General features: G+C 68.8%; 56 protein-coding genes (2 of these 56 cut by a window edge). 30 read left to right on the top strand and 26 right to left on the bottom strand.

What is annotated here, in order from left to right:
- The 3 genes from QTI68_RS21340 to xylB form a co-directional block, all read left to right on the top strand.
- Window positions 1–126, top strand: the 3' end of a protein-coding gene (locus tag QTI68_RS21340) for an L-iditol 2-dehydrogenase (protein WP_286524233.1). It extends 663 nt beyond the left edge of the window; 126 of the gene's 789 nt are visible here — the last part of the coding sequence; the start codon falls outside the window, past its left edge; its stop codon occupies window positions 124–126.
- A gap of 24 nt (window positions 127–150) precedes the next feature.
- On the top strand, window positions 151–1,092 hold the full coding sequence (locus QTI68_RS21345; RefSeq protein ID WP_286524235.1) for an AraC family transcriptional regulator: 942 nt from the start codon (window positions 151–153) through the stop codon (window positions 1,090–1,092).
- A 255-nt stretch (window positions 1,093–1,347) separates the two neighbouring features.
- On the top strand, window positions 1,348–2,814 hold the full coding sequence (gene xylB, locus QTI68_RS21350) for a xylulokinase (protein WP_286524236.1): 1,467 nt from the start codon (window positions 1,348–1,350) through the stop codon (window positions 2,812–2,814).
- Window positions 2,815–2,818: 4 nt separating this feature from the next.
- On the opposite strand, the gene QTI68_RS21355 is transcribed toward xylB, so the two are convergent.
- Window positions 2,819–3,391, bottom strand: coding sequence for a hypothetical protein (locus QTI68_RS21355; RefSeq protein ID WP_286524238.1), 573 nt, complete (start codon window positions 3,389–3,391; stop codon window positions 2,819–2,821).
- Window positions 3,392–3,420: 29 nt separating this feature from the next.
- On the bottom strand, window positions 3,421–3,609 hold the full coding sequence (locus tag QTI68_RS21360) for a hypothetical protein (RefSeq protein WP_286524239.1): 189 nt from the start codon (window positions 3,607–3,609) through the stop codon (window positions 3,421–3,423).
- A 265-nt stretch (window positions 3,610–3,874) separates the two neighbouring features.
- On the opposite strand from QTI68_RS21360, the gene QTI68_RS21365 reads away from it, so the two are divergent.
- Window positions 3,875–4,279, top strand: a complete 405-nt coding sequence (locus QTI68_RS21365) for a hypothetical protein (protein ID WP_286524242.1) — start codon at window positions 3,875–3,877, stop codon at window positions 4,277–4,279.
- A gap of 16 nt (window positions 4,280–4,295) precedes the next feature.
- Here the strand turns inward: QTI68_RS21365 and QTI68_RS21370 are convergent, their stop codons facing one another.
- The 3 genes from QTI68_RS21370 to phbB form a co-directional block, all read right to left on the bottom strand.
- Window positions 4,296–5,987 carry a cation:proton antiporter domain-containing protein gene (locus tag QTI68_RS21370; RefSeq protein WP_286524243.1) on the bottom strand — a complete coding sequence of 564 codons (1,692 nt, stop codon included), beginning with the start codon at window positions 5,985–5,987 and terminating at the stop codon, window positions 4,296–4,298.
- Between the two features lie 37 nt (window positions 5,988–6,024).
- Window positions 6,025–7,374, bottom strand: a complete 1,350-nt coding sequence (locus QTI68_RS21375; RefSeq protein WP_286524245.1) for a dicarboxylate/amino acid:cation symporter — start codon at window positions 7,372–7,374, stop codon at window positions 6,025–6,027.
- Window positions 7,375–7,468: 94 nt separating this feature from the next.
- Complete coding sequence (gene phbB, locus QTI68_RS21380; protein ID WP_286524247.1) at window positions 7,469–8,206, bottom strand: acetoacetyl-CoA reductase; 738 nt, start codon at window positions 8,204–8,206, stop codon at window positions 7,469–7,471.
- Window positions 8,207–8,338: 132 nt separating this feature from the next.
- Between phbB and QTI68_RS21385 the strand changes: the two genes are divergently transcribed.
- From QTI68_RS21385 to QTI68_RS21400, 4 genes are read left to right on the top strand one after another with little or no spacing between them, the layout of a single operon-like run.
- Window positions 8,339–9,355 (top strand): ABC transporter ATP-binding protein, encoded by a 1,017-nt coding sequence (locus QTI68_RS21385; RefSeq protein WP_286524250.1) that lies wholly within the window; start codon window positions 8,339–8,341, stop codon window positions 9,353–9,355.
- A 27-nt stretch (window positions 9,356–9,382) separates the two neighbouring features.
- Window positions 9,383–10,687 (top strand): ABC transporter substrate-binding protein, encoded by a 1,305-nt coding sequence (locus QTI68_RS21390; protein WP_286524253.1) that lies wholly within the window; start codon window positions 9,383–9,385, stop codon window positions 10,685–10,687.
- Window positions 10,684–11,583 (top strand): carbohydrate ABC transporter permease, encoded by a 900-nt coding sequence (locus QTI68_RS21395; RefSeq protein WP_286524255.1) that lies wholly within the window; start codon window positions 10,684–10,686, stop codon window positions 11,581–11,583. The genes QTI68_RS21390 and QTI68_RS21395 overlap by 4 nt, the downstream gene beginning before the upstream one ends.
- Window positions 11,580–12,413 carry a carbohydrate ABC transporter permease gene (locus QTI68_RS21400; protein WP_503011720.1) on the top strand — a complete coding sequence of 278 codons (834 nt, stop codon included), beginning with the start codon at window positions 11,580–11,582 and terminating at the stop codon, window positions 12,411–12,413. The genes QTI68_RS21395 and QTI68_RS21400 overlap by 4 nt, the downstream gene beginning before the upstream one ends.
- Window positions 12,414–12,417: 4 nt before the next feature.
- Here the strand turns inward: QTI68_RS21400 and QTI68_RS21405 are convergent, their stop codons facing one another.
- Genes QTI68_RS21405 through QTI68_RS21420 form a run of 4 tightly spaced genes read right to left on the bottom strand, consistent with a single transcriptional unit; the run spans window position 12,418 to window position 16,194 of the window.
- On the bottom strand, window positions 12,418–13,581 hold the full coding sequence (locus QTI68_RS21405; protein WP_286524258.1) for an acyl-CoA dehydrogenase family protein: 1,164 nt from the start codon (window positions 13,579–13,581) through the stop codon (window positions 12,418–12,420).
- A gap of 14 nt (window positions 13,582–13,595) precedes the next feature.
- Window positions 13,596–13,985, bottom strand: a complete 390-nt coding sequence (locus QTI68_RS21410; protein ID WP_286367371.1) for a cupin domain-containing protein — start codon at window positions 13,983–13,985, stop codon at window positions 13,596–13,598.
- A gap of 14 nt (window positions 13,986–13,999) precedes the next feature.
- Complete coding sequence (locus tag QTI68_RS21415) at window positions 14,000–15,232, bottom strand: CaiB/BaiF CoA transferase family protein (RefSeq protein ID WP_286524260.1); 1,233 nt, start codon at window positions 15,230–15,232, stop codon at window positions 14,000–14,002.
- 2 nt (window positions 15,233–15,234) lie between these two features.
- Window positions 15,235–16,194: a Bug family tripartite tricarboxylate transporter substrate binding protein gene (locus QTI68_RS21420; protein ID WP_286524263.1), complete on the bottom strand. Its 960-nt coding sequence runs from the start codon at window positions 16,192–16,194 to the stop codon at window positions 15,235–15,237.
- 118 nt (window positions 16,195–16,312) lie between these two features.
- Here QTI68_RS21420 and QTI68_RS21425 point away from each other — a divergent pair, with 118 nt between their 5' ends.
- Together QTI68_RS21425 and QTI68_RS21430 are read left to right on the top strand one after the other, a co-directional pair.
- Window positions 16,313–17,278 carry a LysR family transcriptional regulator gene (locus QTI68_RS21425; RefSeq protein ID WP_286524266.1) on the top strand — a complete coding sequence of 322 codons (966 nt, stop codon included), beginning with the start codon at window positions 16,313–16,315 and terminating at the stop codon, window positions 17,276–17,278.
- A gap of 10 nt (window positions 17,279–17,288) precedes the next feature.
- The gene (locus tag QTI68_RS21430; RefSeq protein WP_286524269.1) at window positions 17,289–18,164 is read left to right on the top strand and encodes an endonuclease/exonuclease/phosphatase family protein; all 876 of its coding nucleotides are present in this window, start codon (window positions 17,289–17,291) and stop codon (window positions 18,162–18,164) included.
- On the opposite strand, the gene QTI68_RS21435 is transcribed toward QTI68_RS21430, so the two are convergent.
- The 4 genes from QTI68_RS21435 to QTI68_RS21450 form a co-directional block, all read right to left on the bottom strand.
- Window positions 18,165–19,157 (bottom strand): tripartite tricarboxylate transporter substrate-binding protein, encoded by a 993-nt coding sequence (locus tag QTI68_RS21435; RefSeq protein WP_286524272.1) that lies wholly within the window; start codon window positions 19,155–19,157, stop codon window positions 18,165–18,167.
- 128 nt (window positions 19,158–19,285) lie between these two features.
- On the bottom strand, window positions 19,286–19,963 hold the full coding sequence (locus QTI68_RS21440) for an RraA family protein (RefSeq protein ID WP_286524274.1): 678 nt from the start codon (window positions 19,961–19,963) through the stop codon (window positions 19,286–19,288).
- Window positions 19,964–19,968: 5 nt separating this feature from the next.
- Entirely contained in the window at window positions 19,969–21,147 is a 1,179-nt protein-coding gene (locus QTI68_RS21445) for an acetyl-CoA C-acetyltransferase (protein WP_286524276.1), read from the bottom strand.
- Window positions 21,148–21,193: 46 nt separating this feature from the next.
- A complete protein-coding gene (locus QTI68_RS21450; protein ID WP_286524277.1) occupies window positions 21,194–22,924 on the bottom strand; it encodes a PHA/PHB synthase family protein in 1,731 nt (576 codons plus the stop codon).
- 106 nt (window positions 22,925–23,030) lie between these two features.
- Here QTI68_RS21450 and QTI68_RS21455 point away from each other — a divergent pair, with 106 nt between their 5' ends.
- Window positions 23,031–23,339: a hypothetical protein gene (locus QTI68_RS21455; RefSeq protein WP_286524278.1), complete on the top strand. Its 309-nt coding sequence runs from the start codon at window positions 23,031–23,033 to the stop codon at window positions 23,337–23,339.
- On the opposite strand, the gene pgeF is transcribed toward QTI68_RS21455, so the two are convergent.
- Both pgeF and maiA read right to left on the bottom strand, forming a co-directional pair.
- Window positions 23,271–24,020, bottom strand: a complete 750-nt coding sequence (gene pgeF, locus QTI68_RS21460; protein WP_286524281.1) for a peptidoglycan editing factor PgeF — start codon at window positions 24,018–24,020, stop codon at window positions 23,271–23,273. The genes QTI68_RS21455 and pgeF overlap by 69 nt on opposite strands.
- 2 nt (window positions 24,021–24,022) lie before the next feature.
- Window positions 24,023–24,661: a maleylacetoacetate isomerase gene (gene maiA, locus QTI68_RS21465; protein WP_286524864.1), complete on the bottom strand. Its 639-nt coding sequence runs from the start codon at window positions 24,659–24,661 to the stop codon at window positions 24,023–24,025.
- 104 nt (window positions 24,662–24,765) lie between these two features.
- Between maiA and QTI68_RS21470 the strand changes: the two genes are divergently transcribed.
- The 6 genes from QTI68_RS21470 to QTI68_RS21495 all read left to right on the top strand — a co-directional run bounded on the left by QTI68_RS21470 (window position 24,766) and on the right by QTI68_RS21495 (window position 29,310).
- The gene (locus QTI68_RS21470; RefSeq protein WP_286524283.1) at window positions 24,766–25,467 is read left to right on the top strand and encodes a fumarylacetoacetate hydrolase family protein; all 702 of its coding nucleotides are present in this window, start codon (window positions 24,766–24,768) and stop codon (window positions 25,465–25,467) included.
- A 19-nt stretch (window positions 25,468–25,486) separates the two neighbouring features.
- On the top strand, window positions 25,487–26,038 hold the full coding sequence (locus QTI68_RS21475) for an NUDIX hydrolase (RefSeq protein WP_286524285.1): 552 nt from the start codon (window positions 25,487–25,489) through the stop codon (window positions 26,036–26,038).
- Window positions 26,035–26,520, top strand: coding sequence for a CreA family protein (locus QTI68_RS21480; protein WP_503011721.1), 486 nt, complete (start codon window positions 26,035–26,037; stop codon window positions 26,518–26,520). Before QTI68_RS21475 ends, QTI68_RS21480 begins: the two co-directional genes overlap by 4 nt.
- A gap of 16 nt (window positions 26,521–26,536) precedes the next feature.
- A complete protein-coding gene (locus QTI68_RS21485; RefSeq protein WP_286524287.1) occupies window positions 26,537–28,321 on the top strand; it encodes an ABC transporter ATP-binding protein in 1,785 nt (594 codons plus the stop codon).
- A 59-nt stretch (window positions 28,322–28,380) separates the two neighbouring features.
- Complete coding sequence (locus QTI68_RS40340) at window positions 28,381–28,926, top strand: murein hydrolase activator EnvC family protein (protein WP_286524289.1); 546 nt, start codon at window positions 28,381–28,383, stop codon at window positions 28,924–28,926.
- A gap of 99 nt (window positions 28,927–29,025) precedes the next feature.
- Window positions 29,026–29,310 (top strand): hypothetical protein, encoded by a 285-nt coding sequence (locus tag QTI68_RS21495; protein WP_286524292.1) that lies wholly within the window; start codon window positions 29,026–29,028, stop codon window positions 29,308–29,310.
- Between the two features lie 18 nt (window positions 29,311–29,328).
- On the opposite strand, the gene QTI68_RS21500 is transcribed toward QTI68_RS21495, so the two are convergent.
- The 8 genes from QTI68_RS21500 to QTI68_RS21535 all read right to left on the bottom strand — a co-directional run bounded on the left by QTI68_RS21500 (window position 29,329) and on the right by QTI68_RS21535 (window position 39,861).
- Entirely contained in the window at window positions 29,329–29,667 is a 339-nt protein-coding gene (locus QTI68_RS21500) for a hypothetical protein (RefSeq protein WP_286524294.1), read from the bottom strand.
- 112 nt (window positions 29,668–29,779) lie between these two features.
- Window positions 29,780–32,743 carry an FAD-dependent oxidoreductase gene (locus QTI68_RS21505; RefSeq protein WP_286524296.1) on the bottom strand — a complete coding sequence of 988 codons (2,964 nt, stop codon included), beginning with the start codon at window positions 32,741–32,743 and terminating at the stop codon, window positions 29,780–29,782.
- A gap of 1 nt (window position 32,744) precedes the next feature.
- A complete protein-coding gene (locus tag QTI68_RS21510; protein WP_286524299.1) occupies window positions 32,745–33,686 on the bottom strand; it encodes an encapsulin in 942 nt (313 codons plus the stop codon).
- A gap of 44 nt (window positions 33,687–33,730) precedes the next feature.
- Complete coding sequence (locus QTI68_RS21515; RefSeq protein WP_286524302.1) at window positions 33,731–34,633, bottom strand: DUF3237 domain-containing protein; 903 nt, start codon at window positions 34,631–34,633, stop codon at window positions 33,731–33,733.
- Window positions 34,634–37,786, bottom strand: a complete 3,153-nt coding sequence (locus QTI68_RS21520) for an AAA family ATPase (protein ID WP_286524303.1) — start codon at window positions 37,784–37,786, stop codon at window positions 34,634–34,636. It abuts the gene before it with no gap.
- Between the two features lie 59 nt (window positions 37,787–37,845).
- Window positions 37,846–38,034 (bottom strand): hypothetical protein, encoded by a 189-nt coding sequence (locus QTI68_RS21525; RefSeq protein ID WP_286524305.1) that lies wholly within the window; start codon window positions 38,032–38,034, stop codon window positions 37,846–37,848.
- A gap of 183 nt (window positions 38,035–38,217) precedes the next feature.
- A complete protein-coding gene (locus tag QTI68_RS21530; RefSeq protein ID WP_286524306.1) occupies window positions 38,218–39,516 on the bottom strand; it encodes a cupin-like domain-containing protein in 1,299 nt (432 codons plus the stop codon).
- A 162-nt stretch (window positions 39,517–39,678) separates the two neighbouring features.
- Complete coding sequence (locus tag QTI68_RS21535; protein ID WP_286524307.1) at window positions 39,679–39,861, bottom strand: DUF3563 family protein; 183 nt, start codon at window positions 39,859–39,861, stop codon at window positions 39,679–39,681.
- A gap of 146 nt (window positions 39,862–40,007) precedes the next feature.
- On the opposite strand from QTI68_RS21535, the gene QTI68_RS21540 reads away from it, so the two are divergent.
- From QTI68_RS21540 to QTI68_RS21550, 3 genes are all read left to right on the top strand, one after another.
- Window positions 40,008–40,604: an RNA polymerase sigma factor gene (locus tag QTI68_RS21540; protein ID WP_286524308.1), complete on the top strand. Its 597-nt coding sequence runs from the start codon at window positions 40,008–40,010 to the stop codon at window positions 40,602–40,604.
- A 105-nt stretch (window positions 40,605–40,709) separates the two neighbouring features.
- On the top strand, window positions 40,710–41,327 hold the full coding sequence (locus QTI68_RS21545) for an anti-sigma factor family protein (RefSeq protein ID WP_286524310.1): 618 nt from the start codon (window positions 40,710–40,712) through the stop codon (window positions 41,325–41,327).
- 5 nt (window positions 41,328–41,332) lie between these two features.
- Window positions 41,333–42,172 (top strand): caspase family protein, encoded by an 840-nt coding sequence (locus QTI68_RS21550; protein WP_286524312.1) that lies wholly within the window; start codon window positions 41,333–41,335, stop codon window positions 42,170–42,172.
- Window positions 42,173–42,180: 8 nt separating this feature from the next.
- Here the strand turns inward: QTI68_RS21550 and QTI68_RS21555 are convergent, their stop codons facing one another.
- The gene (locus tag QTI68_RS21555; protein WP_286524314.1) at window positions 42,181–43,140 is read right to left on the bottom strand and encodes an alpha/beta fold hydrolase; all 960 of its coding nucleotides are present in this window, start codon (window positions 43,138–43,140) and stop codon (window positions 42,181–42,183) included.
- A 200-nt stretch (window positions 43,141–43,340) separates the two neighbouring features.
- Between QTI68_RS21555 and QTI68_RS21560 the strand changes: the two genes are divergently transcribed.
- From QTI68_RS21560 to tagF, 10 genes are all read left to right on the top strand, one after another.
- Window positions 43,341–43,853 carry a hypothetical protein gene (locus QTI68_RS21560; RefSeq protein WP_286524316.1) on the top strand — a complete coding sequence of 171 codons (513 nt, stop codon included), beginning with the start codon at window positions 43,341–43,343 and terminating at the stop codon, window positions 43,851–43,853.
- 71 nt (window positions 43,854–43,924) lie between these two features.
- Complete coding sequence (locus QTI68_RS21565; protein ID WP_286524319.1) at window positions 43,925–44,248, top strand: hypothetical protein; 324 nt, start codon at window positions 43,925–43,927, stop codon at window positions 44,246–44,248.
- Window positions 44,249–44,275: 27 nt separating this feature from the next.
- A complete protein-coding gene (locus QTI68_RS21570) occupies window positions 44,276–45,871 on the top strand; it encodes a DUF4384 domain-containing protein (protein ID WP_286524321.1) in 1,596 nt (531 codons plus the stop codon).
- Window positions 45,855–46,274, top strand: a complete 420-nt coding sequence (locus tag QTI68_RS21575) for a hypothetical protein (RefSeq protein ID WP_286524323.1) — start codon at window positions 45,855–45,857, stop codon at window positions 46,272–46,274. Before QTI68_RS21570 ends, QTI68_RS21575 begins: the two co-directional genes overlap by 17 nt.
- A gap of 31 nt (window positions 46,275–46,305) precedes the next feature.
- Complete coding sequence (locus QTI68_RS21580; RefSeq protein WP_286524325.1) at window positions 46,306–47,040, top strand: GIN domain-containing protein; 735 nt, start codon at window positions 46,306–46,308, stop codon at window positions 47,038–47,040.
- A 63-nt stretch (window positions 47,041–47,103) separates the two neighbouring features.
- Complete coding sequence (locus tag QTI68_RS21585) at window positions 47,104–47,715, top strand: OmpA family protein (protein ID WP_286524327.1); 612 nt, start codon at window positions 47,104–47,106, stop codon at window positions 47,713–47,715.
- 142 nt (window positions 47,716–47,857) lie between these two features.
- Window positions 47,858–49,051 (top strand): type VI secretion system lipoprotein TssJ, encoded by a 1,194-nt coding sequence (gene tssJ, locus QTI68_RS21590; protein WP_286524328.1) that lies wholly within the window; start codon window positions 47,858–47,860, stop codon window positions 49,049–49,051.
- The gene (locus tag QTI68_RS21595) at window positions 49,051–50,121 is read left to right on the top strand and encodes a DotU/TssL family secretion system protein (RefSeq protein ID WP_286524330.1); all 1,071 of its coding nucleotides are present in this window, start codon (window positions 49,051–49,053) and stop codon (window positions 50,119–50,121) included. Before tssJ ends, QTI68_RS21595 begins: the two co-directional genes overlap by 1 nt.
- Window positions 50,118–53,450, top strand: a complete 3,333-nt coding sequence (gene tssM, locus QTI68_RS21600) for a type VI secretion system membrane subunit TssM (RefSeq protein WP_286524331.1) — start codon at window positions 50,118–50,120, stop codon at window positions 53,448–53,450. The genes QTI68_RS21595 and tssM overlap by 4 nt, the downstream gene beginning before the upstream one ends.
- The gene (gene tagF / locus QTI68_RS21605; protein ID WP_286524334.1) at window positions 53,429–54,031 is read left to right on the top strand and encodes a type VI secretion system-associated protein TagF; all 603 of its coding nucleotides are present in this window, start codon (window positions 53,429–53,431) and stop codon (window positions 54,029–54,031) included. Before tssM ends, tagF begins: the two co-directional genes overlap by 22 nt.
- Here the strand turns inward: tagF and QTI68_RS21610 are convergent.
- Window positions 53,995–54,735 (bottom strand): PP2C family protein-serine/threonine phosphatase, encoded by a 741-nt coding sequence (locus QTI68_RS21610; RefSeq protein ID WP_286524336.1) that lies wholly within the window; start codon window positions 54,733–54,735, stop codon window positions 53,995–53,997. The two genes, tagF and QTI68_RS21610, sit on opposite strands and share 37 nt — an antisense overlap.
- Window positions 54,717–55,251, bottom strand: the end of a protein-coding gene (gene tagH, locus QTI68_RS21615) for a type VI secretion system-associated FHA domain protein TagH (protein ID WP_286524339.1). Its footprint extends 752 nt past the window's final position; the window shows 535 of its 1,287 coding nt (coding positions 753–1,287); its start codon lies beyond the right edge, outside the window — the gene reads right to left on this strand; the stop codon is at window positions 54,717–54,719. Before tagH ends, QTI68_RS21610 begins: the two co-directional genes overlap by 19 nt.

A 55,251-nucleotide genomic window follows, 5' to 3' on the forward strand; every position in this document is an offset into this window, starting at 1 on the left:
GTTCCGCTCGGCCGGATGGGAACGCCGGCCGACATCGCCGGCGTGGCGGTGTTCCTGGCCAGCGACGAGGCGCGCTACATCACGGCGCAGACGCTCAATGTCGACGGTGGTAACGTCATGAGCTGAAGGTTCAGGGGAAAGGACCACGCCATGACATCGCCGCGCCAACGCCATCTGCCCCGCGATCGCAAGCCCGAACTCGAGCGCGACATCACGCGTTCGCCTTCGCTGGGCTACGAGGCGCCCGAGGACGCCGGCCTGGTGCGCTGCCTGGCCCACGGATTCCCGAGCCCGCTGGTGCGCTGGCACTTCCACGAAGAGTACGAACTGCACCTGATCACCGAGACCTCGGGCCGGGCCTTCGTCGGCGACTGGATCGGGCCCTTCCACCCCGGCCACCTGGTGCTGTGCGGGCCGCGCCTGCCGCACAACTGGATCTCGCTGGACGTTCCCGAGGGCGGCGCCACCGGCCGCGACCGCGTGATCCAGTTCCGCCACGATCCGATCGAGCGCGCGGCGGCCGAGATCCCCGAGCTGCGCGAAGCACTGCAGCTGCTCGGGCGGGCCCGCCACGGCATCGAGTTCTTCGGCTTCGAGGAGCGCGCGCTGGCGCACTGGGACGCGATCAAGGCCGCCCGCGGCCTGCACCGGCTGGCGCTGTTCCTGGACTACCTGTGCGAACTGGCGCGCTGCAGCGATTACCGGCTGCTGTCGAACGTGCAGATGCAGGGTGTCGAAGGCGACACCGAGGTCGACCAGGTCAACGCCATCGTCAACCGCATCACCTCGAACCTGGCGGAGCCGGTGGCAATGGCGGACATCGCGGGCGAGCTCGGCATGAGCGAAAGCCGCTTCAGCCGCTTCTTCAAGCGCTCGACCGGCAACAGCTTCACCGATTTCGTCAACCGGGTGCGCATCAACAGCGCCTGCCACCTGCTGATGCAGACCGACCACTACGTAACCGACATCTGCTACCAGGTCGGCTTCAACAACGTCGCCAACTTCAACCGCCGCTTCCTCGAGATCAAGGGCATGACGCCGACCGAATTCCGCCGGCAGAGCGACAGCCGCTTCGGCAGCCTGGCCTCATGAGCCCCCACGCTCCTCACTTCGTGTGTCGCTGCCCCCCGAGGGGGCCGCAGGCCGCCTTGGGGCGGCCCGGCGCCGGCCTGAGCCCCCACGCTCCTCACTTCGTGTGTCGCTGCCCCCCGAGGGGGCCGCAGGCCGCCTTGGGGCGGCCCGGCGCCGGCCTGAGCCCCCACGCTCCTCACTTCGTGTGTCGCTGCCCCCCGAGGGGGCCGCAGGCCGCCTTGGGGCGGCCCGGCGCCGGCCTGTGAGCAACATTCCATGTATCTCGGATTGGATCTCGGCACCACGGAGCTGAAGGCGCTGCTGCTGGACCGCGAGCACCGGATCGTCGCCCTGGCGCGCGCGCCGCTGACGGTCAGCCGGCCGGCGCCGCTGTGGTCCGAGCAGGACCCCGCGCAGTGGTGGACCGCGCTCGAGGCCGCGATGGCTTCGCTGCGCGCGACCGATGCCGGCGCGCTGGCCGCGGTGCGCGCCATCGGCCTGTCCGGCCAGATGCACGGCGCGGTCGCGCTCGATGCCGACGACCGGGTGCTGCGCCCGGCCATCCTCTGGAACGATGGCCGCAGCGCCGCCGAGTGCGACGAGCTGGCTGCCCGGGTCCCTCGCCTCGCCGCCATCGCCGGCAACCTCGCCATGCCGGGCTTCACCGCGCCCAAGCTGCTCTGGATGCGCGCCCACGAACCGGACCTGCTCGCCCGCACCGCCTGCGTGCTGCTGCCGAAGGACTGGCTACGCTTCATGCTGAGCGGCACGCGGGCCAGCGACATGTCGGACGCCTCGGGCACGCTGTGGCTCGACGTCGGTGCGCGCGACTGGTCCGACGGCCTGCTGGCCACTTGCGGGCTCACGCGCCGGCAGATGCCCGAACTGGTCGAGGGCAGCACGGTGGCGGGCCATCTCGCGGCCGGACCGGCGGCGCGCTGGGGCTTGCCGGCCGGCATCCCGATCGCCGGCGGCGCCGGCGACAACGCGGCCAGCGCCGTCGGCATGGGCCTGGTCGGCGCCGGCCAGGGCTTCGTCTCCCTCGGCACCTCGGGCGTCATCTTCGTCAGCGGCGAGCGCTTCGCGCCCGACCCGGCCCGCGCCGTGCATGCGTTCTGCCATGCGCTGCCCGGTCGCTGGCACCAGATGTCGGTGATGCTGTCGGCCACCAGCGCGGTGGATTGGGCGGCGCGCTGCTTCGGGCTCGGCGACGCGCCCGCGCTGCTCGCCGCCGCCGCCACCCTCGACGCCGATGGCCGCCACGGCGCGCCGCTGTTCCTGCCCTACCTGTCGGGCGAGCGTTCGCCGCACAACGACCCCGGGGCCCAGGGCGTGCTGTTCGGACTGACGCACGCACACGGGCCGGCGCAGATCGCCTATGCGGTGGTCGAGGGCGTGAGCTTCGGGCTGCGCGACGGACTGGACACGCTCGCCCGGCCCGTCGGCGACCTGGTGCTGGTCGGCGGCGGCGCCCGCAGCGCCTGGTGGGCCCAGCTGCTGGCCGACGTGCTGGATGTGCCGCTGGCGCTCTGCGAGGGCAGCGAAGCCGGTGGCGCCCTGGGCGCTGCACGGCTCGCATGGCTGGCCGATGGCGGCTCCGAAGCGGAGGTCTGCCGGCGGCCCGAGACGCGCCGGCGCTTCGAACCGTCCCGCCCGCCGCAGGACGCGCTGACCGCGCGGCACGGCCGCTTTCAGGCGCTCTATGCGGCGCTGCGCCCGTCGTTTCGCAACCGCGCCGCGTAGCAGCTCACGACCCGCCGATGGGCCCGAACGAGGTCCGCAGCCCCGCATAGTCCGTCGGCCCGCTGCTTTCCGGCGGATGGCCGGTGGCCGACAGCCAGGCCGCGATGCTCGGCAGCCGGCGGTCGAAATAAAGCTGCAGCTGCGGCCAGCTGCCGGCGGCGGTATGGGCCTCGGTGATTTCCAGCGCCTCGACGGCGATGCTGCGCAGGCTGCTCACCATCGCCAGCGAGCGTCCGTCCAGCAGTTGCAAGGTGACCTCCCGCCCCTGGGCCAGGATCTCCTCGAGGACGCGCCGGTGCACCGTGTAGTCGGCCCAGCTGCGCTTCACGCAGGCATCGTTGAGCTCGCGGAAAACCCAGTGCATGTTGTTGGCGAACATGACCGCCACCTGGGCGGCCTGCCGAAGGCCCTGCCGCGAGCCCTCCAGCTGCAGCCGCGCCGCCCAGGCGATCGCCAGCAGCACGCCCACGGTCTGCACCCAGGCTGCCCATTCGGCCGAGGTCGACGGCCGGTAGAACCACGCCACGACCGCCAGTCCCGCGCTGCCGGCGGCCAACGCCGCACCAAGTTTCTGCATGGTCGCTCCCGATCTGGGGGCCGCTGCGCTCAAGAGCGCGGCCCCGCCTTGCCGAACATCTTCCGGACCGCCGCCACGCCGGCCACCAGGGCATTGGCGTAGGTCGAGTGCGGGTCCATCGCCGCCTCGATGGGCAGATAGGGAAGCGCTTCATCCATCACGTAGTCGCTGGCTTCGAGCAATACCCAATAGAACTCGCCCTCTTCGAGTTCTTGCACGGTCAGCGCGATATTCCGCAATTGGGGCATGGAGTTGGGAGGGCTTGGGGATCAGACGAATCGATCCTATGCAGCGCCATCGACAACGCCTAGTCACAATTTCACGAATCGTTGCAAATGTGACTATTAGTAATTAAAAACGCAAGCACTCTGTGCGCCAAATGCGTATTTGTATGCGGATTGCAACTTGAGCCAGGGGGCTTCGCCTACACCCATCCCTGCGCAGGCGGCCTAAGCTGAAGCGTCCAACCCGCAAGGAGGAGACATGAAGCACTTCACCCTGGACCCCCACATGACCGCGTCCGTGGGCGGCGCCTTTTACCCCACCGGTCATACCTTCGTAATGTTTCCGGATGCAACGGATGCCAGCGTCGTGGGCCACCGGCTGCTCGAGAACGGCTTCAGCGGCGACGAGATCTACCTGATTCCGCCCCACGTGGTGCTGGAGCAGATCACGCCCACCGTCCGCGAAGGCGACAGTCCGCTGCCCTCGGCCGGCACCGACGCCGCCACGGTCCGCGCCTACACCAAGCTGGCGCGCGAAGGGCACACGGCGCTCTTGGTCAAGACCCGCGACGAGGCCGCCGCGAACCGCTTGATGGAGCATGTGCGCATGGTGACGTTCTCGATCGCCCAGCGCTACCGGATGCTGGTGATCGAGGATCTCTGAAAGCGCCGCCGCCAGGTCAGGTGCCGGCTGCGCGCAGCAGCACGGTGCGGGCCATCGCCTGCGCCAGTTCCTGCTCGCCCAGGCAGACCGTGACCGCGTCCTGCTGGGTCAGGAGGCGCGCCTCGTCCTCGTTGTGGCTTCGGATGACGGTCTCGATCGTCGGATTCAGGGTCCGCGCCGACTCGATCATCTGACGCACGTTGATCGCATCCGCGGTGGCGATCACCAGCACCCGGGCGCGCGCGATGTGGGCCTGGATCAGCACCGCGGGATCGGCTGCATCGCCCCACACCGCCGCCATGCCCTCGCCGCGCAGCTGCTCCACGATGGCGCGGTTCTGCTCGGCCACCACGAACGGAATGTCGTGCGCCGCCAGCGCGGCCGCGATGCGCCGGCCGACGCGGCCGTAGCCCACCAGCACCACCTGGCGCGAGAGGTACCTGGCCTCGGTGTGCATCGGCAGCTCGGCCAGCGGATCGTCGCGCGACGCCAGCCCGCGCGCGAAGGACGAGTGCGCGTGCAGCCACTGCTGCACCGGCCCGATCAGGCTGAACCAGAGCGGATTGCTGGCGATCGAGATCAGCGCCCCGGCCAGCAGCAGGCTCTGCCCCTCGGGCGGCAGCAGCCCGAGCGAGCCGCCGAGCGCCGCCAGGATGAAGGAGAACTCGCCGATCTGGGCCAGGCTGGCGCTGACCGTGAGCGCGGTGCCGAGCGGATAGCGCAGCAGCAGCACCAGGGCACAGGCCGCGACCGACTTGCCGACCACGATCACCAGCACCACCGCCAGCACCTGCAACGGCCGCTCGATCAGCACCGCCGGGTCGAACAGCATGCCGACCGAAACGAAGAACAGCACCGCGAAAGCATCGCGCAGCGGCAGCGACTCCTGGGCGGCGCGGTGGCTGAACTCGGACTCGCGCATCACCACGCCGGCGAAGAAGGCGCCCAGGGCGAACGAGACGCCGAACAGCGCCGCCGAGGCGAAGGCGATGCTGACCGCGGCCGCCACCACGCAGAGCGTGAACAGCTCGCGCGAATTGGTGCGCGCCACCTGCCACAGGATCCAGGGGAACACCCGCCGGCCGACCACCAGCATCAGCAGCACGAAGCCGCCGACCTGCAGCAGGGTGAGGCCCAGCGTCTGCCAGACCGGCGGGCCGGTGTCGACCGGCGCGGCACCGCCCAGCGCGCCCGCGAGCGGCGGCAGCAGGACCAGCACCAGCACCATCGCCAGGTCTTCCACCACCAGCCAGCCGACCGCGATCCGGCCGGTGAAGGTCTCCAGGATGCCCAGGCTCTCGAGCGCGCGCAGCAGCACCACCGTGCTGGCCACCGAGAGCGCCAGCCCGAACACCAGCGCCCCGCCCGGACTCCAGCCCCACCAGCTGGCGAGCCCGGCACCGAACAGCGTCGCCACCGCCATCTGCACCAGCGCGCCCGGCAGCGCGACCTTGCGCACCGCGAGCAGGTCGTCGAGCGAGAAATGAAGACCGACGCCGAACATCAGCAGCATCACGCCGATCTCTGCGAGCTGGGCGGCAATGCCGGCGTCGGCCACGAAGCCCGGCGTGAACGGCCCGATGATCACGCCCGCCAGCAGGTAGCCGACCAGCGCCGGCAGCCGCAGCCGCGTCGCCAGGAAGCCGAGCACCAGCGCCAGGCCGAGGCCGGCGGCAATGGTGTTGATCAGTGAAACGCTGTGGGGCATCGGCTTGCATTCTGCAAGAACGAGGCCGCCGCCGAACTCAGGTGGCCATCTTTTCCGTACGGGCGTTGATCAGTTCCTCGGGCTCCTGGGCTTCGACCCAGGTCTCGTTGTCGAGCCCGGCCTTCAGCCGCTCCATGTCGAGCTCGTCGGTCCACTTGGCGACCACCAGGGTGGCGACGCCGTTGCCGATCAGGTTGGTGAGCGCACGGGCCTCGGACATGAAGCGGTCGATGCCGAGGATCAGCGCCAGGCCGGCCACCGGCACGTGGCCCACCGCCGACAGCGTCGCCGCCAGCACGATGAAGCCGCTGCCCGTCACGCCGGCCGCGCCCTTCGAGGTCAGCAGCAGCACGCCGAGCAGCGTGATCTGCTGCATCAGCGTCATCGGCGTGTTGGTGGCCTGGGCGATGAAAACTGCCGCCATCGTCAAATAGATCGAGGTGCCGTCGAGGTTGAACGAGTAGCCGGTCGGGATCACCAGGCCGACCACCGTCTTCTTGGCGCCGAGGTTCTCCATCTTCTCCATCATCCGCGGCAGCACCGACTCGGACGACGAGGTGCCCAGCACGATCAGCAGTTCTTCCTTGATGTACTTGATGAACTTCCAGATGCTGAATCCGTGCAGCCGGGCGATCGTGCCGAGCACCACGAAGATGAACAGCAGGCAGGTCAGGTAGAAGGTGCCCATCAGCTTGCCGAGGGAGAACAGCGAGCCGATGCCGTACTTGCCGATCGTGAAGGCCATGGCGCCGAAGGCACCGATGGGCGCCAGCTTCATGATGTAGTTGACGATCACGAAGAGCACGTGCGAGCCCTTCTCGATGATGTCGAAGATCAGCGTGCCGCGGCCGCCGAAGCGGTGCAGCGCGAAGCCGAACAGCACCGCGATCAGCAGCACCTGCAGGATCTCGCCCTTGGCGAAGGCATCGACCAGCGTGTTGGGAATGACGTGCAGCAGGAAGTCGACCGTGCCCTCCATCTTGCCCGGCCCGGTGTAGGCGGCCAGCGCCCGCGTGTCGAGCGACGCCGGGTCGATGTTCATGCCGGCGCCCGGCCTGAACACGTTGACCAGCACCAGCCCGACCACCAGCGCGATGCTGCTGACGATCTCGAAATAGAGCAGTGCCAGCCCGCCGGTCTTGCCGACCTTCTTCATGTCCTCCATGCCCGCGATGCCGACCACCACCGTGCAGAAGATGATCGGCGCGATCATCATCTTGATCAGCTTGATGAAGCCGTCGCCGAGCGGCTTCATGGTCTCGCCGACCGAGGGATAGAAGTGCCCGAGCAGCACGCCGATGATCACGGCCGTGATCACCTGGACGTAGAGCGACCGGTAGAGGGGCAGCTTCGCCGCCGGAGCGGCCGGCATTGCGGTGGGGGTCATGCGGGATCTCCTGATGTGATGTGTTGTGAGCGGAGGCGCAAATGAAAAAACCCGCCGTGGCGGGTTTCTTCGTGGGTCGTTCCGTGGCGGCGCCTCAGTGCATGTGGAGCCCACCATTGACCGAGAAGTCGGCCCCGGTGGAATAACCGCCTTCGTCGGTCGCCAGCCACGCGATGATGGAGGCGATCTCGCTCGGCTCGCCCAGGCGCTTGACGGGAATGGTGCCGACGATCTTGTCGAGCACTTCCTGGCGGATCGCCTTCACCATGTCGGTGCCGATGTAGCCCGGGCTGACGGTGTTGACGGTCACGCCCTTGGCGGCGAGCTCCTGTGCCAGCGCCATCGTGAAGCCGTGCATGCCGGCCTTGGCGGCCGAATAGTTGGTCTGCCCGGCCTGGCCTTTGGCGCCGTTGACCGAGCTGATGTTGATGATCCGGCCCCAGCCCTTTTCGACCATGTCGCCGACCACCTGCTTGGTGACGTTGAACATGCTGTTGAGGTTGGTCTCGATCACCGAGCTCCAGTCTTCCGGTGTCATCTTGAGGAACATCCGGTCGCGCGTGATGCCCGCGTTGTTGACCAGGACGTCGATGGTGCCGTGCTCGGCCTTGGCCTTGGTGAAGGCCTCGACGGTGGACTGCCAATCTCCGACGTTGCCGACCGAGGCATGGAACTCGTAGCCCTCGGCCTTCTGCTCCGCCAGCCATTTGGCGTGATCGCGGGTGGGGCCGCAGCCGGCGATGACGGTGAAACCGTCCTTGGCCAGGCGCTGGCAAATGGCCGTTCCGATGCCCCCCATGCCCCCGGTGACGTATGCGACTTTTTTGCTCATGAAGTTTCCTTGGTATTTGCGAGCCTGAACAGGCGTTGACCACTTTATCGAAGTTTTTGGAGCCGGCCCGATGAGGAAAACACTGACCCCTCAATGCAACCGGGTGTCACAAGCCGTCCATATACTGAGTCGATGTCCTCCATCGAGCTGATCGACATCGCCAAATCATGGGGCGACGCCACCGCCCTGCAGTCGGTCAACCTGCAGATCGAACCCGGCTCCTTCTGCGTCCTGCTCGGCCCGTCCGGCTGCGGCAAGTCGACCACGCTGCGGATCCTGGCCGGGCTGGAAACCGCCACCGAAGGCCGGGTGGTCATCGATGGCCGCGACGTCACCGCCCTGCCGCCGGCCCAGCGCGGCATCGCGATGGTGTTCCAGAACTACGCCCTCTTCCCGCACCTGAGCGTGGCCGACAACATCGCATTCGGCCTGTCGGTGCGAAAGACGCCAGCCGCCGAAAGCGCGCGCCGGCTGGCCGAGGTCGCCGCCCTGCTCGGCCTGGACGCCCTGCTCGATCGCAAGCCCTCCCAGCTCTCGGGCGGCCAGCAGCAGCGGGTGGCGCTGGGCCGGGCGCTGGTGGCGCAGGCCAAGGTCTGTCTCATGGATGAACCGCTGTCCAACCTGGACGCCCAATTGCGCCAGGACATGCGGCGCGAGCTGCGCGAACTGCAGCGCCAGCTGGGGCTGACGGTGGTCTACGTCACCCACGACCAGACCGAGGCCATGAGCATGGCCGACCAGGTGGTGCTGCTGAACCGCGGCCGGGTCGAGCAGGCCGGCCTGCCGCGCACGCTCTACGCCCGCCCCGCCACCACCTTCGCGGCCCGCTTCATCGGCACCCCGGCCATGAACCTGGTGGCGCTGGAAGGCGGCCGCATCGCCGGCAGCGAGGTCGCCACCGGCCATGACGCCGCGATGCTGGGTGTCCGGCCCGAAGCCATCGCGCTCGCACCGGGCGGCGTCCCCGCCACGGTCCGGGGCCTCGAATACCTGGGCGCCGACCTGGTGCTGCACTGCGCGATCGGCAGCCAGGTGCTGCTGGTGCGCACGGCCGGCGGCTGCGAGGCCGCGCCGGGCGACCAGGTCGGCTTGTACTGGGCGCCCGAAGACAGCCACGGCTTCGATGCCGCCGGCCACCGCATCGACTGAATTTCACTCCCGAGGAAGAAGAAGACCATGAAACGCAAGACTTTCGTCCGGGGCCTGGCCCTGCCCCTGCTGGCCGCTGGCGGCCTGTTCGCCGCCGGCACCGGCCTCGTGCACGCCCAGGCACCGGTGGAACTCCAGTTCTACTACCCGGTGGCCGTCGGCGGCCCGATCGCCAAGACCATCGACGGCTTCGCGGCCGGCTTCATGAAGGAGAACCCGGGCGTGAAGGTCTCGCCGATCTACGCCGGCACCTACCAGGAGACCATCGTCAAGGCCCTGACCGCGCACAAGTCGGGCACGCCGCCGGTCACCTCGGTGCTGCTGTCGACCGACATGTTCACGCTGATCGACGAGGAGGCGATCGTGCCCTTCGACGACTTCGTGAAGACGGCCGAGGACAAGGCCTGGCTGGGCGGCTTCTACAAGGCTTTCATGATGAACAGCCAGACCGGCGGCAAGACCTGGGGCATTCCGTTCCAGCGCTCGACCGTGGTCATGTACTGGAACAAGGAACTGTTCAAGGAAGCCGGCCTCGACCCGAACAAGCCGCCGGCCACCTGGGCCGAGCTGAAGGACGCCGCCGCCAAGCTGACCAAGAAGGACGCCAGCGGCAAGGTCACGCAATGGGGGGTGCAGATCCCGTCGAGCGGGTTCCCCTACTGGCTGTTCCAGACCCTGACGACGCCGAACGACGCCATCCTCGCCAACGAGGCCGGCACCGCCGTGAAGTTCGACGATCCCAAGGTGATCGAAGCGCTTCAGTACTGGGTCGACCTCGGCAAGGCCGGCATCCACCCGCCCGGCGTGGTCGAGTGGGGCACCACGCCCAAGGACTTCTTCGAGAAGAAGGCCGCCATCATCTACACCACCACCGGCAACCTGACCAACATCAAGGCCAACGCCAAGTTCGACTTCGGCGTCGGCATGATCCCGGGCAACAAGCGCAAGGGCTCGCCCACCGGCGGCGGCAACTTCTACATCTTCAAGAAGTCGACGCCGGCGCAGCAGGACGCCGCCTTCAAGTTCGTCAAGTGGATCACCCAGCCCGAGCGGGCTGCGCAATGGAGCATGGACACCGGCTACGTCGCCGTCTCGCCGGCCGCCTACGAGACCGACACGCTGCGCAAGTACGGCCGCGACTTCCCCGCCGCACTGGTGGCGCGCGACCAGCTGCCGGTGTCGGTGGCCGAGTTCTCCACCCATGACAACCAGCGCGTGACCAAGGCGCTCAACGACGGGCTGCAGGCCGCGCTGACCGGCAGCAAGACGCCGGCGCAGGCCATGCAGGACGCGCAGCGCGAGGCCGACCGGATCCTGCGCGCCTCCAAGTGAGGCACGGCACCACCGCCGGCAGCAGCGCCGCCCGCGAGGCGGCGCACGCGTGGCTGCTCCTGTTGCCGGCGCTGGTGCTGCTGGTCGCGTTCACGCACTGGCCGGCCGTGTCGACCTTGGTCGACAGCTTCCATTCCACCCCCAAGGGCAGCCGCGCCGGCGTCTGGGTCGGGCTCGAGAACTACCAGGTCATGGTCGGCGACCCGGTGTTCTGGAAGGCGGTGCGCAACAACCTCTGGTTCGCGGGCGCGACCATTCCGCTGTCGATCGGGCTGGCGCTGGTGATGGCGCTGTGGGTCAACGAGCGCATCGCCGGCCGCGCCTTCCTGCGCATGGCCTACTTCACGCCGACGGTGCTGCCGATGATCGCGGTGGCCAACATCTGGCTGTTCTTCTACACGCCGCAATACGGCCTGCTGGAGCAGATCACCGGCGCGCTGGGCCTGCCCTCGCACAACTGGCTCGGCAGCCCGACGACGGCCCTCGGCGCCGTCACGCTGGTGGCGATCTGGAAGGAAGCGGGCTTCTTCATGATCTTCTACCTGGCGGCGCTGCAGACCCTCAATCCGAGCCTGCGCGAGGCGGCGGCGATCGAAGGCGCCTCACGCTGGTATTTCTTCCGCCGGGTGCAATGGCCGCTCTTGATGCCGACCACGCTGTTCGTGCTGGTGAATGCCTTCATCAACGCCTTCCGGATGGTCGACCACCTGTTCGTTCTGACCCGCGGCGGTCCCGACAACGCCTCGATCCTGCTGCTCTACCACCTGTACGAGGTGGGCTTCAGCTTCTGGGACACGGCCTACGCCTCGGCGATCACGGTGGTGCTGGTGGTGGTGCTGGCCGGCATCGCGCTGTTCCAGTTCTTCGTGCTCGACCGCAAGGTGCACTACAAGTGAGCGCGCCGACCCAACGCCTGGCCTACAACGAGCCGACGCTGCTCGACACGCTGGCCGCCTGGCTGCTCGCGCTGCTGTGGATCCTGCCGCTGGCCTACGCGGTCTGGACCGCCTTCCACCCGGCCGAATTCTCGACCCGCTTCGCGCTCGCGGCGCCGCTCACGCTCGACAACTTTCGCCGCGCCTGGGAAGCCGCGCCGTTCGCGCGCTACTTCCTCAACACCACGCTGCTGGTGGCGATGGTGCTGGTGGTGCAACTGGTGCTGGGCACGCTCGCGGCCTACGCCTTCGCGCGCTACCGGTTCAAGGGCCGCGGCATCGCGTTCGCCCTGGTGCTGGTGCAGTTGATGATCATGCCGGACATCCTCCTGGTCGAAAACTACAAGACCATGGCGAAGCTCGGCCTGGTCGACACGCTGCTGGCCATCGGCCTGCCCTACTTCGCCTCGGCCTTCGCGATCTTCCTCCTGCGTCAGACCTTCATGGGCATCCCGAAGGAGCTCGACGAGGCCGCGCGGGTCGAAGGCGCCAGCGCGCTGCAGACGCTGTGGCGGGTCTACGTGCCGCTCGCCCGGCCGGTCTACACCGCCTTCGCGCTGGTGTCGGTGAGCTTCCACTGGAATAATTTCCTCTGGCCGCTGATCATCACCAACAGCGTCAACGCGCGGCCGCTGACCGTGGGCCTGCAGGTGTTCTCGTCAGTCGACCAGGGCGTCGACTGGTCGGTCATCACGGCCGCCACCTTGATGACCTCGGCGCCGCTGCTGATCGCCTTCCTGCTGTTCCAGCGGCAGTTCGTGCAGAGCTTCATGCGCGCCGGCATCAAGTGAAAGCTCAATAGGACTTCGGCAGGCCGAGCACCTTCTCGGCGATGAAGCAGAGGATCAGCTGCGGACTCACGGGCGCCAGGCGCGGGATCCAGGCTTCGCGCAGGTAGCGTTCGACGTGGTACTCCTTCGCGTAGCCCATGCCGCCGTGCGTCAGGATCGCGTTCTCGCAGGCGCCATAGCAGGCTTCCGCAGCGAGGAACTTCGCGCTGTTGGCCTCGGCGCCGCAGGGCAGCTGCTGGTCGTAGAGCCAGGCGGCCTTCTGCACCATCAGGTGCGCCGCCTCGAGTTCCATCCACGACCTGGCCAGCGGATGCTGGATCGCCTGGTTCATGCCGATCGGGCGGCCGAACACTTCGCGCTCGTTCGCATAGTTGGCGGCGCGCTCCAGCGCGGCGCGGCCCAGGCCGATCGCCTCCGACGCGATCAGGATGCGCTCGGGGTTCAGGCCATGCAGGATGTAGGCGAACCCCTTGCCTTCCTCGCCCACCCGGTCCTCGACCGGGATGCGAAGGCCGTCGATGAAGACCTGGTTCGAATCGACGCACTTGCGGCCCAGCTTCTCGATCTCGCGGACCTCGACCTTCGAGCGGTCCAGGTCCGTGTAGAAGAGGCTCAGGCCCTCGGTGCCCGTGCAGTCCTCGACCGGCGTGGTGCGCGCCAGCAGCAGGATCTTGTTCGCGACCTGGGCCGTGCTGATCCAGACCTTCTGGCCGTGCACCACGTAGTGGTCGCCTTCGCGGACCGCCCGTGTCTTCAGCTTGAGGGTGTTCAGGCCCGTGTTCGGCTCGGTCACGCCGAAGCATGCGCGGTCCTTGCCCTGGATCAGCGGCGGCAGCCAGCGCCGCTTCTGCTCGTCCGTCCCGAAGACGACCACGGGATGCAGGCCGAAGATGTTCATGTGGACCGCGGACGCGCCCGACAAGCCCGCGCCGGTCGCGGAGATGGTGTGCATCATCAGTGCCGCGTCGCTGATGCCGAGCCCCGCGCCGCCATGCTCTTGCGGCATCGCGATGCCGAGCCAGCCCGACTCGGCGAGCGCGCTGTGGAAGTCGGCCGGAAAGCCGCCCTCGCGATCCTTGCGCAGCCAGTAGTCGGCATCGAAAGGCGCGCAGACCTTTTCGATGGCGTTGCGGATCTGTTCCTGCTCCGGTGTGAGGCTGAAGTTCATGGGGGTCTCCTGAATCAATCGTGGGCGGGCCGGCGAAGCTTGTCCGGCGACTCTGCGTAGGGCGGGCTGTAGATCACCAGCAGCCTGACCGGGGTGTCGCTGGTCACCTGGAAGACGTGCATGGCGTCGGCCGGAAAGAAGCAGGTGTCGCCGGCTGCCATGTCGAAGGCTTCGCCAGCCACCTCGACATGCGCGGTGCCCTCCAGCAGATGGCAGGCCTGCTCGACGCCCGGGTGCGCATGCGGCAATGCGCCGCCGCCCTTTTGCAAGGTGCCGAGCACCACTTCCATCTGGCGTGCACCCGTGGTTTCCGGGCCGATGAGGCGCTGATTGCTCGTGTGGTGGTGATTGGCGGGCCGGTAGCTCGGAACGTCCTGGCTGCGGACCAGGTACTTCGGTTTCATGATCGGATTCATGATCAGGTGCTCGGCGCCGTGCAGGCGCCGCTCGCCAGCAGGCCGCGGACCGCGGCATCCGAATAGCCGGCTTCGCGCAGCAATTCGACGGTGTGCTCTCCCAGTCGCGGCGCGGGCGCAGGCTCGCGCTCGGGAGGGGTCGCGGACCACTTCGTCGGCGGCGCCATCACGTGCAGCAGCCCCTCCGTCGGATGCAGGGTCTGGCGCAGGAAGCCGGTCGCACGCAGCTGCGCGTTCGCCAGCAGGTCGGCCGGGCTGTTCATCGGCATGTTGGGAACGTCGGCCGCATCGAGCAGCGCCCGCCACTCGGCCGTGGTGCGCGTGCGCATGATCCGCGAGACCTCGGCATAGACGGCGTCGATGTGGGCCGCGCGCGCACCGTGCGTCGCGAAGCGCGGATCGGCCCCGAGGCCCTCGCTCTCCCCGATGGCCTCGAAGAAGCTGCGCCAGTGCTTGTCGTTGTAGATCAGCACGCACAGACGCCCATCCCGCGTGGCGTACGGCTTCCTGTGGGGAGTCAGCAGCCGTGCATAGCCGGGCTCGCCCCGTGGCGGATCGAAGCTCAGTCCGGCCATGTGGTCGCCCAGGATGAACTGCGACATCGACTCGAACATGGGCACGCTCACCGCTTGCCCCTGCCCCGTCTGGCTGCGCGCATACAGCGCCGCGGTCACGGCGTAGACCGCATGCAGGCCGGTGACGCGATCGCAGAGCGTCGTCGGCGCATAGATCGGCTCGGGCGCGCCGTACTGCTGCATGAGCCACGGCACGCCCGTGGCGCCCTGGATCAGGTCGTCATAGGCCGGCCGCGCCGCATCGGGTCCGTCCTGGTCGAAGCCGCAGCAGTTCACGTAGATGATCCCCGGGCTGCGCTCCTTGACGGCTTCGTAGTGCAGGCCCAGGCGTGCCATCGCCTTCGGCCGCACGTTGCTGACGAGCACGTCGCAGCCCTCGGCGAGCTTCAGCACCGCCTCGCGCCCATCGTCGAGCTTGAGGTCGAGGGCGATGCTGCGCTTGCCTGCATTGGCGTGCAGGAAGATGTGCCCCATGCCGGGGTTCTTCATGGGCCCGACGTGGCGCATGTTGTCGCCCTCGCGGCTCTCCACCTTGATGACGTCGGCGCCCAGTTCGGCCAGGATCTGGGTCGCATACGGCCCCATGACCACCGAAGTCATGTCGAGCACGCGCACACCCGAGAGCGGGCCGCGGCGCGCGCGATCTGCTTGCTGCTTCATGGCTATTCCTGGCGAATGCCGGCCTGCTTGATCAGCGCGGTCCAGTGCGCGAGCTGGTCGGCCACGTACTTCGCGAAATCGTCCGGGCCGCTGCTGGGCCAGACTTCGAAGCCGAGCTGCGCGAGCTGGTCCTGCACTTCCTTTTCGGCCAGCACCTGCCGGAGCTCGGCGTCCAGCCGCTCCACGACGGGCCGGGGCATGCCGGCCGGCCCGAGGATGCCGTTCCAGGAGGTCAGGTCGAAGCCCTTGACCGTGTCGGCCACGGGCGCCACGCCGGGCAGCGACTTGACCGGCCCCCTGGTCGTCACCGCCAGCGCCCGGACGCTGCCGGCCTTGATCATCGACATGCTGGAGCCGAGGTCGGCGACATACATCTGCACCTGCCCGCCCATCAGGTCCGTCAAGGCCTGCGGGCTGGACTTGTAGGGTATGCCGAGCATGTCGATGCCGGCGATCCGCTTGATGGTCTCGGAGGCCGCCAGCGAGGTGCTGTTCGGCGTCGCATAGGAGAGCTTGCCCGGATTCGCCTTGGCGTAGTCGATCAGCTCCTTCATGCTGTTCACGGGCAGCTTCGAGCCCACGACCACCGCGAAGGGCAGCTCGCCCACGCGGGTGATCGGCGTGAAGTCCTTGATCGGGTCGTACTTCAGGGTGGCGAACAGTGCCGGGTTGGCCGAATGCGAAGTGTTCGTCGTCATGAACAGCGTGTAGCCGTCGGGCTTGGCCTTGGCGACGTACTGGGCGCCGATCTGGGCACTGGCGCCCGCCTTGTTGTCTACCAGCACCGGCTGCTTGAGCCGCTCGCCCAGCCGCTTCGCCACGATGCGCGCGACGGCGTCCGTGCCGCTGCCGGCCGCGAACGGCACCACCATCGTGATCGGCGCGGCGGGATAGTCCTGCGCGGCGGCAAGCGTCGAGCCGACGAGGGCCAGCAGCGCCAGGGCCCGTTGAAATGGATGCATGCGGTTGTCTCCTGTATGTCCGTCGTCTGGATTGCGACCTCCCGGATCTTGGAGACGATGATCATTTGCGTCCAATTCACATTGTGGCTGGATCGATTCATTTCTAGAATCGTTGCGGATGAAGCTGAATTCCCTCCGGTACTTCGCCGTGCTGGCCGAAGAACTCCATTTCGGACGCGCCGCCGACCGGCTGGCGATCACCCAGCCGCCGTTGAGCCTGGCGATCAAGGCGCTGGAGGAAGAGCTGGGCGTCCGGCTGCTGCTGCGCAGCAGCAAGCACGTCGAACTGACGCCGGCCGGTTCCGCCTTCCTCGAGGAAGCCCGCCAGATCCTGGATCGCGTCGCGCGGGCTTCGTCGATCGCCCTGGCCGTGGCCAGCGGCAGCCGCGGCCGGCTCGACGTCGGAATGGCCGGCTCCCTGGTCTACCGCGGCGTGCCGGCCATCGTGCAACGCTTCGACACCGACGCCCACGGCATCGAACTGATCCTGCACGAAATGTCGACCGCAGAGCAGCTCCAGGGCCTGCTGCACGGCCAGCTAGATGCGGGCTTTCTCAATGCCTTCGTCGTCCCGCCCCAGCTGCGCTCGCTGCCGCTGGTCGACGACGAGTTCGTGCTCTGCCTCCCGGCCGCCCACCGCTACGCCGGCGCGGAGGCAGTCGATCTCGGCGACCTGTGCGAAGAGCGCTTCGTGATGTTCTCGCGCGACGTGTCGCCGGCGAACTACGACAACGTGATCGCCATCTTCAGCCGCGCCGGCGTCCATCCGAAGACGGTCCATGCCGCACGCCAGTGGCTCACCATCGTGGCGATGGTGGCCGAAGGGCTGGGGGTGTCGCTGGTGCCGCGCTCGCTCGCGCGGTCGCGCGTCGACAACGTCCGCTTCGTGCCGTTCACGGGCGCCTCGGCCATCACGCCGGCCTTGCTGGTCTGGAATCCGGCCCGCACGAGTCCGGCCCTCGAGAAATTCGTCGCCAGCGCCGGCTCGACGATCGAGGGGCTGCGCGAAGCGATGCTGCCGATGCCGGGCCGCAAGCAGCAACAGGGTCGGCGCAACCTGATAAAACGCCCTCATCAACGCTGATGGGAACGCCATGAAACTCGTGACCTGGAATACCCAGTGGTGCCGCGGCCTCGACGGCGCCGTGAGCCCGCGGCGCATCGTCGACGGCGCGCGCGCGATGGCCGACTTCGACGTGCTGTGCCTGCAGGAGATCGCCTCGGGCTTCGAAGGCATGCCGGGCCAGCCCGGCGACCAGCCGGCCGAACTGCAGGCGCTGCTGCCGGGCTTCCGGCTGTTCTTCGGTGCCGCGGTCGACGAGTTCGATGCCGACGGCCGGCCGATGCGCTTCGGCAACCTGATCGCCACCCGGCTGCCGGTGTCCCGCGTCCAGCATCACCCCCTGCCGTGGCCGGCCGACCCGACCGTGACCAGCATGCCGCGCATGTGCACCGTGGTCACGCTCGCCAGCCCCGAACTGGGATCGCTGCGCGTGATGACCACCCACCTGGAGTACTACTCGCCAAACCAGCGCCTGGCCCAGGCCCGGGCCCTGCGCGCCCTGCATCTGGAGGCCTGCGAACAGGCCGCGGCACCGCCGGTCGACCCGCGCGAAGTCTCGCCCTTCCAGGCCAAGGCGCACACGCCGCAGGCGATCCTGTGCGGCGACTTCAACATGGCGGCGAGCGACCCGGCCTACGACGAGATCGTGCAGGCCTTCGTCGACCCGGCGCTGCCGGCCGGGGGCACGCCCGCAAGACGCCTGCAGGATGCCTGGCCGCTGGCCCACCCCGAGCGGCCGCACGACCCGACCTTCCGCCTGTTCGACCGCACCTACGGCCCCGACCCGATCGCCTGCGACTTCGTCTTCGTGAGCGATTCGCTGGCGCCGCGGGTGCGAAAGGTCGAGGTCGACCTGCAGACGCAGGCCTCCGACCATCAGCCGGTCATGATCGAATTCGGGGACTGATCACTCCCCCTGGATGCCTGCGGCCCGGATCACCTTGCCCCACTTGGCGACCTCGGCCGTCAAATGGCTGCGCAGCGCCTCGGGCGTGACCTTGTCCATCGGCACGATCTCCGAGCTCAGGTCGGCCAGGCGCTGCTTGACCACCGGGTCCTGCAGCGCCACGCGCAGCGCGGCGTTGATCTTGTCGATCACCGCCGGCGGCGTGCCCTTCGGCGCATAGACGCCGTGCCACACGCGCACGTCGAAGCCCTTCAGGCCCTGCTCGTCGAGGGTCGGGATGTTCGGCATCGTCGACAGGCGCTGGGGCGTGGTCACGCCGAACACCTTGACCCGGTTGCCCTCCTTGATCACCGGGGCGGTTTGCGTGGTCTGGTCGCACAGCAGGTCGACCTGGCCGCCCATCAGATCGTTGAGCGCCGGCCCGGCGCCCTTGTAGGGCACCGTGGTCAGCTCGACCCCGATCTGGCTCGTGAACAGCAGGCCGCAGAGCTGCGACACCGCGCCGATGCCGGCGTTGGCCAGCGACACCTTGTCCTTGTTGGCCTTGACGTAAGCCAGCAGTTCCTGGAAGTTGTTGGCCGGAAAGTCCTTGCGCGACAGCAGGGTCATCGGCACGTCGAGCACCTGCCCGACGTACTCGAAGTCTTTCAGCGGGTCGTACGACAGCTTCTTGTAGAGCGCCGGCGCGGTCGCCATGCCCATGTGGTGGATCAGGATGGTGTAGCCGTTCGGTGCCGCCCGCGCCACGCGCGCGGGCGCGATGGTGCCGCCGGCGCCGACCGTGTTCTCGACGATGACGGTCTGGCCCAGCGACTTGCCCATGGGGATCGCCAGCATGCGCGCGACCACGTCGGTGGGCCCGCCGGCCGAATAGGGCACCACCAGCGTGACGGGCTTGTCGGGCCAGGGGGCCTGCGCGGCGGCAGGTGCCTGGAGGGTGGCCAGGGCAACGCCCAGGGTGACGCCGATCAGCGCCTTCAGCTTCGTTTCCATGTTGTCTCCCGAGTGGAACGGGCATGGTCGACGCTGCGCCGGGATCGCGCAATCGGCGAATTCGGAAGGCGGGCTTCGGTTTTCGGAAACCCTGTGCAGGAATGCGCAGATCGCACCCTGCCCGGCGCTCACATGACGCCGAAAGTCGCCAGCGCCTCGCAGGCGCTCATGCCGCCGCGAATCGCGTCGGCCACCTTGTTCTCGGTGCGGACCTTGTCCAGGGCCTTGGCCACCGCCTCGCGCTCGACCGCGCGCGGGATCACCAGCACGCCCTCGCGGTCGCCGAACAGCAGGTCGCCGGGCGCGATGCGCACGCCCTCGATCTCGATCGTGCAGCGGTAGTCGATGACCTGCCCGCGCACGCCCTGGTCCTGCGCATAGGTGCCGCGGCAGAAGACATCGAAGCCGAGCCGCTCGATCTCGCCGGCGTCGCGCACGTAGCCGTCGAGGATCGCGCCCGCCGCCTTGAGATGCTGCGCCCGGGTCGACATCAGGCCGCCCCACAGCGCATAGCGCAGCGAGGCGCCGGTGGCGATGTAGATCTCGCCCGGCTTCAGGTCGTCGAGCGCCTCCAGCATCAGGCCGAAAGGCTTGCCCGACAGGGGCCCGGCCGAGCGCGTGCCGTCATTGACGACATCGGCCTCGAGCACCGGCATGGCACGGCCGACGATGCGCATCGATTTCTCGAGCGGCGCAATGCCGGCCGGCAGAAACTGGTGCTGCCAGCCCATGGTGTCGAGCACGTCGCCCACCGCGGCGACGAACAGCTCGTCGCGGATCTGGCGAAAGAACTGCGCGTCGTCCAAGACGCTCAGCGCTCGATCGTCAGGGCCACGCCCATGCCGCCGCCGATGCACAGCGAGGCGATGCCCTTCTTGGCGTTCTGCCGCTGCATCTCGTGCAGCAGCGTCACCAGGATGCGGCAGCCGGACGCGCCGATCGGGTGGCCGATGGCGATCGCGCCGCCGTTCACGTTGACCTTGTTGATGTCCCAGCCCATCTCGCGGTTCACCGCGCAGGCCTGGGCCGCAAAGGCCTCGTTGATCTCGAGCACGTCGAGGTCCTGCGGCTTCCAGCCGGCGCGCTGCAGCGCCTTCTGCGACGCCGGCACCGGGCCCATGCCCATGAAGGCCGGGTCGAGGCCGGTGCTGGCATAGCTGGCGATGCGTCCGAGCGGCTTCAGGCCCAGCGCGGCCGCCTTCTTGGCGGTCATGACCATCACGGCGGCGGCGCCGTCGTTCAGGCCCGAGGCATTGCCGGCCGTCACGCCGCCGGCCTTGTCGAAGGCCGGGCGCAGCGCCGCCAGGACTTCGGCCGTGCTCTTGCGGTTGATGAACTCGTCCTTGTCGAAGACGATCGGGTCGCCCTTCTTCTGCGGAATGTTGACCGCGACAATCTCGTCCTTGAACTTGCCGGCGTCCTGCGCCGCCGCGGCCTTGGTCTGGCTGCCGAGCGCGAGTTCGTCCTGCGCGGCACGGCTGATGTCGTACTTCTTGGCCACGTTCTCGGCCGTGATGCCCATGTGGTACTGGTTGTAGACGTCCCACAGGCCGTCGATGATCATCGAGTCGACCAGCTTCCAGTCACCCATGCGCTGGCCGTTGCGCGAGTTCGGCAGCACGTGCGGCGCCATGCTCATGCTTTCCTGGCCGCCGGCGATCACGATCTCGCTGTCGCCCGTGGCCACGGCCTGCGCCGCCAGCATCACGGCCTTGAGGCCCGAGCCGCAAACGGCGTTGATGGTCAGCGCCGGCGTCTCCTTCGCGATGCCGCTCTTGAGCAGCGCCTGACGCGCCGGATTCTGGCCGCTGCCCGCGGTCAGCACCTGGCCCATGATGACTTCGCCGATCTGGTCGCTGCCGACCTTGGCGCGCGCCAGCAATTCCTTGATCACGATGGCACCGAGTTCGGTGGCCGGGATGCTGCCCAGCGATCCGCCGAACTTGCCCACGGCGGTACGTGCGGCTGAAACGATGACGATGTCTTCCATGGTGTGCTCTCCGATGCGTGGATTGAAATGACGGAAAAAGTGAAGCTCAGGCTTTCGCCTTGACATAGCGGCCCGGCGCCGGCTCGCTCGCCTTGTAGGCGCTGCCTTTGCCATAAGCCTTGGGGGCAGCGATCTGCTTGCCCGCGTGGGTCTTCAGCCAGTCGGACCAGTCGGTCCACCAGCTGCCGGGATGCTCGGTCGCGCCGGCCAGCCACTCGGCCTGCGTCGCCGGCAGCTTGCCGTCGGCGCGGATCCAGTGGCTGCGCTTTTTCTTCGCCGGCGGATTGATCACGCCGGCGATGTGGCCCGAGGCGCCCATCACGAAGCGCTTCTTGCCCTTGAGCACCTGGGTCGAGGCATAGGCGCCGCCGATCGGCACGATGTGGTCCTCGCGCGAGCCGTAGATGTAGACCGGCGCCTCGATGGCGCCGAGGTCGACCTGCTCGCCGGCCACGGTGAGCGCGCCGGGCACCGCGAGCTTGTTCTCGTGGTAGGTGTTGCGCAGATACCAGCAGTACATCGGGCCCGGCAGGTTGGTGGCGTCGCTGTTCCAGTAGAGCAGGTCGAAGGGCGGAGGCGTCTCGCCCTTCAGGTAGTTGCCCACCACGTAGTTCCAGACCAGGTCGTTGGGCCGCAGGAAGCTGAAGGTGGAGGCCAGCTCGCCGCCCTGCAGCAGCCCGCCCTGCCCCATCTGCATTTCGCGGAACTTGACGAAGTTCTCGTCGATGAAGATGTCGAGCACCCCGGTGTCGGTGAAGTTGAGCAGGGTGGTCAGCAAGGTGACCGAGGCCGCCGGTTGCTCGCCGCGCGCCGCCAGCACGGCCAGCGCGGTGCTCAGGATGGTGCCGCCGACGCAGAAGCCGAGGGTGTCGATCTTGCCGCCCGCCTTGTCCTGGCCGGTGATCTCCTGGGTGACGTGGATCGCCTTGATGGCGGCGTCCTCGATGTACTGGTCCCAGGTGTAGTGCGCCATCGACGCATCGGGGTTGCGCCAGCTCACGACGAAGACGCGGTGTCCCTGCTCGACCGCATAGCGGATCAGCGAATTCTCGGGCTGCAGGTCGAGGATGTAGAACTTGTTGATGCACGGCGGCACCAGCAGCAGCGGCCGCTCGTAGACCTTGGCGGTCAGCGGCTTGTATTCGAGCAGCTGGAACAGGTCGTTCTCGAACACCACCGCGCCTTCGGTGGTGCCGACGTTGCGGCCGACCTCGAAGGCGCTTTCATCGGTCATGCTGACATGGCCCTGCTGCAGGTCGTGCAGCAGGTTCTGGATGCCCTTGGCGATGCTCTCGCCCTGGGTCTCGAGCGCCTTCTTCTGGGCTTCGGCGTTGAAGGCCAGGTAGTTGCTCGGCGCCGAAGCCGCCATCCATTGTTCGACCGCGAAGCGAAGGCGCGAGCGGGTCTTGGCGTCGGCTTCGACTGCGTCCGCCATGCCCATGAGGGTGCGGGCGTTCAGCAGGTAGATGGCGGCCGAGAAAGACGAGACCGGATTGCCGCCCCAGGCCGCGCCGGCAAAGCGCTTGTCGGCGCCGGCCTGCGCCGCGAAGCCGTTCTGCCAGAGCGCGCTGGCTTCGCTGACGTACTGCTCCTGCAGCTGGCGCAGCTTCTCGCCCGAGAACGACAGCTTGGGCATCTGGCTCCAGGGGGCGCCGGCCGAGGCCGTTCCCTGGGCGCCGAGCGACTGGAAGGATTCGAGGGCTTTCTCCCAGCCCTGCGTGAGCGCTTGCTGAAAGGGCGCGAAAGTCTCGGCCGCGGTGGCCTGTGCGTGTTTCATGATGTCTCCTGCTGCCTCGCCTCGTGCATACGGGTTTTGAGTATGCTGTATTCGCCAGGGCCCCACCAGCGCGGCCCGCCATACCTGCCTGAAAACATCATCTTCTATGCACCTCGTCGTGATCGCCTGGCTCTACGTGGCCCTGATGATGGCCATTGCGGAAGCCACCAACACCACCGGCACCGTGCTCGGCGCGATCGTTACCTTTGTACTCTACGGCCTTTTGCCGGTGGCACTGGTGGTTTACCTGATGGCCACGCCGGCCCGTCGCAGGGCGCTCAAGGCCCGCGAGGCGGCCGAGCGAGAGGCGGCCGTACGAACGCACGCAGAGGCGGCCAGGGGCCATTCAGAGGCGCCAGATGCAGGCGGCGAAGCGGCCGCTGGCCCGGTCGCGCCGGTGCGAGAAAAAACGTAACGGGTTGTGAACCGTGCACCAGGCTTCGCTGCCGTCGTTGCCATGAAGCCGCGCGACGCCCGCCGCCTGCAGCCGCTGGCGCGCCAGGCCGGCCAGGTCGGCCATCCACTTGCCCGGGGTTCCGGCGGGGCGGAAGCACCGGCTCGCCGCCGGTGAACCGGCGACGAAGGCCGCGCGCACTTCATCGCCGACCTCGAAGGCGTCCGGGCCGATGCAAGGCCCGAGCCAGGCCATGAGCGCCGGCGCGCCGCCCTCGCCCTCGAAGGCGGCGACGGTCCGTTCGAGCACGCCCGCGGCCAGTCCGCGCCAGCCCGCATGCGCGGCCGCCACGCGACGGCCTGCCGCATCGGCGAACAGCACCGGCAGGCAGTCGGCGACCATGATCGTGCAGGCGACGCCGGGCACGACGGTGGTGCAGGCGTCGGCGGCAGCGCCGTCGGCCGTCCGGCTGTCGAGCGCCACGAGCTCGGTACCGTGCACCTGCTGCAGGAACACCGGGTGCGCGCCGAGCGCTGCTTCGAGCCGCGCCCGGTTGGTCTGCACGCTGGCCGGATCGTCGCCGACATGGCCGCCCAGGTTGAGGCTCTGGCAGGCACCCGCCGAGACCCCGCCCTCGCGCGTGGTGCAGAGCGCCCGCACGCCGGCGGGCAGCGGCCAGTCGGGCACCAGCCAATCGGGCATGCTCACGCTTCGGCGTCGGGACAGCGCGAAGGCTGGGCCCGCTGGAAGGCATCGAGCTGCATGCAGGCCTCGAAGGCCGCCATGGTGCGCGGCAGGCCGCTGAAGTCGCAGTCGAAGCGCTGGCCGTTGAAGACCTGCGGCACCAGGCAGCAGTCGGCCATGGTGGGGGTGTCGCCGAAGCAGTAGGTGCTCGCGGGGTGCAGGGCCAGCTGGCGCTCGAAGGCCAGCATGCCTTCGCGCACCCAGTGGCGGTACCAGCCGTTCTTGGCGTCGTCGTCGAGCTTGAGTTCGCGCACCAGGTACTTGAGCACGCGCAGGTTGTTGAGCGGATGGATCTCGCAGGCGATCGACTCGGACAGCGCCCGGACGCGGGCCCGGCCGACCGGGTCGTGCGGCAGCAGCGGCGGCTCGGGCTGGATCTCGTCCAGGTATTCGATGATCGCCATCGACTGCGTGAAGCGCTCGCCGTCGTCCTCGAGCAGGGGCACCAGCATGTCGGGCGAGATCGCCGCGAAGGGGCCGGTCTTGTGCTCGCCGCGAGCGATGTGCACCGGGATGTACTCGTAGTCGAGGCCCTTGAGGTTCAGCGCGATGCGCACGCGGAAGGACGCGGAGGAGCGGAAATAGTTGTGCAGCTTCATCATCCGGCAAGCATAGCCGTGCCGCCTGCCCCCAGTCCCACTGCGGACAACCGGCGCCGCCCTCTGGCACACTTCCCGTTTCGCTGAAAAAGGACGCTTTTCCCATGACTGCCGAGTTTGTTTTCACCCCCCATCCGGTCGTGTCGATCCCGGTGGTCGGCCAGGCCGCGCGTTTTCCGGTGCACCGCATCTACTGCGTCGGCCGCAACTACGAAGAGCATGCCAAGGAAATGGGTTTCACCGGGCGCGAACCGCCCTTCTTCTTCATGAAGCCGGCCGATGCCGTGGTCGTGGTCGACGCCGGCGCGACCGGCCGCATGGACTACCCCACGCTGACCAAGAACCTGCACCACGAGATCGAGCTGGTCGCGGCCATCGGCACCGGCGGCCGGAACATCGCCGCCGCGGACGCGATGAAGCACATCTACGGCTATGCCGTCGGCCTCGACATGACGCGCCGCGACCTGCAGAACGACATGAAGAAGCAGGGCCGGCCCTGGGACATCGGCAAGAGCTTCGAGCAGAGCGCGCCGATCGGCCCGATCGTGCCGGCGGCCCAGGCCGGCGACATCGAGCACGCCGAGATCTCGGTGCAGGTCGGCGGGACCGACCGCCAGCGCAGCAACGTGAGCAAGCTGATCTGGAACCTGGCCGAGACCATCGAACACCTGTCGGCGGCCTGGGAACTGCAGCCCGGCGACCTGATCTTCACCGGCACCCCCGAGGGCGTGGCGGCGGTGGTCGCCGGCGATACGCTGGTCGGCGAGATCACCGGCCTGCCGTCGCTGACGGTCCAGATCGTCTAGCCACGCCCTGGTCACGCCCATGATCCTGCGCGTCCCCATCAAGCACTGCAAGAACTGCGGCACCGCCGTCGTCTACCGTCTGCCGGACGATGGCGACACCAAGGAGCGCGCGATCTGCCCGGCCTGCAGCACGGTCCACTACGAGAACCCGCTCAACGTGGTCGGCACGATCCCGGTCCTCGGCGATCGGGTGTTGCTGTGCAAGCGCAATATCGAGCCGCGCTGGGGCAAGTGGACCCTGCCGGCCGGCTTCATGGAACTCGGCGAGACCACCGAACAGGGGGCGGCGCGCGAGACCGACGAAGAAGCCGGCGCCGAGTACGAGATGGAGGGCCTGTTCGCCGTGATGAGCGTGGTGCGGGTCGGCCAGGTCCACCTGTTCTATCGGGCGCGGCTGCTGAGCGAGCGCTTCGACCCGGGCCACGAGACCATCGAGGCCCGGCTCTTCACCGAAGAAGAGATCCCGTGGGAAGAGATCGCCTTCCGCACCGTGCGCGAGGCGCTTCAGCGCTATTTCGAGGACCGCCGCCGGGGCAGCTTCGATCGCGTCCACACGGTGGACATCGCATGACGACGCGCCGCGGCTGGATGCCGGTCCTGCTGCTCGGCCTGGCGATGACGGCGGCAGCGGGCGCCCCGGCCGAGCCGGTGGGCGAGGTCGACACCGCCTTCAAGCTCATCGGCCCCGACCACAAGATCGTGGTCGAGGCCTACGACGACCCCAAGGTCAACGGCGTGACCTGCTATGTCTCGCGCGCCAAGACCGGTGGCGTCTCCGGCGCGCTCGGCCTGGCCGAGGACAAGTCCGAGGCCTCGATCGCCTGCCGGCAAGTGGGCCCGGTGAGCGTGACGCAGCCGCTGCCCAAGCGCGAGGAGGTCTACAGCGAGCGGCTGTCGATCCTGTTCAAGCGGCTGCGCGTGGTGCGGCTGGTCGACAGCAAGCGCAACACGCTGGTCTACCTGACCTATTCCGACCTGCTGGTCGATGGCTCGCCGAAGAACAGCGTCACCGCGGTGGCCATCGATCGGGCAACGCCGATCCCGATGAAGTAGCGCGAGGCGCCGGCGGATGAGCGACAACGCCCCCGGCAACGCCATTCGCGCCCTCTACGGTGCGCTCTGGCACTACGCCGAGGGTGCCCGGCCGCAACTGCTGGCCGCGACCGCGCTGCTGACCGGCTCGCAGCTGCTGCGGCTCACGATGCCCTGGCTGGCGGCGCAGGCCATCAACGCGCTGCAGACCGGCGACTTCGCCGGCTCCGGCCGCTGGATCGGGGCGCTGACGGCGGTCTATGTCGCCTCCTGGCTGGTGCACGGGCCGGGCCGGATCCTCGAACGCAACGTCGGCCTGCAGGTGCGCGAACGCCTGGCCGACACGCTCTACGCCCGGATCGCCGCCGCCCCGCTGGCCTGGCAGGACGGCCACCATTCTGGCGAGATGCAGCACCGCGTGCACCAGGCCAGCAAGGCCCTGTCGGACTTCGCGCAGAACCAGTTCGTCTACCTCACCAACATCGTCAACTTCATCGGGCCGCTGGTGGCCCTGACCCTGTTGTCGCGCGCGAGCGGCGCGATCGCCATCACCGGCTACGTGGTGATCGCCATCCTGGTGCTGCGTTTCGACCAGGCGCTGATGCGGCTGGCCCGCGCCGAGAACGACGCCGACCGCCGCTACGTGGCCGCCCTGCTCGACTTCCTCGGCAACGCCTCGACCGTGATCGGCCTGCGCCTGTCGGCCGCATCGCGCCTGCTGCTGGGCCGGCGCATGGCCGCGATCTCGGTGCCGCTGAAGCGCACCGTGGTGCTCAACGAAGGCAAGTGGTTCGCGGTCGACATCCTCGGCCTGGCGCTGACCTGGGGGCTGGTGGTGGTCTACGTCTGGCAGTCGCGGGCGCCGGGCCAGGCGGTGCTGCTGGGCGGGGTGTTCATGATCTACCAATACGCCCAACAGGCCGCGGGCGTGGTCTCCTCCATGGCCGCCAACTTCCAGTTCTTCGCCCGCATGCACACCGACTACACCAGTGCCGCACCGATCTGGCAGGCGCCCTCGCGGGTGCGGGATCTGGCCGAGGAAGCCATCGACCGCGATGCCGCCTGGCGCACGATCGCGGTCGAGCACCTGGTCTGGCGCTACGACCCGCGCGGCACGCCGGCGGCCACTCCAGAGCCTGCGCGCAGCGGGCTGCACGACGTCTCGCTGGCACTCGGCCGCGGCCAGCGCATCGCGCTGGTCGGCCCGAGCGGCGGCGGCAAGAGCACGCTGCTGCGGGTGCTGGCCGGCCTCTATGCGCCGCAGCAGGGTACGCTGGCGATCGACGGCCAGCCGCAGCCATGGCCGAGGCTGCGCAGCCTGGCGACGCTGATCCCGCAGGAGACCGAGGTGTTCGAGGCCAGCGTGCGCGAGAACCTCGGCTTCGGCCAGCCGGCGAGCGACGACGCGCTGCGCGCGGCGATGCACGCCAGCACCTTCGACGAGGTGCTGCAGGCCACGCACGGCGACCTCGACACGCCGCTGTCGGAGCGCGGCTTCAACCTGTCGGGCGGCCAGCGCCAGCGCCTGTGCCTCGCGCGCGGCGTGCTGGCGGCCCGGGGCAGCTCCCTGCTGCTGCTCGACGAGCCGACCAGCGCGCTCGACGCGGCCACCGAAGCACGGGTGCTCGAACGCATCGCGGCCGCATTTCCCGACGCCTGCATGGTCGCGTCGATCCACCGCCTGAGCCTGCTGGAGCGCTTCGACACGGTGGTGCTCATGGAGGCCGGCCGGGTGGTCGACGCCGGCCCGCGCGCAGCGGTCCTGGCGCGCCAGCCGCTGCTGCAACGCATGGTCGCACCTGCCCCGGCCGCCGCATGCTAAAACTGCAGTCCGGCCACGCGCCGGGGAACCCTTCGCCGCGATCACGTTCCATCCAAGCCATGCACATCCAGAATCCACTCTCTCGCGCCACCGTCATCGCGGCCGGCGCCGTCGCGATCGCCGCCTTGACGGCCTGTTCGACCCCGCCGCAGAGCACCAGCCCGCCCTTCTATCCGTTGCCGCCCTCGGGCCAGGCGGCGCCGCCCGCCGCGACGCCGCCGGCACCAAAGCCGCAGGCCATCTTCATCCGCCCGGCGCCCGGGCGCACCCTGTCCGGCTTCGACGGCACCCGCAACAAGGGCATGGACATCGCCGGCAACCTGGGCGACCCGGTGGTCGCCGCGGCCGACGGCCGGGTCGTGTACGTGGGCGGCGAACTGCGGGGCTACGGCAACATGGTCATCGTCCAGCACAACGACACCTTCCTGACCGCCTACGCCAACGCCAAGACCATCCTGGTCAAGGAGAAAGACGTGGTGCGCCAGGGCCAGAAGATCGCCGAGATCGGCAACAGCGACGCCGACCGCGTGAAGCTGCACTTCGAGATCCGCAAGCAGGGCGTGGCAGTGGACCCCGAGCCCTACCTGAACGGCACCTTGCGCTGACCCGCTGTAGGCGTCATCCGTCGTCGCAAGGCGATGTTCGCCGGGACTTTCTTTCGCTGCGCTGCAGTCCAATATGCAGCAAACGACAAGGAGCACCCGATGAACTGCGAAGCGATCCATTGCCCCGATTCGGGCACCGTCAGGTTCGCGATCTACCCTGATGGTTTTGACGGACCTCGCATCATCGCCCACATCTCGGAACGCGCCCTGTGCGAGCGCTTCGGCGCCGAGACGAATGAAGCCAGCCTGATCTCCGCCTGCCAGGCGAACTTCGGCCTCATCGAGGCCAAGGCCCTGGCGCGCTACGCGCTGCGGCCCGACATGGCGGTGCTGCTCGCGCCGGCGGACTTCGGCGCCGTCGATGCGCTCGCCGAAGCCCTCTGAGCCCCGCGTTCGGGTTGCTCAGTGCGGGACACCGCCGGTGATGCCGGCCATGCCGGTCGACTGGCCGATCGCCTCGGTGCCGGTGCCATGTGACGCCGCGACGGCTTCACGGTAGACCGCTTCGCGCGACACGCCCTGCGAGTTCACCATCGGCGCGGCGGTCGACTGGCCGATGGCCTCGGTGCCCTGTGCATGCGATGCGGCGATCGCGTCGGCGTCGACCTCCGGCTTGGCGGGCGAGTTCATCTGCAGCGGGTGGTAGTCCGATCCATCCGACTGGGCGTTGGCGCTGAGCGCGCCGAGCGTGGCGATGGCGCCGAAGACGCCCACGGCGAGACCCTTGATCAAAGCATGCATGCAACTCTCCTTCAGGCCCTGCCCCGTGCACGCCGACGCGGCGCCACGGAGGGCTTGCACGCACTCTAGGCGCCAAGAATGAGCCGGGAATGAGCGCCGCAGGGCCGCCGCGCTAGGAGTCGCGCTGCACCAGGTAGCCGACGCTGGCCCGCAGCCAGTCCAGGTCCGGGCTTGGAGCAACCCCTGCGAAGGCCGACAGATCGAACTCCTTGGCCGCCGCGTCGGCCAGCGCCAGCGCCGATTGACGCGCCCAGTCGATGCTGCCGGTGCCCGCCACGATGTCGTGCATGCGGAACACTTCGCGCGGCAGCCGGCGTTCGCGCGGACGCGACAGGAAGTTGCTCATCCAGTCGCGTTCGCCCCGGCTCGCGTGGGACAGCGCATGCGTCAGCACCAGCGTGCGCTTGCCCTCCCACAGGTCGCCGTCGATCTCCTTGCCATAGCGCGCCTCGTCGCCGCTCAGGTTGAGCACGTCGTCCGTGATCTGGAAGGCCAGGCCCAGCAGATAGCCGAAGCGATCGAAGCGGCCGAGATCCGGGTCCTCGGGGTCGGCCACCAGCGCGCCGATCCGCAACGGATGGATGAAGCTGTACCAGGCCGTCTTCTTCAACGCCAGACGCAGGTAGTCGTCGGTGCCGACCGAGAGGTCGTTGTCGCGCACCCAGCCCAGTTCCATTGCCTGGCCTTCGAGCGTCTCCATCAACATGTGGTCGATCTCGTCGAGGATGCGCAGCGCGCCGGCCGGTCCGAGGAACTCGCCGCTGCGGCGCACCAGCCGCATGGCCAGCGCGTTCATCGCGTCGCCCGTGTTCACGGCCAGCGGAATGCCGGCGCGCCGGTGCATGGTGGGCACGCCGCGCCGGAACTCGCTGCCGTCCTCGATGTCGTCGTGGACCAGGAAGGCGTTGTGCAGCATCTCGATGCCGGCCGCGGCGGGCAGCGCGTGCTCGACCCGACCGCCCAGCGCGCGCGTCGTCGCCAGGCACAGGGCGGGCCGCAAGCCCTTGCCCGAGCGCGACATGAAGTCCTTCACCAGCGCGTACAGGTGGGTCTGCGGCTCCCAGTCGGGCACGCCGGACTCGAGCGTCTGCGTGACCAGGCCGCGGTACCACGCCATCCGTTCGACGAAGCCGCCCGGCCCCGTGACGCCGCCGATGCCGGGCACGCGGTCGGTGACCCGAAGCACGTTGTCCAGCGGCGTGGGCACGTAGGCGGAGCCATGGCGCACCGCGGGATCGGCACCCAGCCCGGTGCCGGCACCGTCGATCGCCTGGTCCATCGCATCCAGCGCATCGGCCACCGGCATCGCGTAGGGGCGGATCGCCGCCATCAGCGGGCGTACCTGGTCGAGCAGCGGCGACGCCGCGCCCAGCGCCTGCAGCGCCACCTGGGTCAGCGAGGCGTCCCACGGCTGGCCGGCCCGGTGGCGCGCCGCGTCGTGCAGCCGCCAGGGGGTCAGCACCTCGACTTCCTGCAGCGGCCAGACCTCGCAGCGCGGGCCGGCGAATGCCGCGGCGTCGAGCAGCGCGTTCACCGCCCGCCGCGCCGCCTCGTTGGCCCCCTCCATCGTCGCCAGGTCGGTGTGCGTGCGCACGTAGTCGGACGCCAGGAACAGGTTCGACAAGCCGGTCGCCGCCTCGGGCCGCAGCGCCCAGGTATTGACCAGGTTCACCAGCAGCGGCTCGGCGTTCGCGAGGAAGCCGGGGCGGGTGGGATCGGGCGCGGTGTCGGAGTCGAGGAACCAGGAATGCAGGTCCTCGTCGCGCAGGATCTCCTGCGTGGCGTTGAGCGAGCGCTTGAGCTGCCGCCAGGTCTCGCGCGCGACCTCGTCGCGCGAGCACTGCATCGCCGGCCGTCCGTCCGAGCCCGGCGCGGTCCAGTCGGAGACATCGACCGAGATGATGTCCTTGACCTCGCCACAGGCCAGCATCGTCGGCACCACGCTGCGCCAGAACGGAAACTGCGAGATGCTTGTCAGGGCCCATTCGGAGTCGATGTGGATCACGTGCCCATGCACCTCGGGCACGTCGCGGTACAGGTAGTACTGCACGCCGTTCATCCATTCGACATTGGGTGCCAGCGTGCGCAGGTTGGCCAGCGACGGGTCGGCGGCCAGCAGGTCGTCGTTGACCAGCACCGCCATCCGCTCGAGCGGCACGGCGGCGATGTAGTGATCGCCCTGCACGACGGTGCGCACCCCCTGCTCCATCACCACGATGCCGCTCACCTTGTCGCCGGCGCACAGGATCTGCTCGACCTCGGCATTGAAGTGGTACTGCACGCCGCGCGCCTGCAGCCAGCTCAGCCACGGATCGATCCAGATCAGGTTGGTCGGGCCGTCCAGCACCCGGTCGGTCGAGCCGCCGGTCGGGTTGACGATCGTCAGCATCAGCTGCGCGAAGATGTCGCCGATGGTGCGGGCGCTGGCCCGCCGCGCCTTGGCCGCCACCAGCGAGCGCGTGATGCCGTCGCCGAGGAACTTCTGGTAGGCCGGCGAGCGCCCTTCGGCGCCGATGAAATCCCACCAGCTGATGCTCTCGTATTCGTCGAGCCGGCGCTGTTCGCACGAGGTCAGGATCTGCCAGATCCGGGAGCCGAAGAAGGCCAGGTCGTCGGGCGTGAGACCGGTCACCGGACCGAAGGCGAGCAGGATGTCGCGCAGCACCGTGCCGGCGTCGCCGGGTGTCTGCGGAAAGTTGGCCGGCACCTCGAAGGCCGGCTGGTCGTACTGCGTGAAGCCGACCCGCGTGGTCGCGACCAAGTGGTCCGCCACCGGCCGGCCGTCGAAGGACGGGATGCGCCGCATGGTGTCGACCACGTGCTTGTAGAAGCCCGGAAAGAAGCGAAAGCCATGCTCGCCCGGCAGCTGGTGTTCGATGGCGGCGACGCCGCGGTCGGCCAACTCGTGGCCGGCGCCGCCGTCTTCGCGGTCGCTCACCGGGATGCTGCGCGCCTTGCCGCCCGCGATGTCGCGGCGCTCGAGCACGACCACCTCGAAGCCGCGCTCGATCAACTCATGGGCGGCGCTCATGCCCGCCACGCCACCGCCGAGGATGACGACCCTTGCAGGCTTCATCTCAGGAGGTCTTGTTGGTGTCCGAATCCTTCGGCTTCTCGCCGACCTCTCCCGGTTTGTAGGGGGTCTCGTCTCCCTTGACCCTGATGACCTTGATGGCCGCTTCCTCCTTGATCCGCAGGACCAGCTTCTCGTAGACCCGGAAGACGAATTGCGGATCCGCCGTGACCTGGAGGAAATTGAGCGACACGTCGGTCGCCACGACCAGCTCGACCGGCGCCGCGCCCAGCGCAACCACCACGCCGGCGTCCTTGGGCAGCGTGGACGAGCGCAGCAACGGCCCGCCGCCGAGGAACGGAATGATGCGGTCCTGCGGCAGCACCAGCGATGACTTGTCGGGCGACTGCACCGCGGTGAAGAAATCATGGCCGAAGACGACGGCAAAGGGGCCGAAATGAGCCGCCGCCTCGAGATCGCCAATGCAGGCGGACACGGCAGTCACCAGACGGTTGCCCAGGCTTTCCGAAGGGACTAGCTCAACGTCGCGCGACCGGTCGCCATTGGCCTGCACCAGGCCCTTGGTGTACTCGCCGCCAAGCACCTGCGCCACCGGAGGCGCGTTCCAGGGCCGCGCGCTCTCCTTTGCCAGCCCGGTGAACACCACGCTGTCCTCCAGCCGCGCCAGCATGTTGGCCGCCCGCCGGAAGAGCTGCAGCGCGCTGTCCATGTCGGGGTCCGCCATCTGCGCGCCGCGCAGGAACACCCGCACCTGCAGCGTCGGCAGCTGGATCGTCGTCCTGTCCTGGATCTGGAGCCTCGCCCCCTCCCCGCTCCCGTAGCTGATCGTGTCGTTCGCCACGTAGTCGGTGCTGGCCGGCAAGGGCCCCACCAGGGGCAGGAAGTTGGCCGCAACCCGCGCCCTCGCCGCCTCCTCCTGGATCACCTTGCGCACCCGCGCCCACTGCTCGTCGGTCCATGGAACCTGCTGGTTGTTGTCCGCCATCTCAACTCCTCTGTTGTGTGTTTGACCTTGATCACCCGTTCCGCTCAGGAAGCACCGCGGCCACCCTCGGGGGCACGTGGCAGCCCCGAGGACGGCAGCGGCTGCCCGACCCGAATCGCATAAAGATCGAACCGAACCAGCAGGTCGGCCATCGTCACCCGGCCGACCGCGATGCACTGCAGCCGGTTCAGCCACAGCCAATCGGGGTGGGAGGTGACGAACTGCGGCGCCAGCACCAGCGGCGGCAGCGGGTCGTAGTCGTTGCGCAGCGCGCGCTCGTAGCCATCGGGCCCGAGGTCGAAGATGCCGTAGTAGCGCGACAGCAGCAGCGCGCCGTCGTCGGTCTCGTAGGTGATGCGCACGTCGGCGACGCCCACGCCGTCGCGGCGCACCAGCATCCAGTCGCCGCCCTCGCCGCGGATCCGGGCGTTGATCTTCGGCCCGTGGATCTCGCCCGAGGCAATGTAGAAGGTGATGTGCAGCCCATCGGGCGCCGGCCCGAAGGACTCCGGCGGCTTCGCCAGCTGGACTGTGAAAGCACCCAGGAAGTCCGTGCCCCAGTCGTAGCGCGGGATGGTGCCCGTCGCCGGCACCGGCGCCGGCAGCGCGTCGCCCACCGGCGCGGCGGGCGGCACGCCGAGCAGGCTGCGGACCGGGAGTTCGGCCACCACCTGTCCGGCCCGATAGAGGATCGGCGCGTAGTCCACCCTGTCGCCGGCTTCGCAGGGCGGCAGCTGGGCCCGGAAGCGCTGGGCGCCGGGATCGTCGGGCCGGCCATCGGGCCAGGCGCGCACCGAGGGCCGTTGCAGGCCGTTCACGCGCCGCTCGACGACCAGCTGATGGCTCGGATGGGCGGGCGAGACCTGCCACCAGACATCGAGCGGTGTGCCGGCCTCCACCTCCGGGCGCAAGGCGTCGAACGCCACCGGGGCCGCTGCAAACTTCATCTAGCGCCCGCTGCCTTCGAGCAGCGCGCGGGCGGCGCGCAACTCGGGTTGATCGAAGCTGTCGCTGAATCGCTCGTAGCAGCGGCGGACGAGCGCCATCCCCTCGGCCGCGCGGCCGGTGCGCGCGAGCAGCGCCTGGCGCGACATCGCGGCGCGCAGTTCGAGCGACAGGGCCTGCTGGGCCCGGGCCGTCGCCAGGGCCTGGTCGAAGGCTGCCTCCGCCTGCGGCAGCGCGCCGGCCTGCAGGTGGATCTCGCCCATCAGCCGGAAGACGTCCGGCAGCAGCACGCCGACATGGCCGCGACGGGCCGTCTCGGCCGTGGCCGCGAGCATCTCGAGCGCCTCGTCGTCGCGGCCAGCCGCCCGCAGGCCTTCGGCATGGATCACGGCCACCGTCGGCCCCATGAGGTCGGAGCGCGTGGCGCGGAACAGCGCCACGCCTTCGAACAGCTCCCTCAGGCCGTCGCTGCGGTCGCCGAGGCGCAGGCGGGCCCACCCGCTGCTCATGACCCCGACGGCATACCAGAGCTCCCATCCTTCCGCGCGGGCGAAGCTCTTGACCTCCGAGGCGTGGCCGAGCATGCGCTTCGGGTCGTGGTGGAAGGTCAGCATGTAGCAGGCGACGCCGAGCGCATTGCTCAATGCCGACGGGTGGTCCAGGTCGCGCGCCATCGCGATCATGTGGTCGAGTTCCGCCAGGCCCTGGTCCTGGTGGCCCATCATCCACAGGCTGCTGGCGAGTCCGGCGACCATGTTGACAGTGGAGCTGATCTGGAAGGTGTTGGTGAGCGTGCGCTCCTGTTCCAGCGCGTAGAGCGCGATGCCGGCCTGCGCATGCGCGATGCACTCGGCCCACTCGCCGCGGTAGTAGTGCGTGTAGGCGACCGCATGGCGGCCGGTCACCTCCAGCATCGGGACGCCGCTGGCCAGCGCCATCGACAGCGCCTCGTTCGCTGTGTCGAGCGCCCGGTCCAGCTGGCCACCGACGAAGAGATTCGTCCACAGCCCCCAGATCGGCTCATAGAGCCGGTCCGGCCGCTGCAGCAGATGGCTCAGGCTGCGGGCTCGCTCGCACGCCAGCGCCACCGTCGGCGAGGCCCAGCCATAGAGCGTCATCAGCGTCGGCGCGATCGCGATCTGGAGCTCGAGCTCCTTGGTCAGCACCTCGTCCGAGGTCGGCAGCTTGGCCAGGCCTTCGAGCGCCCGCGTGAAGTGCCCATGCGCCTCGGGGATGGCCATGCGCGTCAACGCCCGTTGCCCGGCGGCGAACCAGTGGTCGCTGCTTTCCGCGTGATGGCCGGCGCCCGACAGGTGGCGCGCGACGATCTCCGGGCGCAGCGCCACCTCGCCGCCGAAATCGGAGAGCAGCACCCGCGCGATCCGTTCGTGGAAGCGCTGGCGCGTCGAGCGCAGCAGCGACTCGTAGGCCGCCATCTGGACCAGCGCGTGCTTGAAGACGAAGGTGGTCGGCGCAGCGGCGGACACCTGCCAGGCCAGGCCCGCGGACAGGATGCGCTGGAGGTCCTCCGCCAGGTCCTTGTCGCTGCGCTCGCTGACGGCGCGCAGCTGCGCGTAGGTGAACTCGCGCCCGATCGTGGCCGCGAGTTGCGCGGTGCCGCGCGCTTCGCCGAGCCGGTCGATCCGCGCCATCAGCGAGGCGTCGACGCTGGCCGGGATCAGGTCCGACGGCAGTGCGCCCGTGAGCGCCCAGGAATATTCGTTCTCCTGCAGCACGCCCGCCTCGATCACCGCCCGCGCCACCTCCTCGATGAACAGCGGCACGCCGTCGCAGCGCTGGGTGATCTCGCGGATCACGTCGCCCGGCACCGGCTTGCCGTGGGCGACATGGCGAACCACCGCCTCGACCTCGGCATGGTCGAGGCGCGACACCTCGACCAGGGGCGTCGCCTCGTCGTCCGGCCATGCCGCATCGAACTCGGGCCGGGCTGTGAAGAGACCGAGCAGCGGCAGCCGGCGCGCGCGCGACACCAGCGCTTCGAGCACTTCGAGCGTGGACGGATCGGCCCAATGCAGGTCCTCCGCCACCAGGATGGTCGGGTTGCGCGATGCGATCGCCTCGATGATGGCGACCAGCGTCTCGATCGTGCGCACGCGGCGGCGAGTGGGCGACAGCTCCAGAGCGGGATAGCGCTCGGCAACCGGTATCGACAGCAGCGCCGCCAGCAGCGGTGCCGCATCGGGGGCCCTGATGCCCAGTGCCGCCAATTGCTGGTCGATGCGGCCGAGGCGCTCCTGCGGCTCGGTGGCGCCGACCAGGCCCAGCACGCGTTCGAGCAGTTCGATGACCGGCAGGAACGCGCTGTTCTTCGCGAACTGGGTGCAGCGCACGGCGAGCACCGTGGTGTCCGCGCTCGCCACCTGGCCCCTGAACTCGGCGACCAGCCGCGACTTGCCGATCCCCGGCTCGCCGCGCACGGTGACGAAGCGCGCGGCACCGGATCGCGCCGCCGTCCAGTGCGCCGCCAAGAGCGCATGCTCGTGCGCCCGGCCCACGTAGAGGGTCAGCAGGTCGACCCGCTCCAGGCCCGGGACGACGCCGTCGGCGCGTGTCACGCGCCAGAGGCGGACCGCCGAAGCCACGCCCTTGAGCTCGAATTCGCCTCGCGGCTCGCCCTGGAAATGCTCGTGGGCGATGCGCCAGGTGGCTTCGGTGACCCACAGGGTGTCGGGCTCCGCGAGCGCCTGCACCCGCGATGCGATGTTGGGCGCGTCGCCCATCGCGATGTTCTCGCGCCGGGCACCGGTGCCGACCGGACTGACCACGACGCGCCCGGTGTCGGCACCGACCCGGATCCTCAACCTGGCGCCCGAAGGCCGCGCCGAGGCCTGGTTCAGCTGCTCGGTGCCCTGGAGGATTTCGAGGCCGCAGCTGACGGCCCGTCGGGCATCGTCCTCGTGCGCCCGCGGAAAACCGAAATAGATCTGGACGCCATCGCCCAGGAACTGGGAGATATAGCCGTCGTACCGTTCGGCCGTCTCCTGGCAGACGCGCTGGAAGTCGCCCAGCATTTCATGCAGGTCTTCGGGGTCGAGCGTCTGCGACAGAGCGGTCGATCCGACGACGTCGCAGGTCAGCACCGTGATCTGACGCCGCTCGCCATCGGCGCGCTGGACGGCGAAGTCCAGAAGCACCCCGCAGCCGCCGCAAAAGCGCGCACTCTCCGAATTGGCGAAAGCGCACGAGGGGCAAATCAACGTCCACCCCCCGGCAACAGGTCGGCCCGCTGTCGCTGCTGCCAGGCTTGCGCCTCTTGTTCGAGCAGCGCATAGGCACGCGCGACGAGATCGCCCGGATCGGTGCTGAGGGCCTCGGGAGCAGCCACGGCGGCACTGGCCCGATCCCGCAGTCCGCGATGCGCCGCGCAGGCAGATTCATGCACGACAGGCGAACGAGAGAACGGCATGCCGCCCCGGAAGTCCCTCCCTGGTTGTCGCAGGAGGTGCATAAATGGACTTTACCGAAGATTACTGACTGATACTAGTTCTGGTCAGAAATTAGGATTCAAACCTGGGGTTTGGCGTGGCGCGGCGGCATCGGTTTTCCGCTCACCGACGCTCGATTGTTACCAATTCCCGATGTCCGGGTTCTGGTAGACGAAATCGTTCGGCAGGTCGAAGTTGGAGTATGAGAACGACAGGCTGATGTCCATCGACAGCACCTGGTGCCACCAGGCGAGCGGCAGGAACATCGTCTCCCCGGGCTCCACGATCACGTCCAGCACCGTCACCTCGCCGAAGAGCGGATAGCGGACGAAGTCCGGGTTGTCGACGTCGACCGGGCTGAAGACGCCGTTGTAGTTGTAGACCTTCGGGGTCTCCAGGGGCGACACGAGGCGCCAGCGCTTGCGTCCGACCACCTGCGTGTGGAACAGCATCAGGGTGTCGTGGTGCAAGGGCGTCGTGGTGCCGGCCGGCCCGAACCAGAACGACGATCGGTGGCCGAGCTGCGAGCGGTCGCAGGCGGGCGGCAGGCGGCCGATGTCTTCCAGCAGCGGCGCAAACCCGGGGCTGCGCAAGGCCTCGTTGTTGGCCGTCAGGTAGTAGTCGTTGGTCGGCCCTCCGGCGAGCACCCGGTCGACGAACGGACCCAGCTGCACGATCTTGCGATGCGCGAGCTTGTTCTCCTCGTAGTTCGGATCGGCATCGCGGCCGTCCTGGATCTCGACGTCCAGATGGCCGAAACGCCGCTTCAGGTCTTCGGGCGACCAGCGCTTCATGGCGCCCCAGTCCTTGGTGACGTCGGTCAGGACCACCGGACGGCAGCCCCGCACGTAGCGCTCGACGAACTCGTCGCGCGACGGTGACTTGCGCTTTTCAACCACGCCGTAGCGCGGCGACGACGCCCACAGCTTCTGCAGGTTCGCGACCACCGATTCGAGCTTGCGCTCGACCTTCTGCATGCGGCGGGCGGCGCGAAAGGCCGGGTCGGTCTCGATCCGGGCGATGGCCGCCTTCGATTGCACCGCATCGACCCCGGCGGCCGTCATCGCCGAGAGCATCGAGTCGGGCGTGCATTCGCGCAGGCGGTTCTCGGCGATCCACTGCAGCCAGTCGTCGCTGACCGGCGCCTGCGCGCCGAGCTCGCGCGGCCGCGGCGCCGGGGGCAGTTCGGGCAGGTCGGGGTGTTCGGGCGAGGCCTGCGATCGCCTGAGGAACTGGAGGGTCTCGGCGAAGACGGCGTCGACGAAGGGCTTGTTGGGGGTGCCCGCGGGGATGCCCTTGTGGTCGTCGACGGCGCCCTCGATGACCTTGGCGATGAAGCCGCGGTTTTGCCGCTCGGCTTCCTGCAGCAGGGTATGAAGCAGGTAGGCCATGGCGCCCACCTGGGCGTTCTGGGTCCATTCAGCCGGGTCTGCGCTCATGCTTTGTCCGAAGGTGATGGGGTCGTACACGGGTAGACCATCACTGTAGCGGCAGAGGCGATGTCCCGTGCCCGCCGCGGATCGGTCAAAAATGCCTGAATCCGTGGGAACGGAGCCGCCGAAAAGCAGTCCAGCCTTCGAGACCGGCGGGGGCTTCGCCCCTCAGGCCGAATGCCGAAGATGGAACGGTTGCTGGGTGTCGCGCTTGTCGAGTTGTCGCATCCGGCGCTCGAGGTCATAGATGTCGACCGCGCCGGCGAGATAGGTCTCTTCGGCCTCGCGCGAGTTCGGGAAGCGGCGTTGCAACGATGCGAGCGCGGTGAACGCACGGTAGAGGAGTGTCATGGCAGTTGTCTCAAGAAAGCTCCAGAATAAGGGTTTTCCCCAATTTCTGCTGTGATCCTCGTCATACCCGACGGGCGTCGAGGGGTAGTTCGGCGGTTCGGTGCCGCGTTATATTTCGTCACCGCCACTGCACCCCTCCCGCCCGCATGGACAACGACGAGGTCAACAAGCTGCTGGCACGCATCGGCCGCGAAGACCAGGCAGCGTTTCGTCAGCTGTACAAGGCGTTCAGCCGCAAGGTGTACGCGTATGTCCTCAACATGCTGAGCGACCACGCGCGGGCCGAGGAAGTCCTGGCGGACTCGTTCTACGAGGTCTGGCGCCACCCCGATCGCTTTCGCGGCGATTCGCAGTTCTCCACCTGGCTCATCGGGATTGCGCGCAGAAAGGCGCTGATGGTCTACCGTGCGCGGCGGCCTGACGAGGTGCATGGCGATCTCGACGACATCGCCGAGACCACCGCCTCCGACACGCCCGACGGCTACGCGGAGTTGGCTGGCAAGCAACGGCGTGAAGGCGTGCAACATTGCATGGGCAAGCTGTCGGACGAGCATCGCGAATGCCTGCACCTGGTGTTCTACGAGGGCATGAGCCTGGCTGACGTGGCGGAGGTCCAAAACTGCCCCGAGGGCACCGTCAAGACGCGCCTGTTCCACGCCCGCCAGAAGATCAAGAATTGCCTGCAGTCGCTGCTGCGCAGCGAGGGGGGTGCCCCTGACGCCAGGGGCGCTCTTGCATCCTGAAGAGCTCGTGGCGTATTTGGCGATTGCGCGAATTAATTTGAACCGTCCGCCGGGCTCGCGCAACCAAGGGGCTGACACGGCATGTCCCGTGCAGGAATGATGATCATGAAAGAACGCTTCGAAGAACTCCTCCCCTGGTATGCCAACGGCTCGCTGGACGCCGAAGACCGCGCCTGGGTCGACGCCTACATGGCACAGCATCCCGAGTCCCGCAGCGAGCTGGACTGGTATCGCTCACTGCAGGCGCGCGTGCAGGAAAACGCCCCGGCCGTGCCGGCAACGATCGGCCTGGCCCGCACCATGCGCCTGATCCAGGGCGACCGTCCGACCCTGGCCGAACGCATCAGCGCCTTTTTCGGCAACTTCGGCATGCGCCCGAGCTACGCGCTGGCCGCGCTGGCGGTCATGGCAGTGCAAAGTGGCGTCATCGTGAACATGCTCGGCAGCGCTCGCGACAGCGCCGACGAAATCCGCGCGCTGCACGCGGTTCGCGTCGAAGAGGGCCCGATGCTGAAGATCAGCTTCGCGCCGGACGCCAAGGAGACCGACATCCGCATGCTGATGGTCCAGGTTCGTGGCGAACTGGCCGGCGGCCCTGGCCAGCTCGGCGACTACTACCTGCGCGTACCGGCCGGCAGCGAAGCAGCGGCGCTCGCACAGGTCAAGGCCGCCCCGATCGTTCAGGCCGCCGCGCTCGCAGCTGGCGTGCCGCCCCGGGAGTAGCCGACATGGCCGCACTGCTGACCCGTCGTCTGCTGCTGCGCGGCGCACTGGGTGCCGCAGCCCTGCCCTTCGGTTCCGCCATGGGCGCCCCGGCCGATGCCAACGCCGCCGGGTCGCGCATCGCATTGGTGATCGGCAACGGCGCCTACCGCACTGCACCGCTGAAGAACCCGCCGGGCGACGCCATCGCCGTCGCGGCGGCGCTGCGCGGCCTTGGCTACGAGGTGACCCTGCGTCAGAACACGCGACTGCCGGACCTGATCGAATCGCTGCGCGAGTTTTCGATCCGTGCGCCGAAGGCGGCGGTCCGCGTGGTGTTCTATGCCGGCCACGGGGTTCAGGTGAAGGGTCGCAACTACCTGGTGCCGATCGATGCCGACCCGCAGTCCGAAGAGGACATCCAACGGCAAAGTGCGGACGTCGGCGAGTTCGTCGACCGGCTCAGTGCGATCGGCACTGGCGCCAACATCGTGGTGCTCGACGCCTGCCGTGTGAACCCGTTCGCCGGCGGCGTCATCGTGGGTCCCGACGGACGGCGCCTGAAATTCCGCGGCGCGACGCCGGGCGGCCTGGCATCGCTCGATGCGCCCGTGGGCACGCTCGTGGCCTTTTCGACCGCGCCGAACGGCGTGGCGCTCGACAGCGCCAGCAGCGAGCACAGCGTCTATGCACGCCACCTGCTGGCCAACATCTCGATGCCAGGGCTGCAGATCGAGCAACTCTTCAAGCGGGTGCGTATCGGTGTGGCCGAAGACACCGGCCGCGTACAGGTACCCTGGGAGTCCTCGAGCCTGACCGCTGACTTCTGCTTCAAATCGAACGCCAACGGGCGCTGCGGCAGCTGAGCCGCCCCTCACGCGTGGTCTTCAATGAAGCGCTCGAGCTCGCGCGCGAAGCGCAGCGGCTCACTGACATGCGGCGAATGGCCGGCATGCGGGTAGATCGAGACCTGCGCGTGCTTCACAGTGTCGCGATACCAGGCATCGAGCGGCACACCGGCGTAGTGTGGGCTGCGGGCCCCAAGCACGACGAGCAGCGGCGCGTCAAGGCGCGACAGCGAAGCGCGGAAGTCGGCCTTCGCCATTGACTCGGCCAGGTCGAGCAGTGGCTTGACATCGATGCGCCCCAGACGGCGACGCAGCATCCGTCCGAGCGGCGCTTCGACAGCCAGCTGGCGCTGCAACCAGGCGCCCCCGAGTGCGCCGACCTCGTTCAACAGCATCTCGGCCAAATCCCGGCGCGCGCCAGCGATCAGCCCCGACAGCATCGCCGCGCTGCAGCCGCCGAACAGCCCCAGTCGCCAGCTGTCGTCCGTCACGATGCGCGGCGACTGGTCGACCAGCGCCACCGCAGCAACCCGCTGCGTGCCATGCAGGTGCAGGTATTGCATCAACGTCAGCGCGCCCATGGAATGCCCGACCAGGATCGAGCGCTGCAGCCCGAAGTGGTCGAGTGCCTCGGCGAGGTCGTTCGCAAGTCGCGCCAGCGTGATGCTGCCGCTCGCCGACCGGCAGCTGCCATGGCCGCGTGCGTCCCAGCTGAGCACGCAATGGCGCCGTGCCAGCCTCCGGGCCACCGGCAGCCAATCGCGATGCGTGCATCCGAATCCGTGCACCAGCACCAGCGGCGACCCGCGGCCGAGCACACACACGGGAACAACGTGGCCATCCGTGGCCGTGAACGTGTCGTATTCGCTCGCACCGCGCGAGCCGAAACCCATCAATCCAAGGTTGCGCAGCGCGTCGAAGGCACCGCGCAAGCCCGTCAGGCGTGCGGGGTTCGGCGGCGGATCAGGCGGCGCGCTGTCGGGCATCGCTGGCGATCCTACCCCGGTGCGAGGTTCGCCCGAAATCTCCTTGAACCGAATCCGGAACGTCCGCAACCCATGGGCGGGAAGGCAAGCAATTCGGCAAGCCCAACCTCAAACCCTGTCATCACTCCCTGGAGATCATCATGCAAATCGTTCGCAAAGCATCCCTCGTCATCGCCCTCGGTTTCGCCTTCGGTGGCGCGATGGCCGGCGAAATCGCCGGCTCGACGGTGCTGTCCACCAACGCCAACAACACCTCGTCCGGCTTCCTGGCCACGGCGCGCCAGAACATCGGTGTGTCCGAGGGGAACTCCAAGATCACCAACAGCACGGTGATCGCCAACGGCGCCAACAACTCCGCCTCGGGCTTCCTGTCGACGGCGAACCAAGACGTCGGCCGTGCACGGGACAACGGCGAGCTCACCAACAGCACGGTCATCGGAACGAACCTGAACAACAGGGCTTCGGGCTTCCTCAGCACCGCCACGCAGGAAGTGGGCTTCGCCAAGGGCAACGGCAAGGTGAGCAACTCGACCGTTATCGCCAATGGTGCAAGCAACACCGCATCCGGCTTCCTGTCCACGGCCAGCCAGCAGATCGGTGGCGCGCAAGGCAACGGCAAGCTGACGAACTCGACCGTCATCGCCACCAACTCCAACAACACCGCAAGCGGTTTCCTGTCCACCGCCGCCCAAAGCATCGGAGTCGCCAAGTAACCAGCACCGTGCCTTCGTCCCACATCCGCCAGCGCCAACGGCGCTGGCGGTTTTCCAGCAAGGAGACCCCCATGAATGCACCCCTCGTCCGCACCTCCCGCATCATCCTCGTCGCCATCACGCTGGGCGCATGCGCCAGTGCATTCGCGGGGCAGGAACTGCTGGAGGTCGACTCGCGGTTCCGCGCGAAGATCGCGAAGGAGAAGATCCGCATCGGCGCACAGGAGCGCAAGGCGGAAGAACAAGGGAAGTCCCTGGACCCGAACCAGGGCACCTGCGGGAGCCAGAGCATCGGCAACATCGACACCGGCGGGCGCATCGGAGCCGCTCCGCGCGAGGTGTTCGTGTTCGCACCCAATGCCATCAACATCGTCGGCCGCGGCAGTTGCCAGTGACCCGAAATCCCTCAGAACGGAGATGTCATGAAACCGCCCCGCATCGTGCGCTTCCTGGCCCTTGCAGCCATCGCAGCACTCGCAGGCTGCCAGACGCTCGAGGTCAAGCAGCAAACCATCGAACAAACCGCCGAGATCCGCATCGGCCCCGAGCAACGGCCCCAGCGCTCGATCACGGGCTTTTCGCACGCGCTGCGCTGCATGGACACGCTGATGCTCGACTACGGCGTGCGGGACGTGACGATGCTGACCGAGGAAATCACCGACGAAACGAAGAAACTGAACGCCGGAACGCGTGACATGCTGATCTCGGCGGTGTCGGACATGTCGCGGCGCAGCCGCGCGGTGCGCCTGGTCGCGTTCGGCAAGGACACATTGAACGTGGTCAGCTTCCTGTCGGCAGCGCAGACCACGGCGGTCTACCAGGCGATTCCGCGCTACGACATCAAGGGCTCCGTGTCGCAGTTCGACGAGAACCTGATCAAGAACCAGAAGGACATGGGCATCGGCTACTTCCCGTACTTCAACCTCGGCGTTGCCAAGGATGCGTCCACCAGCATGCTGGCGCTCGACCTGAGCGTGCTGTCGACCAGCGACATGGGGGTGCTGCCGGGGGTCACGTCGCGCAATGGCGTGGTGATCATGAAGCAGGGCAAGGGCATCGACGGCGATGCCGCCTACCAGAAGTTCGGCATCAACTACAGCATGAACCTGGCACGTTCGGAAGGCAATTCGCAGGCGCTGCGCGGCCTGGTCGAACTGGCGGTGGTGGAACTCATCGGCAAGCTGACGAAGACCCCCTACTGGTCCTGCCTGGGCGTCACCGACCCGAAGGCGAACGAGGAAACGCGTCTCGAGATGCTGGATTGGTACAGCGCGATGGCTTCGACGCGCATCGAACTGATCGCCTACTTCCAGAACCAGCTGCGCCACCGCGGGTTCTACGACGGCCCGATCGACGGCGAATTCAATCCTGCCATCGACGAGGCGATCTCCAACTATCGCGAGCAGCTCGGCCTGAGCCGCGCGGCAGTGCTCGACGACAAGTTCTTCAGCGCCTTCCTCGCTGCAGACCACAGCAAGATCAAGCGCCCGGCGCAACCGGCACGCTACGTTGCGCCTGGCACGCCTGCCACCCCGCTCGGATCACGGACGGCTGAAGCCACCGCACCGACGACGTCCCCTGCACCCGCGGCGACGCCCCTGAAGCTGTCGGTCTCGGCCCCGAACCAGCAGACGCGGTTTGCCCGCGGGGAGTCGATCAACCTCTCCCTGGCGCCGTCGCAGGACGCCCACGTCTACTGCTACCTGCGGGACGAGGAGGCCAAGGTCATCCGCTTCTTCCCCAACCGGTTCACGCGGGACTCACGCATCGCTTCGGCCAAGCCTCTGACATTGCCCGGCTCGATGCGATTCCAGCTCTCGATGAATGCGAAGGGCGTGCCCGAGACAGTGACCTGCTTCGCAACGCCGCGCGACGTGATGTCCTCGCTGCCCCAGGCGGTGGTCGGCATCGACTTCGAACCCCTGCCCGGCGCCACGCTCGAGATGATCAGCGCCGCCTTCGACAAAGCCAGCGGCGGCACGCTCGCCCAGGAGAACTTCCATGTACAAGCCAAGTGATTTCCTCTCTGTTCGCCAGGAACGGCGCGGCGCCTGCCTGGCAGCGCTTTCCCTGGTGGCCGTCGTCGCCGTGACCGGCATCGTTCTGCAGTGGCCCCGCGGCGCGACCGCAGCTGTCGCGGCCATCATCGGTGGCGACGACCGTGTCGCACCCCCGGTCGCGCCAGCGGCGCCGGCAGCGGGCGGGAAGGCACCCGCCACCTACCAACTCCGCTGCTGGCAGAACGGCCGGCTGCTGTTCGAAGAAGGGCCGGTCACGCTGGGCGCCGAAGCACGGCTGGGCGCAAGGATGGTGGCGACCGACCGCCGTGGCGGGGCCCTGATCGTCACCGCCGATCTCGGCGGAACCACCTGCATGGCGCGCCCTTACCCGCCCCCGCCCGCCCTCTGGCTGCCGCGCTGAGGCCAATTCCGCCGCAACCTGGAGTCCCGTCATGAACTGGTTCACCCAAGCCTTCCCGCAACCGCCGTCGCTCCGGGCTGCGGCCCTTGCCGCCGGCTGCGCTGCGTTTCTTGCCGCGACCCCTTCCGGGCCCGCACGGGCAGCCACCGAAACCCGCAGCGTCGCCGACTTCGACGAGGTCGTGTTTGCCGTCGCCGGCGACGTCCGCATCGAACAGGGCCCGCGCGAGTCGCTGACCCTGGAGGCCGAGCCTGCGGTGCTGCGCAAGATCACGACCGAGGTCCGCGATCGGCGCCTGCTCATCGGCCTTGGGCCGGGCCGGGTCGAGACGAAGCAGCCGATCCGGATGAAGCTCGGCGTCCAGACCTTGCGCGCCTTCGAGTCGCGCACCGCCGGCGAGATCAGCATCGGACCCCTGCGCAGCGACACGCTCGCACTGGTGCTGGCGGGCAGCGGCTCGATCCGCCTCGAGCGCCTGGACAACGCGCGCAGCCTCGACGTGCGGATCACCGGTGCCGGCGATGTCGCCGTCGGCGGCGGCAAGGTGGCGGCGCAGCAGCTCGCCATCGCCGGCAGCGGCACCTATTCCGCACCCAGACTCGCCAGCGAGCGCGCCGACGTGGCCATCGATGGCAACGGTGAAGTGCAACTCGCCGCCAGCACCACGCTGGCGGTGCGCATCGGCGGTGTCGGCAATGTGCGCTACCACGGCAACCCGGCGGTGACACGTTCCATCCGCGGCATCGGCTCGGTCGAGAAAGAGTGAACCGGGCAGGCGGCGAACGCAACCCATGGGCATCGACGAACCCCACACCCAAGGAGCCCTCCCATGATCCGCTACCTCAGCACCCTCGCCCTCGCCATCGCCGCCGCACTGGCCACCCCCCTCGTGAAGGCCGAGAAGGTCATGGTCTACCGCGAAGGTCAGCTCGTGATCCCGCAGGACGTGGCGGACGTACTCGGCAATACCCGTTCGATCCGCCTGCTCGACGATGCGCCCGCCGCACCGGCGAAGGCCACGGCGGTGGCGACGGGCTCCCGGGTGAATGCATCGGCACGTCCCTCGGAATCCACCCGTGCCGCGCGCAATGACTCGAAGGCGCCCGCCTCGGCGCTGTCCCTGCCGGTCCGGTTCGCTTTCGATTCCGCCGAGATCCTGCCGGCCGCACGGATCCAGCTCGACGCACTCGCCAAGGGCATCAAGCTGCTGGCACCCGGAAGCGTCGTCACGGTCGAAGGCCACACCGACGCCAAGGGCAGCCCGGCTTACAACCTCGAGCTCTCGCGCAACCGGGCCCGCGCCGTGCGCGACTATCTCGTTCACGAGCACGGCATCGACGCCGCACGCCTGAAGACGGTCGGGTACGGCCCCAGCCAGCCGATCGAAGACACCGATCCGTACTCGGCCATCAACCGTCGTGTGCAGTTCCGCGGCGCCTGAGCATTCGCTGCGCAACGCCAAGGCGGACCGGATCGCGGCGGCCCGCCCTCCCCTTGTGCCGCCGCAACGCTCGCCCGAGAATGGCATTCGATAGCCCGTGGAGTCCTCGAGGTCCGCAGCATCCATTCTTTCGGCCGTCACCATGAATCGCCGTCGCCTGCTCGCCTGCCTTGGCTCCGGTTTCGGCTTGAGCCGGGCCGGCCTCGCGCAAGCGCAGCAGGCCCCGGTCGACTCACCAGGGCAACGCCGTGTCGCACTCGTGATCGGCAACGGCCGGTACCCCGAAATCCCGCTGAACAATCCCGAGCATGACGCTCGCCTGGTCGCGCAGACATTGCGCAGCCTCAACTTCGAGGTCGGCGAGCATCTGAATCTCAATGCCCGCGACTTCAAGCGCGTGCTGCGGGAATTCGCGCGCCGCATGGACGACGATCAGGTCGCGTCGGTCTTCTACTACGCCGGCCACGGCATACAGATCGGCGGCCGCAACTTCCTGCTGCCGGTCGACATCGCGTTGCGCGACGAGGCCGAAGTGCGCGACGAGGCCATCGACATGCAGGAAGCGCTGCTCACGCATGTCGACCGGGTGCGTCCGCGCGCGCGCATCTTCATCATCGACGCCTGCCGCAACGACCCCTTCGCGTCACGCCGTGCCGCTTCGCGCAACGCCAACGGCCTGGCCGAGATGGCGGCGCCGGGTGCCCTCATTGCCTTCTCCGCGGCGCCCGGTCGCGTCGCCGAGGACGGCCCGGTGGGCGGCAACAGCATCTACACGCGCTACCTCGCCTCCGAGATGCGAACCCCGGGGGTGGATGTCGAGGAAATGATGAAGACCGTGCGCATCAAGGTGCTGCGCGACACCCAGGAGCGCCAGATCCCCTGGGTCAACACGTCGATGGTCGTGAATTTCATGTTCAACCCCGCGCCGGCACCGACGCTGGCCGGGCCGAAACGCAACCTGCAGCTGCTCGTGCAGGCGCAACGCAGCCTGAACACCGATGCGCGCGATGCATCGGCCTCGTTGGCGCTGCGGGTCTATGTGCTGAGCGATGCGAGCGGGTTCGAGAAGGCGAGCTTCGACAGCCTCTACGACGATGACGAAGCCACCCTCGGATCGAACATGCTCGCGCGCCAGAGTCTGTTCCTGCGCCCCGGCGAGGCGCGCGAGCTGGACCTCGAACTGCGCGGCGACGCGCGTGCCGTCGCGGTGTTCGGTGCGTTTCGGGAAATCGAGAGCTCGCAGTGGCGTGCCGTCCTGCCCTTGCCGGGTGGATCGTTGGCGCGTGCGCGCCTCGACGCGCAGGCGCGCCGGCTGCAACTGGGGTGGGCCAAGTGATGGGCACCGGCGTCGACGAGCCGGCCGCCGCGCGCGCACTGCGCGTCGAAGCACTCCCCCTCGTTGCCCTGCTGTCACGCCTGCGCGACTCGGCGCCCGTCGATCCGGCCGAATTGCGCCGGACGCTGTCAGCGGCGGTGACCCATTTCGAGGCCAATGCGCGCGTCGCAGGTGTCGATGAGGCCAGCGTCGCGGCCGCGAGCTTTGTGCTCTGCGCCTGGGGCGATGAGCAGTTCGGCGCGGGAGCCGCCGGACTGCTGCAGCGCTTTCACGGGGAGGCCGACGGCGGCGACAAGCTCCTGCGCCTGCTGTCGCGGCTGGCCGAAAAGCCGCGCGAGCATCGCGCGCTGCTCGAACTCTTCCATACCTGCCTGAGTCTCGGGCTGCGTGCGGGCATGGCGCCCGACAGCCGGGACCATGAAATCCTGCGCACGCGCGTGCACCTCGCGCTCGAACAGGCGTCTCCGGTTCCGGCGCTGGTGGCGCCGTGGCACTGCGCGCCCGCTGCGGCCAGCCCACCGCGGGCGTCACGTGTCGCGTTGCCGGCGGTGCTGCTGCTCGGCGTGCTTGCCGTAGGCATCTACACCGCCAGCCAGCTTCAGCTTGCAGCGCGCGTCGACGGCGTGCTGGCGTCCTTGCAGCGACTCGTACCGGCACCCGCCGTCGCTGCGCAGCCGGTGGTGGCCACCGCGAAGGGGCCGCCGCGGCTGGCCTCGAGCCTGCGTGACGACATCGATGCGGGCCGGCTGTCGGTGCGCGATGAAGCGCTGCGCAGCGTGGTCGTCATCGGCGCCAACGCGCTTGACGACGCCACCGGCCCGTTGACGCGCCTGGGCTCGGCGCTGAAGAAGGTGCCGGGCAAGGTGCTCGTCGTCGGCTACACCGACGGCAGCGATCCCCCGACGGCGCGCACGCCCTCGGCCTGGCACCAGGCGATGGAATGGGCGCGCGGCGCCGCCGACGTCCTGCGTCCACAACTCGGCGATGAGCGGCTGGCGGTCGAGGCCCGCGTCGACGCCGCGGCCGGCGCGCCACTTCGACGCGTCGAGATCGTCCTGTTCCCGGAATGAAGACCTCGCCACGCTTCGTGCAACGCGCCGTCAACCTCGGCGCGGCAGGCGCCTTGTTGTGGTTCGCGGCACCGCTGCTGGCCTTTGGCAGCTGGCACCCCTTCGACGGCCCGCGCGCACGCGTGGCCTTGCTGGCGCTGGTGGCGCTCCTGCTGGTCGGCCTGCGGGGACTGCGCGGGTGGCTGGCCCGGCGGCGCAACGAGCAATTGCTGAAGGGCCTCGAATCCGGCGACGCCAGCGTCGAGCTGAACCAGCGCTTCCGCGAGGCGCTCGCGATGCTGCGCCAGGGTGTAGTGGCGCAAGGCGCGCAGCGCTGGTGGCAGCGCCGGCGACAGGTGCAGCAATTGCCCTGGTACCTCATCATCGGGGCGCCCGGGGGCGGCAAGACCACCGCGATATGGCATTCAGGCCTGCGCTTTCCGCTCGCCGAAAAGCTCGGACGCGACCCGCTCGCGGGTATCGGCGGAACGCGCCAGTGCGACTGGTGGTTCAGCGAGGACGCCGTGTTCATCGACACGGCCGGGCGCTACACGACGCAGGACAGCGACGCCGTGGCCGATGCCGACGAATGGCAGCGGTTCCTCGCGCTCCTGCGCCGACACCGGCCGGTGCAGCCGATCAACGGCGTGATCGTCAGCGTCAGCGTGCCCGACCTGCTGCAAGGCGGCGCGGAACTCGCGCGCCAGTCGGCAGCCGTCGCATCGCGCCTGGCAGAACTGCGCCGCGAGCTCGATCTCGCCTTTCCGGTCTACCTGCTGGTGACCAAGGCCGACCTGCTCGCCGGCTTCGTCGAGACCTTCGGCGATCTCGACGCCGCGCAACGCGAACAGCTCTGGGGCCTGGTGTTCGACGCCGATGTCGCAGGCATCCCGGCCGATCTTGGAGCACGCCTCGACGACCTCGCGCAGCGCCTGGCGCAACGCACGCCCGAGTTGCTGCAGCAAGAGCGCATGCCGCAGCGCCGCCTGCCGATCTACGCCTTCGCGGCACAGTTCAAGACCCTGCTCGCGCCCCTCGAAGGATTCGTGCGCGAGGCCTTCGCCGACGTTGCCGCCGCGCCGGCGCAGCGCCTGCGGTCGATCGCGCTGACGAGTGGCACGCAGGAGGGCAATCCGATCGACCGGGTGATCGGCGAACTCGCGCGCAGCCACGGCCTGGCGCTGAAGCCGCTGCCGCGCCCCGATGCCGGTGGCAAGTCGTTCTTCCTGAATGCGCTGCTCAAGCGCCTGGTGATCGTCGAAGCGCCCCTGGCAGGCCAGCGGCTGCAGCGGCTGCAGCGGCGTCGGCGCCTCGGCATGTTCGGCGCCGCCTTTGCCGGTGCCGCGCTGCTCGCCGCCTCCGCCCTGTGGTGGCAGAGCTGGCGGCGCAACCTCGACTATGTCGACGCCGTGCGCACGCGTGTCGAGCAGCTGACCCGGCGCATCGGCCCGCTGGAATCGGCCAGTCTCGAACAGGTGTTGCCGCTCTATTCGGTGCTCGACGACTTGGCCGCGAATGACGGCATCGATCCGGGTGCGCCGCCTGCGGGCTTCGGCTTCGGGCTGTTCCAGGGACCGCGGCTGGCGCGCTCGTCGGAACAGGTCTATCGCGAGATGCTGGACCGGAGCCTGGCGCCGCTGCTCATCGAGCGATTGCGGCGCGACCTGCGCGAGGCCGGGGACAGCGCGACGCGCTACGAGGCGCTGCGCACCTCATTGATGCTCGCCAACCCGCCTCGGCTGAACCGCGGCGAGTTGCGCGGCTGGGTCGAGCAGACGCTGGCACAGGCGAGCAGCGCCGGCGAGCGCGGCGAGGTGGCGCGCCATGCCGGGAACCTGCTCGAACGCAGCGGGCTGCCCGAGGCCATGCGCCCCGACGACGCCGGCGTAGGCGCGGCGCGCAGCGCCCTCGCGGCACTGCCGCTGGCGCAACGCGTGCACGAACACCTGCTGCGACGCGTTCCCGATCCCGAGCCGCCGCAGGATCTGCCGACGCGCCTCGGCGCGGCCAGCGCCCTCTTGTTCGCGGCGTCGAGCGCCGGGCCGATGCCGGCGCATTCGAGCGCCAGCGACTGGCGGCGCAATCTGGCGCCAGCGCTCGAGACGACCTTCGACGAACTCGCGAACGAGGCGGACTGGGTGCTCGGCGATACCGGCGGCGAAGTGCGACGCCTGCAGAAGGACCGCGCCTGGCGTGACGAAATCGCCACCCAGGTCGGCAAACGCCAGGCCGAACGCGTGATCGCCACCTGGTCGCGCCAACTCGATGCCCTTGTGCTGGCACCCGGCAGTGACGCGATGGATGCCTCGCGCCAGGCCACTGAACTCACGGCGCCCGATTCGCCGCTGCGCCGCCTCCTGACACGCCTGGCCGACGACTTCAGCGCGACCTCACAAGGCGCAAGCGCCGCCGAGATCGCCTTCGATGGCACGCTGCGGGCACGCTTCGGTGCCCTCGGCGACTACGCGGCCGGTCCCGGACCGCAAACGCTCGACCGCCTTCACGCCCTGGTCGCCGGCAAGCGCGACGAGACCCGAAGCGCCGAACTCGACGCGACCTTGCGCACCGAGGCGGCCGGTGCGCCAGCGCCGCTGCGCAGGCTGTATGCCGACCTCGGGACCTTGATCCGCGCGCGCGGTCGCGCCAAGCCGGGTTTCGACGTCGCGCTGGTCGAACTCGCGCAGGCCTGCAGCACGTTGACGCGCGAGCGCTTTCCGTTCAGTGCCACCGCGACGCGGGACATGGCGCCGTCCGACTTCGCGCGCCTGTTCGGACCCGGTGGCCTGTTCGACGAATTCCGGCGCAACCAGTTGACCGAAAGAGTCGACACGTCGACCCGGCCGTGGAAGGCGCGCAGCGCGGGCGCCAATTCGAGCACCTCGAGCAATTCGGACGCATTCGAGCGGGCGGCGGCCATCGGCAGCCTGTTCTTTCCCCAGGGTGCGCCGCTGCCCGAGCTCAAACTGCGCATCACGCCGCGGCGCATGGATGCCGAGTTGCTGCAGTTCAGCATCGATGTCGATGGCCAGCTCTTGCGCTTCGAGAACGGCCCGCCACGCGCCAAGGAACTGGTCTGGCCCGGACCGGCATCGACGCAGAAAGTGCTGCTGCGCGTGCTGCCGCCCGGCCCGACCGGCGTCGGCGCCGAAGTCCATGAAGGTGCGTTCGCCTGGCTCCGGGTGCTGCTGCGCGGCGACTGGAAGGGCGAGCACGGTGCGCCGGCGCGGCTGACCTTCGTCGTCGATACGCGCACCCTCGACGTCGAGGCGAGCGCAGCCGGGACACAAGACGCCGATGTCTGGACCCTCCGGGAACTGGCACGTTTTCAATGCCCGCAGGCATCATGGTGAAGTCGCCCTCGCGTCGCGTCTCCTGGTACGGCAAGTTGCCCGCGCGTGGCGACTTCGTCGGCCGCGGCCTGCCCGCACGCTGGCGCAGCGACTGGGATGGATGGCTGCAAAGCGGCCTCGCGCTCGCCGCGACGACGCTGGACGCCGCCGCGCTGCGTGAACGCTTGAGCACCTTCGCGCCGTGGCGCTATCTGGCGCTGCCGACGCCCGGCGAGATCTGGTGCGGCATCATCACGGCGTCGCACGATCGTGTCGGACGCGCCTTTCCGCTGACGCTGGCCGAACGCTTCAACACCCTGCCCTCACCGGGCGAAGGCGCCGCACGGCTCGCGTCGCTGCTCGACGCGGTCGCAGAGGGGCCCGAGGCGCTCGAGGCCGCGATCGCCGCCCTGCCGCCCCGTCCGGAGCAGGACTTCAAACCGGCCGAGCCCTGGCCGCAGGCGCCGGCCAGCCTCTGGTGGCCGCTCGCCGCAGCACACGATGTCGTTGCGCGGCCCGCGGCCTGGCCGCCGGAGCCGGCACTGCTGCTCGAACTGCTCGGTATTCAACCCGGCTCGCACCAGATCGCGAGCGCGGAATAGTTGTCCTGGTCGCTGCGATCGGCTCGCCGCACACCCGCTTCGAGTCGATCGAGCCAGGCCTGGATGCCGCTGCAGCCAGCCAGGCTGCGCTCCATCGCCAGATCGTCGAACGCCGACCAGAGGCCGTCGCTGCACAGCAGCAGGGCATCGCGGGAAGCCAGCAGCTGCGGCGTTTCCAGGATCTCGACGTCGAAGCCTTCGGGCGAGCCAAGCGCCGAAGTCAGTTGCCCCGGGGCGGCGTCGCTCGCGTTCAGCCCGGCATCGCGCAAGCTCTGCGCGAGGCTTTGATCACGCGTGCGCCCGAGCAACCGGGCGTCATGCCATCGGTACAGCCGCGAGTCGCCGGCATGGGCCCAGATCGCCGCGCCACTGCGCAGGTCGAGCAGCAGCACGACGATGGTGGTGCGCATGTCGGCCGTGGTCGTACCGGCGACCTGCTGCGCGACCACCGCGTCGTTGGCCCCCTGGACAAGGCGCTTCAGCGCGTTCGGGCTGACCTCGGGTCGGAGCGCGAAGGCTTCGAGCACATGCGTCACGGCCGCGCGCGAAGCCGTCTGGCCGCCGCCGTGTCCACCCGCACCGTCGCACAGGACAGCGACCAGGGCGTCGGCGCCCTGCCAATAGCCGAAGGCGTCTTCGTTGCACTCGCGCCGCCCGGTTCGCGACAGCGCGGCGACCGAGTAGTTCAACGCGCGTTGGGCCATGGCGACTCCGGCGGTGGGGCATCGGCATCGGCGTTCACGCGCGACTGGGCTTCGTAGGCGCGCAGGAATTCCCGTCCGAAGATGGTCTCGAAGTCGTCATCCAGGTGCGCGAGCAGGTGGGCGTGCTGAAGTCGATGGCGCTCCCACAGGGCCGCGGCGCGGCGCTTGGGAAGGCGCGCAAGAAGATCGCGCGGCGGTCCCTCCGCGTTCTCGGCGGCCTCGGGCCCCAGGCGGGAGAACAGCTCGAACACCGCCGCGCGCATGCCGGCGACCATCGCCACCTGGTGGACCAGCAGGTCGCGATTCGCATCGCGCAGCGCCGCCACGGGGTCGAGAAAGCCGGGGCTCGGGGCACGCTGCAGCATCCGGGTCAAGGCTTCGGTCGCGTCCGGCGAGAACTTCAGGGGGTTGTTCTGACGCGGCGCGATCACCGTGCCCTCGGCACGCATGTGGCGTTTCGCGACCGCGCGGCTTTTCAGCAGCGCGAGCGTGCCCTCGGCGGTGGCCCGCAGCAGT

Origin of the sequence: Variovorax sp. J31P207, from assembly GCF_030316965.1 — a bacterium.
GTDB lineage: Bacteria > Pseudomonadota > Gammaproteobacteria > Burkholderiales > Burkholderiaceae_C > Variovorax > Variovorax ginsengisoli_B.

Bases quoted from the DNA above. Each gene is read 5' to 3' on its own strand.
- tssJ (WP_286524328.1), top strand. From the start codon at position 47,858: ATGAATCGCCGTCGCCTGCTCGCCTGCCTTGGCTCCGGTTTCGGCTTG.
- QTI68_RS21355 (WP_286524238.1), bottom strand. From the start codon at position 3,391: ATGCAGAAACTTGGTGCGGCGTTGGCCGCCGGCAGCGCGGGACTGGCG.
- QTI68_RS21485 (WP_286524287.1), top strand. From the start codon at position 26,537: ATGAGCGACAACGCCCCCGGCAACGCCATTCGCGCCCTCTACGGTGCG.
- tagF (WP_286524334.1), top strand. From the start codon at position 53,429: ATGCCCGCAGGCATCATGGTGAAGTCGCCCTCGCGTCGCGTCTCCTGG.
- pgeF (WP_286524281.1), bottom strand. From the start codon at position 24,020: ATGCCCGATTGGCTGGTGCCCGACTGGCCGCTGCCCGCCGGCGTGCGG.
- QTI68_RS21585 (WP_286524327.1), top strand. From the start codon at position 47,104: ATGATCCGCTACCTCAGCACCCTCGCCCTCGCCATCGCCGCCGCACTG.
- QTI68_RS21410 (WP_286367371.1), bottom strand. From the start codon at position 13,985: ATGAAACCGAAGTACCTGGTCCGCAGCCAGGACGTTCCGAGCTACCGG.
- QTI68_RS21445 (WP_286524276.1), bottom strand. From the start codon at position 21,147: ATGGAAGACATCGTCATCGTTTCAGCCGCACGTACCGCCGTGGGCAAG.
- QTI68_RS21505 (WP_286524296.1), bottom strand. From the start codon at position 32,743: ATGAAGCCTGCAAGGGTCGTCATCCTCGGCGGTGGCGTGGCGGGCATG.
- QTI68_RS21405 (WP_286524258.1), bottom strand. From the start codon at position 13,581: ATGAACTTCAGCCTCACACCGGAGCAGGAACAGATCCGCAACGCCATC.
- QTI68_RS21430 (WP_286524269.1), top strand. From the start codon at position 17,289: ATGAAACTCGTGACCTGGAATACCCAGTGGTGCCGCGGCCTCGACGGC.
- QTI68_RS21510 (WP_286524299.1), bottom strand. From the start codon at position 33,686: ATGGCGGACAACAACCAGCAGGTTCCATGGACCGACGAGCAGTGGGCG.
- QTI68_RS21610 (WP_286524336.1), bottom strand. From the start codon at position 54,735: ATGGCCCAACGCGCGTTGAACTACTCGGTCGCCGCGCTGTCGCGAACC.
- QTI68_RS21385 (WP_286524250.1), top strand. From the start codon at position 8,339: ATGTCCTCCATCGAGCTGATCGACATCGCCAAATCATGGGGCGACGCC.
- QTI68_RS21545 (WP_286524310.1), top strand. From the start codon at position 40,710: ATGAAAGAACGCTTCGAAGAACTCCTCCCCTGGTATGCCAACGGCTCG.
- QTI68_RS40340 (WP_286524289.1), top strand. From the start codon at position 28,381: ATGCACATCCAGAATCCACTCTCTCGCGCCACCGTCATCGCGGCCGGC.
- QTI68_RS21550 (WP_286524312.1), top strand. From the start codon at position 41,333: ATGGCCGCACTGCTGACCCGTCGTCTGCTGCTGCGCGGCGCACTGGGT.
- QTI68_RS21530 (WP_286524306.1), bottom strand. From the start codon at position 39,516: ATGAGCGCAGACCCGGCTGAATGGACCCAGAACGCCCAGGTGGGCGCC.
- QTI68_RS21555 (WP_286524314.1), bottom strand. From the start codon at position 43,140: ATGCCCGACAGCGCGCCGCCTGATCCGCCGCCGAACCCCGCACGCCTG.
- QTI68_RS21515 (WP_286524302.1), bottom strand. From the start codon at position 34,633: ATGAAGTTTGCAGCGGCCCCGGTGGCGTTCGACGCCTTGCGCCCGGAG.
- QTI68_RS21535 (WP_286524307.1), bottom strand. From the start codon at position 39,861: ATGACACTCCTCTACCGTGCGTTCACCGCGCTCGCATCGTTGCAACGC.
- QTI68_RS21420 (WP_286524263.1), bottom strand. From the start codon at position 16,194: ATGCATCCATTTCAACGGGCCCTGGCGCTGCTGGCCCTCGTCGGCTCG.
- QTI68_RS21500 (WP_286524294.1), bottom strand. From the start codon at position 29,667: ATGCATGCTTTGATCAAGGGTCTCGCCGTGGGCGTCTTCGGCGCCATC.
- QTI68_RS21565 (WP_286524319.1), top strand. From the start codon at position 43,925: ATGAATGCACCCCTCGTCCGCACCTCCCGCATCATCCTCGTCGCCATC.
- QTI68_RS21450 (WP_286524277.1), bottom strand. From the start codon at position 22,924: ATGAAACACGCACAGGCCACCGCGGCCGAGACTTTCGCGCCCTTTCAG.
- QTI68_RS21365 (WP_286524242.1), top strand. From the start codon at position 3,875: ATGAAGCACTTCACCCTGGACCCCCACATGACCGCGTCCGTGGGCGGC.
- QTI68_RS21455 (WP_286524278.1), top strand. From the start codon at position 23,031: ATGCACCTCGTCGTGATCGCCTGGCTCTACGTGGCCCTGATGATGGCC.
- QTI68_RS21540 (WP_286524308.1), top strand. From the start codon at position 40,008: ATGGACAACGACGAGGTCAACAAGCTGCTGGCACGCATCGGCCGCGAA.
- QTI68_RS21495 (WP_286524292.1), top strand. From the start codon at position 29,026: ATGAACTGCGAAGCGATCCATTGCCCCGATTCGGGCACCGTCAGGTTC.
- QTI68_RS21480 (WP_503011721.1), top strand. From the start codon at position 26,035: ATGACGACGCGCCGCGGCTGGATGCCGGTCCTGCTGCTCGGCCTGGCG.
- maiA (WP_286524864.1), bottom strand. From the start codon at position 24,661: ATGAAGCTGCACAACTATTTCCGCTCCTCCGCGTCCTTCCGCGTGCGC.
- QTI68_RS21475 (WP_286524285.1), top strand. From the start codon at position 25,487: ATGATCCTGCGCGTCCCCATCAAGCACTGCAAGAACTGCGGCACCGCC.
- QTI68_RS21375 (WP_286524245.1), bottom strand. From the start codon at position 7,374: ATGACCCCCACCGCAATGCCGGCCGCTCCGGCGGCGAAGCTGCCCCTC.
- QTI68_RS21580 (WP_286524325.1), top strand. From the start codon at position 46,306: ATGAACTGGTTCACCCAAGCCTTCCCGCAACCGCCGTCGCTCCGGGCT.
- tssM (WP_286524331.1), top strand. From the start codon at position 50,118: ATGAAGACCTCGCCACGCTTCGTGCAACGCGCCGTCAACCTCGGCGCG.
- QTI68_RS21415 (WP_286524260.1), bottom strand. From the start codon at position 15,232: ATGAAGCAGCAAGCAGATCGCGCGCGCCGCGGCCCGCTCTCGGGTGTG.
- QTI68_RS21435 (WP_286524272.1), bottom strand. From the start codon at position 19,157: ATGGAAACGAAGCTGAAGGCGCTGATCGGCGTCACCCTGGGCGTTGCC.
- QTI68_RS21425 (WP_286524266.1), top strand. From the start codon at position 16,313: ATGAAGCTGAATTCCCTCCGGTACTTCGCCGTGCTGGCCGAAGAACTC.
- QTI68_RS21575 (WP_286524323.1), top strand. From the start codon at position 45,855: ATGTACAAGCCAAGTGATTTCCTCTCTGTTCGCCAGGAACGGCGCGGC.
- QTI68_RS21390 (WP_286524253.1), top strand. From the start codon at position 9,383: ATGAAACGCAAGACTTTCGTCCGGGGCCTGGCCCTGCCCCTGCTGGCC.
- QTI68_RS21595 (WP_286524330.1), top strand. From the start codon at position 49,051: ATGGGCACCGGCGTCGACGAGCCGGCCGCCGCGCGCGCACTGCGCGTC.
- xylB (WP_286524236.1), top strand. From the start codon at position 1,348: ATGTATCTCGGATTGGATCTCGGCACCACGGAGCTGAAGGCGCTGCTG.
- QTI68_RS21370 (WP_286524243.1), bottom strand. From the start codon at position 5,987: ATGCCCCACAGCGTTTCACTGATCAACACCATTGCCGCCGGCCTCGGC.
- QTI68_RS21470 (WP_286524283.1), top strand. From the start codon at position 24,766: ATGACTGCCGAGTTTGTTTTCACCCCCCATCCGGTCGTGTCGATCCCG.
- QTI68_RS21560 (WP_286524316.1), top strand. From the start codon at position 43,341: ATGGCCGGCGAAATCGCCGGCTCGACGGTGCTGTCCACCAACGCCAAC.
- QTI68_RS21345 (WP_286524235.1), top strand. From the start codon at position 151: ATGACATCGCCGCGCCAACGCCATCTGCCCCGCGATCGCAAGCCCGAA.
- phbB (WP_286524247.1), bottom strand. From the start codon at position 8,206: ATGAGCAAAAAAGTCGCATACGTCACCGGGGGCATGGGGGGCATCGGA.
- QTI68_RS21570 (WP_286524321.1), top strand. From the start codon at position 44,276: ATGAAACCGCCCCGCATCGTGCGCTTCCTGGCCCTTGCAGCCATCGCA.